The following is a 54,875-nucleotide window of genomic DNA, read 5'->3' on the forward strand; positions in this document are numbered from 1 at the left end:
GCAGCCCGAGGTCGCCGCGGTGGGCCCGCTGGTCGACGCGCTGGCCGAGCACGCCGCACGGCTGCGCGCCGAGGGTGCGCTGCCGCCGCCGCGCAAGAAGAGCCGTCGGCGGTAGCGACGGGAGGAGCCGGAGTGTTCCCGCGTCACCGTCCCCGTCGGCTGCGGTCCAGCCCGGCCATGCGCCGTCTGGTGGCCCAGACGTCGCTGGAGCCGAGGCATCTGGTGTTGCCGATGTTCGTCGCCGACGGCATCGACGAGCCCCGGCCCATCTCCTCGATGCCGGGGGTCTACCAGCACACGCGCGACTCCCTGCGACGTGCGGCCGCCGCGGCGGCCGCGGCCGGGGTGGGCGGGCTGATGCTGTTCGGGGTGCCGCGCGAGGACGACAAGGACGCCAGCGGATCGATCGGACTGGCGCACGACGGGATCCTCAACGCCGCATTGCGTGATCTGACCAAGGATCTCGGCGACGAGACCGTGCTGATGGCCGACACCTGCCTCGACGAGTTCACCGACCACGGCCACTGCGGGGTGCTGGACGCAGCGGGCCGGGTCGATAATGACGCGACCAACGCGCGCTACGTGGAACTGGCTGTGGCGCAAGCGGATGCGGGCGCACACGTGGTCGGGCCCAGCGGCATGATGGACGGCCAGGTGGCGGCGATCCGCGACGGGCTGGATGCGGCCGGGCATACCGATACCGTGATCCTGGCCTACGCCGCCAAATTCGCCTCCGGCTTCTACGGTCCGTTCCGCGAGGCGGTGGCGTCGAGCCTGAGCGGTGACCGTCGCACGTATCAGCAGGAGCCGGGCAACGCCCGCGAGGCGTGCCACGAAGTCGAATTGGACATCGACGAGGGTGCCGACATCGTGATGATCAAGCCGGCGATGGGCTATCTGGACATCGTGCGAGCGGCCGCCGACATGTCACCGGTACCCGTTGCGGCCTATCAGGTTTCGGGTGAGTACGCGATGATCAGCGCCGCGGCCGCCAATGGCTGGATCGACCTGCAGACGGTTGCCATCGAGACGCTGACCGGTATCCGGCGCGCGGGCGCGGACATCGTGCTGACGTACTGGGCGGCCGAGGCCGCCGGTTGGCTGGCGTGACGTCGGGCTTCGAAGGCCGGCCGTCGCAGCCCGAGCCGCAGTCATCCGACGGTCGACCGCCCGACGTCGATACCGGGTTCTGGCTGTGGGTGATCGCGTTGCCGCTGACGGTGATCGGGTATCTCGTCGACGTGTTCGGGTCGGCCGATGCGCGGGTGCCCGTTCTGGTCGGGGTCGTTTCGGTGATGTTCGTCGTGATCCTGTCGGCGGTGGTGCTGACGTTTCAGATCCTCATGCGCCACGGCTACCGGTGGGCGCGCACGCTGTTGACCGGCGGAGGGGTGGCCTCGGTGGTCTACATGGCGGGCAGCCTGTTCACCACCGAACGCGACACCGCCGCGGCGCTGACCTACGCGGTGTGCGCCATCGTGGGGTCGGTGCTCATTCTCGGCGGAGCGGTGCTGTTGCACCGCAAGGACGCCCACGCGTACATGACCCGTTAGGCTGGCCCGACAATGACCGCTGATCAGCCGCGACCGGGCTTCGTCACCGCTGCGTTCTGGTGCTGGGCGGCCGCCGCGGTCTTGCTGATGCTAGGTGGCATGCTGACCGCATCGGTGAACCTGCCGACGGTATTTCGCGTAGCAGGCGTACTCACCGTCGTCGTCGGCGCCGCGATGGCGTTTCTGGCCGGCCGAAGCCGGAAGGGCGACATTCGGTTCCGCCGCGCCGCGGCGGCGCTGGCGGTGGTGAGCTCGGCGTGGATCGGCTTGTCCGCGGCGCTGGGCGTCGTGCACCTACTTACGTTGTTGGCGATCCTTCCGCTGATCGCCGGCGCCGTGTTGATGACGCGGCGAGGTGAACCCGTGCAGGAGGAAGCGCAGTGACCGAGGGCAACGCAACGCCGCCGCAGGTGTTGTTCTACGAGCAGGGTGCGAGCTGGTGGTGGGTGCTGGCCGGACCCGTCGCCGCGATCGCGATGGGCTTGATCCAGGCGTCGGCCGGCTACGGCGTCCAGTGGCTGGTGCCCGGCATCTTCCTGGTGCTGGTCTCGGGGTTTTTGGCCATCCAGGTCAAGGCGGCGCGCATCCACACCTCGGTCGAGTTGACCCCGGAGACGTTGCGGCAGGGCACCGAACTGCTCAGCGTCGACGACATCGTGCGGGTCTATCCGGAGGCCACCGGATCCGAAGCGCCGAAATGGCAGTCGGCACGGGCGCTCGGAGAGTTGACCGGCGTACCGCGCGGCCGCACCGGGATCGGCCTGAAGTTGACCAACGACCGTGCTGCCCAGGCGTGGGCGCGTAAACACCACCAGCTGCGCACGACGCTGACCCAGCTGATCGAGGAACGCATCCCGCCGGACCGCACGCCGTGAGGGCGCCGGTGCGGGTCGCGGTCGAACTGACGCTGGCCGTCGCCGCGGCCGTCGGGTGCGTGCTGAGCTGGGTGTCGGCCAGCTCGACGGTCATGGTGGCCCCGGTGCTGGAGGGCGAGCCCGCGACGTCGTCGGTGGTCTACAGCGCGCCACTGCTGGGGTTGTCGCTGCTGCTGGCGACGGTGGCCGGCGTGCTGGCCGTGCTGGGTATTGCCCGACTGCGCCGGCGGTAGCACGTTGCGCCGAGAGCGACGATATGACCGATCCACTCGCACTTTGTCGCCCGTTTGTCCGTTTCGGCGAAAAGGCGCAGAAGTGAGAGGCCCCTCACAACCGCTTGGTACAAAGTGCGGAATTTGTAACACTGTGTCACATGACCGAGCTGATGGAGAAGTCCGAGCACCTCGAGGACGCGCTGCCGCTGGGCCCGCAGTCGCTGGTCTGGCGCTATTTCGGCGATAACCGGATGTTCCTGATCGGCCCGCGACCCGCGGTGCTGCAGAATATGCTCGCCGAACTCGGCCAGGGTGTGCTCGACCATTCGGTGTTCTTCGACGACACCGCCGCCCGGGTCAAGCGGTCGCTGCCGCCGATCTTCAACACCGTGTACGGCTCCGACGACGACCACCCCGGCACCCAGGTCCGCGACTTCCACACCGACATCAAGGGGGAGATGCCTAGCGAGTATGGGGTGGCCGCGCGCTACCACGCGCTGGATCCGGATACCTACTTCTGGGCGCACGCGACGTTCGTCGAGCAGGTGCTCTACTTCGCCGACACCTTCGTCAAGCGGCTCACCCGCGAAGAAAAGGAACAGATCTATCTCGAGTCCAAGACGTGGTACCGCCGCTACGGCGTCAGCGACCGGCCGATGCCCGCCGACTACGACGCGTTCGAACGCTACTGGAACCGGATGATCGACGAGATCGTCGTCGCGCACCCCACTGCGAAATACGGCGTCGGCTATGTCACCAAAGGCTTTCCGCGCCCCAAGGGCGTACACCCGCTCGTGTGGCGCCTCGTCGCACCGGTCTTCAACCCGATGGCGGCCTTTTTGACCACCGGCGGCATGCCGCCGCGCACCAGGGCGATGCTGGGCCTGCCGTGGAGCGACCGCCAAGAGCGCCGATACCAGCGCTTCGCCGCGTTCTGGCGCACTCGCCCGGTGAACTGGCTGTGGGACCGGTTGCCGATGCGGCTGCGCTACAACGGATATGCGTGCAAGGGCTATGCCAGAGGCTGATGCCACCACACGGGCGATACTCGACGCCGCGGTCGTCGAGTTCGAACGGCACGGGTTTCGGCGGGTGGCCCTCGACGACGTCGCCCGCCGCGCCCGCGTCAGCCGCACCACAATCTACCGACGCTTCACCAACAAGGACGAGCTGATCGCCGCCGTCATCGAACGCGGCAACGCGACGCTGTTCGCCGACATCGCGCACGAACTCAAACAGACTGCGCCGCAGTCCAATTACTACGTCGAAGCGTTCACGCTCGCTATCCTGAAGTTCCGCAGCCACCGGGTGCTGCACCGGATGGTCACCGACGAACCGGCCTTGGTGTTGCAGTTGGCCAGCCAGCACTGGCCGGCGGCCATCGAGCGGATGGCCGAAGCGCTGCGGATCATCTTCCCGCCGGGCTTCGCCGAACGGATCGGCGCGGATGCCGTCAACGAGCTGGCTGACACCATCCTGCGCTACGCCGCGATGGTGCTGCTGCTGCCCAGCGTCACACCGCTGGACACCGCCGACGACATCCGCGCATTCGCCACCCGCCACTTCCTGCCCAGCCTGCCCGCCGCGCTGCGCACCGTGCCCGCCTAGCCTGAGATGGCATGGGCCATATCGCGATCTGCGTGTCGGTGGGCACCGGCCACGTCAACCCCACACTGGGCGTCGCAGCAGAGCTGATCGCCCGCGGACACCGGGTCACCTACGCGGCGACGTCAACGCACCGCGCCCGGGCGACCGACGTCGGCGCGCAGCTCGTGCCGTACCGCACCACGATGGCCGGATCGCAGCCCCCTCCGCAGTTCACCGCCCAGGACTTCCACCGCGCCACCCACGCCGCGCTCGACGAAGTGGAGTACGTGTTGCCCCAGGTACTTTCGGGATTCAGCGGTGACCAGCCGGACCTTGTCCTGCACGACGCCACCGTGGCGTGGTGGGGACGGTTGGCCGCCGCGGACTGGGGTGCACCGGTGGTGGCGGGCTGGCCTAACTTCGTCGGCAACCGGCATTGGTCGCTGAACCGCTACGTCAAGATCAACCCGGTCCATCCGCGGCTGCTCGCGGTGCTGTGGCGGGCGCACCGCATCGCGCGGCGTCATGGCCTGACCGCGGGCAACCTGTTGCAGGCCGCCGGCGCGGACGCCCAGTTGGTGTTTGTGCCGAGGGCCTTCCAGTACGCGGGCGAGACGTTCGGGGCGCCTTACGTTTTCGTCGGACCGTGCCTGACCGAGCGCCCCTCCGACGGCCGCTGGGATCCGCCGTTGGACCACGACGTCGTGCTGGTTTCGCTGGGCACCGCCTACCACGACCGGGCCGACTTCTTCCGGGCCTGTGTCGCCGCGTTCGCCGATGCGCCGTGGCACGTCGTGCTGGCGGTTGGGGACAAGGTCGACCCGGCGGAGCTGGGCACGACGCCGACGCACCTCGAGGTGCACCGCAGCGTGCCGCAACTGCAGGTGCTGCGCCATGCGGCGGCGTTCGTCAGCCACGCCGGCATGGGTAGCACGATGGAGGCGCTGAGCTTCGGGGTGCCGATCGTCGCGGTGCCGCAGATGACCGAACAACAGGCCAACGCCGACCGCATCGCCCAGCTGTGCCTTGGTGTCCGGATCCCGCCGGACGACGCCACCGCCGAGCGGCTGCGCACGGCGGTCGCGGACGTCACCGGCGACGCGCGGCTGGCGCAGAACCTGCGCCGCATGCAGGACGAAATCGGCTCCGCAGGCGGCGCACCGACGGCGGCCGACGTGATCGAGCGCGTGCTAGCCGAGAGCAGCTGAACCGGTTTTGTATCCACGCCGTCGGGGCAGACGTTAAGCCATGAGCAACGACGAACGGCAAAGCTCCGAACCCCGCACCGATGACCACCATCAAGTTCTCGACAAACCCGAGGACCCACCGCCCACCGAGAAGCCCGAGGTGACCGAGGAACACCGCGAGACGGCCAAGGAAATGGCCAAGGATTACCACGACGAACGCCCGACGATCACGATGCCTGGCACCGGTGGCGCGGTGGCCGGCACTGCGGTCAACGACTGGGTCGACGACGACGGTAACCCGAAGTACAGCAAGGACGACGCGCCGTCCACGTAGAGTGCCGGCGTGACCTCCCTCGAGCAAATCGCGCCGGCCTTCATCGAGATGGCCCATTCGATCGTCTGGGCGTCGGTGGCCACCGTCGACGCTGACGGCCGACCGCGCACCCGCATCCTGCACCCGATCTGGGAGTGGGACGGCACCGACCTGTTTGGCTGGATCGCGACCGTGCCCAGCCCGGTGAAGAAGGCGCACTTGGCCGCCCATCCCGAGGTGTCGGTCAGCTACTGGTCGCCCAGCCACGACACGTGCAGCGCCGAATGCCTCGTCGAGTGGTATCTCGACGACGACACCCGCGCCGCGGTGTGGGACAAGTTCGCCACCGGCCCCGAGCCCGTCGGCTACGACCCGCGCATCATCGGGATGTGGCGCGACGGGCCGACGTCCGACCAGTTCGCGGCGCTGCGGCTGGGCCCCTACCGGATCCGGGTGATGGCCGGCACCGTGATGATGAAGGGCCAGGGCGCCCCGCTGCTCTGGGCGGCCTGACCGGCCAAAACCCACACCCCCTCGCCGTGCGCGTCGAGGCTGGGCGATGATCAAAGCCATGACGACGACGCTCGACGTCGGCAGCCTGCCGCTGGTACCGAAGAACCCCTTGCCGTTCTGGCAGCTGGTCAAGTTGGTGCGCAGGCTCGACACCGGCCAGGAAACGATTCGCGATGCCGGCGGCCGCATCACCCGCATCCAGTTCGGGCCGAAGTGGTTGTTCCCGCCGATCGTGGCGGTGATGTCGCCCAGTTCGATGCGCGACGTGTTGGGCCGCAGCGACGCTTCGTCGGATCGGTGCATCATCCACGAAGAAGTGCAGAACATGGCAGGCGACAGCCTGTTCGTGCTGCCCAACGAACAATGGCGGCCGCGAAAACGCGCGCTGCAACCGGTGTTCACCAAGCACAACGTCCGCAACTTCGGCGGCCACATGTCGGGTGCGGCGCAGCAGTTCGTGGACCGCTGGCCCGACGGCGGCGAGATCGACCTGGACCTGGAGTGCCGCAAGGTGGCCATGCAGTCGTTGGGCCGCTCGGTGCTGGGACTCGACCTCAACGAACGCGCCGAGACCATCGCGCGGTGCATGCATGTGGCGTCGTCGTACACCGCCGACCGTGCACTGCGCCCGGTGCGCGCGCCGCGCTGGCTGCCGACCCCCGCGCGCCGACGCGCCCGCGCCGCCGTCGCCGAGATGCGCAAGATCACCGACGACATGGTGCACGCGTGCCGCGCCGACCCGGATCTGGACGCGCCGCTGGTACAGGCCCTGATCGCGGCCACCGATCCGGAGACCGGCAAACCGCTGTCCGATGAGGACATCTCCAACGACCTGCTGATCTTCATGCTCGCCGGGCACGACACCACCGCGACGGCGTTGACGTACTCGCTGTGGATCCTGGGTCACCATCTCGACGTGCAGGCCCGGGTGGCCGAGGAGGCCGCCGCGCTCGGCGACCGGGAGCTGACGCCGGCCGACGTCCCGCGACTCGAGTACACCGTGCAGGTGCTGCACGAGTCGTTGCGGCTGTGCCCGCCCGCCGCGGGCGTCGCCCGGCTGGCAACGCGGGAGATCGCCGTGGACGGCTACCGGGTCGAGAAGGGCAGCCTGCTGGCCGTGGGCCTGTATGCGCTGCACCACGACCCGGCGCTGTGGCCGGATCCGATGGTGTTCGACCCGGACCGGTTCAGCCCCGAGAAGGTCAAGGCCCGCGACCGCTGGCAGTTCTTGCCGTTCCTCGGCGGCGGCCGGCCGTGCATCGGTGAGCACTTCGCGCGGTTGGAGACGACGCTGGCGTTGGCCACGATCGTGCGGGCCCTCGAGATCCGGTCGACCGAAGACGAGTTCCACTGCGAGGTGCCGTTCACGACGGTGGCCAAGGGCCCGATCCGCGCCCGGCTGCGCCCACGGACCTAAGCGCCGAAAGGGATATTCGGCACCCAAAACGGCGCATGATCACCCTCGCGTGAGCAACACCGCCTGCTCGAACGGCAGCCGCGCGAAAATCGGCCGCCACAGACCGGTGACCGCCGTCGCCGCCTGCGCCTTGGGCATCACCTGCGGATCGCGCACCTCGAAGGTTCGGCCGTAGCGCTTTATCCGCGCGCGGCCGGCGGCCGTGACGTTCTTCAACCAGTCGCGGTCGGGCCCGTAGGTCAGCAGGATCGCCACCCCGTCCTCGGTGGAAAACACGGTCAACGGCGTGCGATAGGTCCGACCGGACTTGCGTCCGACGTGCTCGAGGATGCCGAACGTCGGCGCCCAGCCCGCCCACAGCTTCTGGATCGGGTTGGTGACATGCCTATTGAACCGGGCCAGCCATTGCGGTAGTTGCATACGAACCATCAAACTCGGGACATATGGCGTACCTCAAGCCCGGCTGGCTCACCACCAAGATCTTCAACCCGTTCGCGAAGACCGTCGGCCTCTGGGAGACCCTGACCGTCACCACGCGACGCAGCAAGCGACCCCAGCAGATCCCGATCATCTCCGTCGACGTCGACGGTGCAAAATACCTGGTGTCCACCCGCGGCGAAGCCGAGTGGGTCAAAAATGTGCGCGCCGAACCCAACCTCACGCTCGGGTCGACCGGCTACGTCGCGCGCGAGATCCCCGAACAGGACCGCCCGCCGATCCTGGCCGCGTACCGCAAGAAGGCCGGCCGCGTGGTCGACGGCTACTTCAAGCAGTTACCGCATGAGGCCGACCACCCGGTGTTCGTGCTCACCCCGAACGGCTGAAGCACTCCACGGGTTTGAGGACTGCGCTGCGGGTACTCGTACTTCCGGTGTTAGCCAATCAAGCCTGAACAGCGCATTGGAGGCGGGAGTGCTCCGGAAATGACTTCGGAAACGAGAAAGGCCGACAGTTCCGACTCCGAAACGCCAAAGGCCAAGACCACAAAGTCCAAGACCACAAAGTCCAAGACCACAAAGTCCAAGACCATGTCGCGCTACCTCTACCGACTCGGGCGGTTCAGCTTCCGACACCCGTGGGCGGTGCTGGGCACCTGGCTGGTGGTGCTGCTCGGCGTCGGCGGGGCCGGGCTCGGGCTCGGCGGCCAACCCGTCGACAACTTCTCGATCCCGGGCACCGAGTCACAGCGGGCCATCGAACTGCTTCAAGAAAAGCTCCCGACGTTCGCCGGGGCCCAAACCCAGGTGGCCTTCGCCGCGCAAGGTGACGCGACGCTCACCGACCCACGGGTGGCCGCGGCGATCCAGGAATCCATCGCCAACGTCAACGCCATCCCCCAGGTCGCGATGGCGGCCGGTCCCGCCGAAACCCGACTCGCCTCACCCGACGGCCGCGTCGCGTTGGGCACCGTGCAGTACGCCACCCAGATCGGCGGCGTCGCGGACGCGACGCTGCAGGCGCTGCAACGCGCGATGGATCCCGCCGAGGCGGCCGGCGTTCAGGTCGACTACTCCGGCAGCATCTACCCCGGCTTCAAGATCAGCATTCCGGTGGAACCCGAGATCATCGGGATCGCCATCGCGTTCATCATCCTGCTGATCACGTTCGGCGCGGTGGTGGCAGCCGGCCTGCCGATCTTGACCGCCGGGATCGGGGTCGGCGTGGGGGCGCTCGGAATCCTCGCCGCCGCCGCCCTGACCGACATCCCGTCGGCCGCGTTGTCGCTGGCCCTGATGCTCGGCCTGGCCTGCGGTATCGATTACGCGCTGCTGGTGTTGACGCGGCACCGAAACAACCTGCTGCTGCTGATGGATCCCGAGGATTCGGCTGCGCTGGCGATCGGAACCGCGGGCAGTTCCGTGGTTTTCGCTGCGCTGACGGTGATCATCGCGCTCTGCGGGTTGTCGCTGGTGGGGATCCCGTTCCTCACCGCGATGGCGCTGGCCGCGGCCGCGGCGGTGTTCATCGCCATGCTGGTCGTGCTGACCCTGTTGCCCGCGCTGCTCAACTTCGCCGGGACCAAGGTCGCGAAGTTCGTCAGCACCCCGCTCCGGCCGGGCCACGCCAAGCAGGTCGCCCAGATCGCCACCTACACCCCGCAGCGCACCCTCGGCGCCAGCTGGGCACGCTTTGTCGTGCGCTTCCGCAAACAGCTGCTGCTCGTCGGCGTCGCGGCGCTCGCCGTGCTCGGTCTGCCTGCGCTGGGCATGCACTTCGGCTTGCCCAGCGGTGCGACCCAGCCCGAGTCCAGCACAGCCCGCCAGGCCTACGACCTCACCGCCCAACACCTCGGCCCCGGCTTCAACGGCCCACTGCTCGTCATCGCCGACCTCAGCGGCGCACCCGACCCCACCGCCGTCGGCTCGATCACCGCCGCGCTGCAGGCCGAACCGGGCGTGCTGCACGCCGCACCCGCGGCAAGCCAGAACGACGTGGCGGTCATCCAGGTCATCCCCGAGACCGGACCGACCGATCCCGCGACCGCCGATCTGGTCACCACCATCCGCGACGACCGGCAGACCATCGAAGGATCCACCGGAGCTGCCATCCTCGTCGGTGGCCCCACCGCCTCCAACATCGACACCTCCGAAAAGCTCGCCGAAGCGCTGCCGATCTTCCTCTTGGTCGTCGTCGGGCTGGCGTTCATCCTGTTGACGGTCGCATTTCGTGCCGCCCTGGTGCCCATCACCTCGATCATCGGGTTTCTGCTCTCGGTGTTCGCCGCGCTCGGCGTTCAAGTCGCCATCGTCCAATGGGGATGGGGAGCAAGCCTTCTCGGGATCATCCCCGGGCCGACAATCAGCTTTCTGCCGATCATCGTGCTGGCGATCATCTTCGGCCTGTCCAGTGACTACCAGATCTTCGTCGTGTCCCGGATCAAGGAGGAATACGTCAAGAGCGACGACGCGCTGGAAGCCATCCGCCTCGGGGTCGGTCTCTCGGCGCGCGTGATCGCCGCGGCGGCAGCGATCATGGTCGGCATCTTCTTGGCGTTCCTGGTGGCCACCGACCCGATCATCAAATCCGTCGCCCTCACGCTGGCCGTCGGCGTGCTGCTCGACGCGTTCGTTGTGCGGTTGACCCTGATACCGGCGATCATGGCCGTGCTGGGCAGGAGGATGTGGGTGCATTCCCGCTGGTTCGGCAAGGTGGTTCCGGATCTGGATATCGAGGGGACCGCCCTGGACGCCGAGCATCGCCGGGCCGCCGGCGTCGAGGTGCCCTGACCGCTGAACAACTACACCCTGTAGTTGACGGGTTGCGCTGGCCTGGGACACTGGTGGCCATGCGTGCTGACCAGATCTCGACCGAGGTGTCGGCGCGGCTGTTCGCCGACGCCAGCGGGGTCATCCCCGGTGGAGTGAATTCGCCGGTGCGGGCCTTCGCCTCGGTCGGCGGCACACCGCGGTTCATCACCTCCGCTGACGGCTACTGGCTGACCGACGCCGACGGCAACCGTTACGTCGACCTGGTCTGCTCCTGGGGCCCGATGATCCTGGGCCACGCCCACCCCGCCGTCGTCGAGGCCGTGCAGCGGGTAGCCGCCGACGGCCTGTCGTTCGGCGCACCAACACCGTCGGAGACCGAGTTGGCCGCCGAGATCGTGGCCCGCGTCGCCCCCGTCGAACGGCTGCGGCTGGTCAACTCCGGCACCGAGGCCACCATGAGCGCGATCCGGCTGGCCCGCGGCTACACCGGCCGGCCCAAGATCATCAAGTTCGCCGGCTGCTACCACGGCCACAGCGACGCGCTGCTGGCCGACGCCGGCTCCGGGGTGGCGACGCTGGGGCTGCCGTCCTCACCGGGCGTGACGGGCGCGGCCGCTGCCGACACGATCGTGTTGCCCTACAACGACATCCCCGCCGTCGAAGACGCCTTCGGCCGGTTCGGCGACGAGATCGCCTGCATCATCACCGAAGCCAGCCCCGGCAACATGGGCACCGTGGCGCCGCGACCCGGCTACAACGCCGCGCTGCGCCGCATCACCGCCGACGCCGGCGCGCTGCTGATCGTCGACGAGGTGATGACGGGGTTTCGGGTGAGCCGATCGGGTTGGTACGGCATCGATCCCATCGACGCCGACCTGTTCACATTCGGCAAGGTGATGAGCGGCGGACTGCCCGCCGCGGCATTCGGCGGCCGCGCCGAGGTGATGGAGCGGCTGGCCCCGCTGGGCCCGGTGTATCAGGCCGGCACGCTGTCGGGCAATCCGGTGGCGATGGCCGCCGGGCTCGCGACGCTGCGCGCCGCCGACGACCACGCGTACGCCGCGCTGGATCTCAACGCCGACCGGTTGGCCGACCTGCTCGGGCAGGCGTTGACCGAAGCCGGTGTGGCGCACCAGGTTGCACGCGCCGGCAACATGCTGTCGGTGTTCTTCACCGATCAACCGGTCACCGACTTCACGTCGGCGCGGGCATCCGAGACGTGGCGTTTCCCGCCGTTCTTCCACGGTCTGCTCGACGCGGGTATCTACCCGCCGCCCAGCGCCTTCGAAACCTGGTTCGTCTCAACGATGTTGGATGACCAGGCGTTCGAGCGTATCGCCGCAGCACTGCCTGGCGCCGCGCGCGCCGCAGCGGAAGCGAGCAGGCCCGCATGAGCGAAACAACCACCGTGCACGTGATGCGGCACGGCGAGGTGTACAACCCTGACGGCATCCTGTACGGCCGCCTCGACGGCTACCACCTGTCCGAGCGGGGTCACGCCCAGGCCGAGAAGGTGGCCGAGTACCTGGCCGACCGCGACATCGTGGTGGTGGTGGCCTCACCGCTGCTGCGTGCACAGGAGACCGCCACCCCGATCGCCAAGCGGCTGAACCTGCCGATCGAAACCGACGACGAGCTCATCGAGTCACTGAACATCTTTGAGGGCCAGCGGGTTTCCCCCGGCGACGGCGCGCTTCGCGACCCGCGCAACTGGCGCCACCTGTGGAACCCGCTGCGGCCGTCCTGGGGGGAGCCGTACCGCGAGATCGCCGCCCGGATGCGACGCGCCGTGGACCGGACCCGCGAGGGCGCGCGCGGCCGTGAAGCGGTGGTGGTGAGCCATCAACTGCCCGTCGAGATCCTGCGCCGGTCGCTGACCAGTAAGCGGTTCGCCCACGATCCGCGCAAGCGCCAGTGCGCCCTGGCGTCGCTGAACTCGTTCGTCTACGACGGCGACACGCTCGTCGACTGGTACTACCGAGAGCCGGCCGCAGAACTGTGAAGTGGTTGGTGGTCATCGTGAGCGCGGTCCTGGCCGTGCTCACCGGATGCTCCACCGGCGACGACGCCGTCGCGCAGGGCGGCACCTTCGAGTTCGTCGCGCCCGGCGGGCAGACCGACATCTTCTACGATCCGCCCGAAAGCCGCGGCCGCCCAGGCGCGTTGAGCGGTCCGGATCTGATGGACCCGGCCAAGACCATCTCGCTCGACGACTTTGCGGGCAAAGTGGTGGTGATCAACGTGTGGGGGCAGTGGTGCGCACCGTGCCGCACCGAGATCACCCAGCTGCAACAGGTTTACGACCAGACCCGCGACCTCGGGGTGCAGTTCCTGGGCATCGACGTCCGCGACCACAATATGGACGCTCCTCGGGATTTTCTCGTCGACCGCGGTATCACGTTTCCGTCGATCTACGACCCGGCGATGCGTACGATGATCGCCTTCGGCGGCAAGTACCCGACCACGGTCATCCCGTCGACGATCGTGCTGGACCGACAGCACCGGGTGGCCGCGGTGTTCCTGCGTGAGCTGCTCGCCGAGGACCTGCAACCGGTGGTGCAAGAACTCGCGACCGAGTCGGAGCCCAAGGCGTGACCGGGTTCGCCGAACTCGCCGCCGCCGGCCCGGTGCTGCTGGCGCTGGGGGTGTGTGTGCTGGCCGGACTGGTGTCGTTCGCCTCGCCGTGCGTGGTGCCGCTGGTGCCCGGCTATCTGTCGTATCTGGCCGCGGTGGTCGGCGTCGCACCCGCGGACGCCCCGGACCTTTCCCGCCGAAGCCGACGTTTTGGCGGAAAAGTGCGCGAAGAAACCGCCAAAGCGTCGGTCTCGACGAGTGGGGTGCGGCTGCGGGTCGCCGGGGCCGCCGCGCTGTTCGTCGCCGGGTTCACCGCGGTGTTCGTCCTGGGAACCGTGGCGGTGCTGGGCATGACGACCACGCTGATCACCAACCAGCTTCTGCTGCAACGCATCGGCGGCATCGTGACCATCGTGATGGGGTTGGTGTTCGTCGGCTTCGTGCCCGCACTGCAGCGCGACGCCCGGTTCGCCCCGCGCCAGCTGTCGACGATCGGCGGCGCACCGCTGCTCGGTGCGGTCTTCGCGCTGGGCTGGACACCGTGCCTGGGCCCCACCCTGACCGGGGTGATCACGGTCGCGTCGGCGACCGACGGCGCCAACGTCGCGCGCGGTGTGGCGCTGGTGCTGGCCTACTGCCTCGGCCTGGGAATCCCGTTCGTGCTGCTGGCCTTCGGCTCCGCAGGAGCCGTGCAGGGGTGGGGTTGGCTGCGCCGCCACACCCGCACCATCCAGATCATCGGCGGCCTTCTGCTGATCCTCGTCGGCACGGCGCTGGTCACCGGCGTGTGGAATGACTTCGTGTCCTGGGTCCGCGACGCCTTCGTCACCGACGTCACCCTGCCGATATGAGTACCACCGAGGCGCGAGAAGACCTACAACCCCCCAAAAGTGGGGGAAATAGGGTGTTTTCACGTCCGCTCGCCGGAATGCGCAACACCTGGCGCACGCTGACGTCGATGGGCACCGCGCTGGTGCTGCTGTTTCTGCTCGCGCTCGCCGCGATCCCCGGCGCCCTGCTGCCGCAGCGCAACCTCAACGAGGCCAAGGTGCAGCAGTACATCGCCGAACACCCGACGCTGGGGCCGTGGCTGGACCGGCTGCAGGCCTTCGACGTATTTTCCAGCTTCTGGTTCACCGCCATCTACGTGCTGCTGTTCATCTCGCTGGTGGGCTGTGTGACACCGCGGATGGTCGAGCACATCCGCAGTATGCGCGCCACCCCCGTCGCGGCGCCGCGCAACCTGAGCCGGCTACCCAAACACCACACCGCCACCGTCGGCGCGCAACCGGACGCGCTCGCCGCGACGATCACCGAACGGCTGCGCGGCTGGCGCAAAACCATCCGCACCCGAGACGACATCACCGAAATCTCCGCGGAGAAAGGCTATCTGCGCGAGTTCGGCAACATCGTCTTCCACTTCTCGCTGCTCGGCCTACTGGTCGCGGTGGCCGCAGGTAAGATGTTCGGCTACGAGGGCAACGTCATCGTCATCGCCGATGGCGGACCCGGCTTCTGCTCGGCATCCCCGGCGGCGTTCGACTCGTTCCGGGCCGGCAACACCGTCGACGGCACCGCACTGCATCCGATCTGCCTGCGCGTCAACAACTTCGCGGCTGACTACCTGCCGACCGGGCAGGCCACCTCGTACGCCTCCGACATCGAGTACCAGGCCGGCGAGGACCTCGCCACCGGAACCTGGCGGCCCTACCGGCTCAAGGTCAACGAGCCGCTGCGGGTCGGCGGCGACCGAATCTACTTGCAGGGCCACGGTTACGCCCCCACCTTCACCGTGATCTTCCCCGACGGCCAAGCCCGCACCCAGACGCTGCAGTTCCGCCCCGACGACCAGCTGACCCTGCTGTCGTCGGGCGCGATGCGCTTCGACCCGCCGGCAGGCACCTACCCCGACCCCGACGAACGCCGCGAAAACCAGATCGCGATCCAAGGCCTGTTCGCGCCCACCGAAATGCTGCACGGCACGCTGCTGTCGTCGAGCTTCCCGGCGCTCAACGACCCCGCGGTCGCCATCGATATCTACAAGGGCGACGCCGGCTTGGACAGCGGTCGGCCGCAGTCGCTGTTCAACCTCGACGCCCGGCTGATCGAACAGGACCGGCTGACCAAGATGGCGCGCGTCAACCTCGGCGTCGGAGAGTCGACCGAACTCGACGACGGCACCGTGGTGCGCTTCGACGGCGCGGTGCCGTTCATCAACGTGCAGGTGTCCCACGACCCCGCCCAGCTCTGGGTGCTGGTCTTCGCGATGACGATGATGGCCGGTCTGCTGGTGTCGCTGGTGGTGCGGCGACGACGGATCTGGGTGCGGATCACCCCGGCCGGCCCGGGTACCGTAAGCGTCGAGCTGGGCGGGCTGGCCCGCACCGACAACTCGGGATGGGGTGACGAGTTCGAGCGGTTGACCGAGCGCCTGGTGCCTGACGGCGTGCCGGATGACACCGCCCAGCGGTCACGAGAAGAGGTCAAATGAACACCAACATCGACATCGGGCTGGCCCGCTATTCGGACTGGGCGTTCACCACGTCGGTGCTGGTGCTCCTCGGTGCGCTGGTGCTGCTCGCGATCGAGCTGGCCTACAGCCGCAGCCGCAAGGTCGAAAGCCGCGAGCTGGTCGGGGCCGGAGCCGCCCCGGCGGCGACATCTGGGACCGGCGCGCCGGTCGGCGCCGACAGCGCGGCGCCCGGCGTCGTCGCCGAGCGGCCCCGACGCCCGATCGACCAGCGCATCGGCGGCGCCGGGGTGGCCCTGACCTACCTCGGCATCGGCCTGCTGCTGGCCTGCATCGTGCTGCGCGGGCTGGCCACCTCGCGGGCGCCGTGGGGCAACATGTACGAGTTCATCAACCTCACCTGCTTTTGCGGGCTGGTCGCCGCCGCGGTGGTGCTGCGTCGCCCGCAATACCGCACGCTGTGGGTGTTCGTGCTGCTGCCGGTGCTGATCCTGCTGACGGTGTCGGGCCGGTGGCTCTACACCAACGCCGCCCCGGTGATGCCCGCACTGCAGTCCTACTGGCTGCCGATCCACGTCTCGGTGGTCAGCCTCGGTTCCGGGGTGTTCTTGGTCGCCGGGGTGGCCAGCATCCTGTTCCTGCTGAAGATGTCGCGGTTCGGCACCCCTCAACAGGACGCAGCCGACGGCCTGCTCGCGCGCGTGGTGTCGCGGCTGCCCGACGCACAGACCCTGGACCGGATCGCCTACCGCACAACCATCTTCGCGTTCCCGGTGTTCGGGTTCGGGGTGATCTTCGGCGCGATCTGGGCCGAGGAGGCGTGGGGTCGCTACTGGGGCTGGGACCCCAAGGAGACGGTGTCGTTCATCGCGTGGGTCATCTATGCGGCCTACCTGCACGCCCGCTCGACAGCGGGGTGGCGTGATCGCAAGGCCGCGTGGATCAATGTCGCCGGCTTCATCGCGATGGTCTTCAACCTGTTCTTCATCAACCTCGTGACGGTCGGACTGCACTCGTATGCGGGTGTGGGTTAAGGGTGTCTGAACAGCCTGCGCCCCGCGCATCCGAAACTGGTTATGTGCCAACTGGATTCCGTGCACAAAACCGGTTCATCGATCCGGCGGCCGACCCGCCGCCGGAGTGGACAGCCCCGACGCCGCCCAGGGGGATGCCCGCCGTAACGCCGCCGCAGACCGAGCAACACGAGGATCCGCCGCCGTATCTGGACCTGTCGACGGTGGCGCTGCTGGGCCAGCGCAAACGCGCACCCTCCGAAGGTTGGCGCAAGTGGCTGTATCTGGCGTCGTTCAAGCTGATCAACGTGGGGGAGGGCCGCAAAGCCACCCGGCGTCAGGTGCTCGTCACGCAGGTGCAACGCCCGCTGCGGGGCTGCTACCGGATCGCGGTGCTATCGCTCAAAGGCGGGGTCGGGAAGACCACGATCACCGCGACGCTCGGTGCGACGCTGGCCTCCATCCGCGGTGACCGCGTCGTCGCCGTGGATGCCAACCCCGACCGCGGCACGCTGAGCCAGAAGGTGCCGTTGGAGACCCCGGCCACCGTGCGCCATCTGCTGCGCGACGCCGAAGGCATCATGTCCTACAGCGACGTCCGCGCCTACACCTCACAGGGGCCGAGCCGGCTGGAGGTGCTGGCCTCGGAAAGCGACCCGGCGGTGTCGGAGGCGTTCAGCTCGGCCGAATACACCCGCACCCTGGAGGTGCTCGAGAAGTTCTACAGCCTGGTGCTCACCGACTGCGGCACCGGCCTGATGCATTCGGCGATGGCCGCGGTGCTGGCCAAGGCCGATGCGCTGGTGGTGATCAGCTCGGGTTCGGTGGACGGTGCGCGCAGCGCTTCGGCGACGCTGGACTGGCTGGACGCGCACGGTCATCAGGACATGGTGCGCAACGCGATCGCCGTCATCAACGCGGTGCGGCCGCGATCGGGGAAGGTCGATATGCATAAGGTGATCGACCACTTCAACCGGCGGTGCCGGGCGGTGGTCGAGGTGCCGTTCGATCCGCATCTGGAGGAGGGCGCGGAGATCAGCCTCGATCGGTTGAAGCCGCAGACCCGCGAGGCGCTCGTTGAACTCGCAGCCGTGGTCGCCGATGGGTTTCCCGGCGCTAAACGCTCCGCGGGCTAACTGCGGGGGTTGTCCTCGCTGCCGAGGCGGCGCAGAAATTCGGGGTCGTCGTCGGGCCCGATCACGCGGGTCTTCGGACGGCTCGCGGACACCCGTGTCAGCCGCCAACCCAGATAGGTCAGCCCGGCCAATACGGCAATCATCAGCAAGTACGCCACGGGGAAAAGCACCTCCTGGGTCCGATGATACGCGTGCCATCGGTAAGCTCGGGCCGTGTCTGATGGTCGTCCCGCAGCCCGTCTGGTAATCGACGTGGTCGCCTATGCCGCAGCCCGGTTGGTGCTGGTCGCCGTGGTGGCCGCGGCGATCTTCGGTGCCGCGCAGTTGCTCGGACTGCACGAGTTCCCGCTCGTGGTGGCCCTGTTGTTCGCGATCATCATCGCGTTGCCGCTCGGCATCTGGGTGTTCGCCCCGCTACGGCGCCGCGCCACCGCCAGCATCGCGGTGTTCGACGAACGCCGGCGCCAAGACCGCGAGCAACTGCAGGCCAGGCTGCGCGGTGAAGACCCGCCGACCTCCTGAAACGCCTCGATTACCCGCTCAGCTGTCCGGGTAGTCGTTCGGGTATGAGGTCAGCCAAGGATTTGTACGAACGATGGATCTATGAGGTCTGGGCGGGCCAGCCCGTTGCGGCCGAGGTGGTGACCGACGATTTCGTCGGGCACTGGCCCGACCGCGTGGTGCGTGGTCCCGACGGCTTGGAAGACGTGGTCGACGAGACCCACCGGATGTTCAACGAGCTCAAGTTCGTCATCGAAGTCGAACCGTTCGTCGAAGGTGACCTGCTCGCGGCCCGCTGGATCGGCACCGGCGCGGCCAAGGACGGCCCGAAGCGGTTCACCGGTAACGACATCCTGCGGGTGGTCGACGGGCGGTTCGCGGAGTACTGGACCGGCACGTCGGTCGCCTGAGCTCACCCCGCCGCATCCTGCAGCAGTTGGCGCAACCGGCCGAGCGGATCGCCCCGTTCGGGGTGCAGCAGTAGCGGTGGCCGCTCGGAGTCGGGTGCCCCGGGGATTACGACGGCCGCGGGTGGCGGGGGAGGCGGCGCTGACGCCGGCGGCGGCGGTGGTGCCGGTGGGGCGGTCAGGCCCGCGACCTTGGCGGCCAGCCGCGCGGGCGTGTCGGCGCGCACCGCGCGCCGATCGGGATCGGGGTCGGTGTTACCTGCGAAGCAGCCCTGCGGCGCGTCGGCGACCAACTGCGCTGCGCTGTCGTAGCGTTGCCGGGCCGCATCCGGTCGGCCCTCCCACGCCTCGATGTCTCCTTGGCGCTCGCGGACCAACGCCAGGTTGACCCGCACCGGACACGACTGTGCCGCATCGGTGGCCGAAAGCGCTTCGGCGAAGTACGCATCGGCGTCCTCGAGGCGGTTCTGCAGAACGGCGAGCGTGCCCGCGGCGAACGGCGCCTTGGCCGGTTCGATCACGTTGACGATACTCAGCGTGGCGACGTCGTTGCGCAACGCGTCCACATCGCCTGCGTTGAAGTGAGATTCGGCCGCGTGTCCCGCGACAACGACCGACAGCATCTTCACGACGGCAAGTACCGCGACGACGGCCACCGGGGCGGAGAACACCAGCAGCCGTCGCCGCAGCCGCAGCCGCGCGGGGACGTGGCGGGTCATGACGCCACCTCCCGTCGCGCGGTTCTGGTGCGGCGGAATTCGCGGATGCTCGAGTAGCTTTCGAAGAGCAGCAGCACCGCCGCGACGAGCGTGAACACCCAGTACAGTTCCGTGCGCCTGCTGGGTTCGGCGTCGGGTTGCTGCGCCGCGCCGTCCGGCGCGGTCTCGGGGCCGGGCACCTGGCCGGGGCGCAGGTAGGGCACCCCGAGCTGATCGGCGATGCGCCGCAGAGCCGCCTCGTCGAGTGGGTCGCCGTGGCCAAACACCGCCCCACCGTCGACCGACCCGGCGACCGGGTCGAAATCGCTCTGCGGAGCGCGTGATCCGGGGGCTCCGGAACCGACGTAGTACACCAGGTTCGGTGCGTCGGGATACTGCTGGTTCGCCGCGATCAGTTGGTAGCGCAGCACGTTGGCCGCGGCCGCGGCGTTCACCTGACCGCGGGGCTCGTCATAGGACACCAGCGCGGCGATCTCGGGGACCAGGCTCCACGCGTCCTGGGACAGCGGCCAGTCCAGCGACGGCCGCGACGCGAAGCTGATGACCGCGAACCGGGCCTGCGGGTGCTGCTCGATCAGCGTCTGAATGTTGTCGCGGATCTCGTCGATGGCATCGGTTGAGCGGTCGACGAGAAAGAAGACGCTGGCGTTTTCTCCGGACCGCGCGGAGGTGGTGTGCTGCGGTTCGTGGTGTCCGAACCCGGGTCGGGCGGCGGCGATCAGCATCAGAAGCAGCGCCAGGGTGAGCCCCGACCAGCGCCAGACCGTTGCCCAGCGCACGCGCGGCCCGCTGGCCAGCGAGCGCATGGCGATCAGCCGCAGCACGATCACCGCCGCGGCCAGGGCCAACAGCACCGCCGCGGGAACCACCGGAGCCCACGTCATCGCCGCAACACCACCAGCGCCAACGCCAGCAGCAGCGACGCCACGACGGCGACCGTCAATGGGATCGTCGGCGAGTCGCCATACCATGCGGTGACGGTTTCGGCCTCCGCGGTGGGTTCGGGCGGGTTGGCTTCGATGCCGTCGAGGGCGCGCAGCATACCGGCATCTCCGGCGTCGAGCGAAACATATTGCCCGCCAGTCGATTCGGTGATGTCGCGCAATGGACCCGGGCTGGTCGCGAGAACGTTGAGCTGGATGCCCGCCTGGCTCGCCATGTCGGTGACCTGTGGGAGGTGCAGCAGCGACGCCCGAGTCTCCCCGGGCGCGCGGAGCTCGCCCGGGCCCAGATAGACCAGCGAGCGACGGTGCGTGCTGGGTTCGTCGAACGACGGAAACCCGGTGATACACAACGCCAACAGGTCGGCGACGCTGGGCGCGAAGTCGAGATAGGACACCGCGGGCGAGAACGAGGCGGCGGCGCTGCGTTGGGCGGGTGACAGTTCGGGCTCGGCGGGTATGCGGCCGACGTCGGCGATGTCGGTGAGCCTTTCGGCCGCGTACGAGTGGTCGCGGGTCAGCGGAATGACGCGCCGATTGGGTGACGTCAACCCGATGCGCTGGGTGCCGAAGGTCCGGGCCTGCTCAGCGAAGTGTGATAGGAACGCCGCGGTGGTTCCGTCGGTGACGGGTTGGCCAACACACAGCATGATGTCGGACGGGGCCTGCACGGCGCGCGACGACGACCCCCATCCGCTGGGTCTGGCGCTGGCCAGCATGGCGGCGGTGAACAGAATCAGCAGCAGCACGATCGTCGCAATCATCGACAGCGTCCTGGTGCGCGCCACCCGGGCGTATTCGGGCAACCGGGTCAGCCGTGCGGTGTTGGCCAGTGGCCGGAGCTCGCGCATCTCGCGGTCGATCGGCAGCAGCGCCAGGGCAACCGCCGCCGCCAGGCACACGAAGCCGAGCACCGCCACCGGCCACCAACTCAAGGCCACGTGCGCACCAATTCCTGTGCTGCCGAACCAGTCTGGCGGACGTCCACCGGTGATGCGGTGTTGAACTGCGCATCGTCGAGCGCTTCGAACACCGGCGCAGCCGACGCGAGCTGGCTGGCGGCGATGGTCGCGACGTGCATGTACTGCGCCGGGGTGCCGGTCGCCTGATGCAGGAAGCTGCGCAGGGCGCGGCTGATCCCGGCGGCGGCCTGCGCCGCCGACAGCTCACCGCGTTCGTGTTTGTCGGCGACCGTGCCGATGCTGCGGGCGAAGCGGCGCCGCAACAGGGTGGCATGCCAGCTCCGGATAACCGGCAGGCGCCGCAGCCGGTGCGACGGCAGCGTCCACACGAAAACCGCGGTGTACCAGCCGATCACGATCAGCGTCAGCGCGACCGCGAGCCACAGCCACCATGCCGAGTAGGGAGTGGGTCCGATGATGTAGTTGAGCAGGTCATCCGGCACGGGCGAACACCTCGGTCAGTTCGACGAGCCGGGGCCGGATCTCACCGCTGGCGCCGATCCTGGTGTGGGGGATGGCCTGGGCGGTCAAGAACTCGTCGAGTCGATGTGCGCGTGCCTGTTCGGCACGCCGGTAGGCGGCCACCACCCGCGGGCCCAGCGCGGCGCTGTTGAGCACGTGGCGGCCGGACCCGACGTCGTAGCCGTCCTGGTCGTCACCCACCGCGGGCATGTCGGTGACCATCGCCCACAACACGTCGTGGCGCGCGCGTAGTCGGCGGACGGCGTCGTCGAGGCGGTCATCGATGTCGGGTTCGTCGGATACCACGACGATCAACATCGAATGACGATAATGCGTTGCCACGTAGTCGAGTTGGCACCCGATCTCGCTGGGGCCAGGCCGGGCGAGGGTGTGGGCGTAGAACCGGTGCAGCATGTTCTCGATATGGGTTTCCCCGCGCCGCTGACGGATGTTGACGCAGCCGCGGGCGTCGCCGTACACCATGCCGATCTGGTCGGCGCGCCCGAGCGTGACCAGCCCGAAGGCACCCAGGATGTGTGCTGCCACATCGCGTTTGAGCTCACCGCCGGGTGCCAGCGCGGACATGTTGCGGCCGGCGTCGGTGACCAGCAGGATCTTGTGGTGCTTCTCGGAGACGAAGCGTTTGATCAGGATGTTCCCCGAGCGCGCGGAGGCCTTCCAGTCGATGTCACGGACGTCGTCGCCGGGCACATACGGTCGGAGCTCGTCGAATTCGAGGCTGCGGGTGTGCAGCAGCGCGTAGCGTCCGCCTTCGAGCATGCCGCGGGTGTCGGTGCCGAAATGCGCCTTGGCGCGGTTGAGATGCTGGCCCACCGTTAGGGCACCCGGATCGCCTGCAGGACCGCGTCGACGATGCGCTCGGAGGTGATGCCCTTGCTGGCCGCCTCGAACCCGAGGATCAGCCGGTGCCGCAGCACGCGGTGCGCGAGCTTGGCGATGTCGTCGGGTATGACGTGGGCGCGTCCGGACAGCACCGCAAGGGCACGTGCGCTCTGGCACAGCGCGATCGTCGCGCGCGGGCTCGCGCCGTACTCGATGAGGCGGGCGAGCTGGGCGGGTAGGAACTGCTCGGGGTTGCGGGTGGCGCCGACGAGTTGGCCGGCGTAGAGCATCAGCGCCTGGTCCATGTGCACGTGGCGCACGACGTCGCGGGCGCGTCGGATGTCGTCGAGCGTCACGACCGGCCGCGCCCGGTGATCCTTGTCGTACAGCCCGGCGTCCATCCGGAACATCACCTCTACCTCCTGTTCGGCGGAGGGGTAGCCGAGGATCTCCTTGAGCATGAACCGGTCGGTCTGTGCTTCGGAGAGGGGATAGGTGCCTTCCTGGTCCACCGGGTTCTGGGTGGCGATCACCAGGAACGGCTCCGGGATCGGGTAGACGGTCCCGGCGATGGTGGTCTGGCGTTCCTCCATCGCTTCGAGCATCGCGCTCTGCGTCTTGGCGCTGGAGCGGTTGATCTCGTCGAGCAACACGATGTTGGTGTGCACCGGACCGAGCTGGGTGACGAACGAGTTCGTGGCGGCCTCGTACACCTGGGTGCCGATGATGTCGCTGGGCAACAGGTCCGGGGTGCACTGGATGCGCTGAAACCCGCCGTGGATGGATTCGGCGATGACGCGCGCGGCCGTCGTCTTGGCCAGGCCCGGAACGCTTTCGATGAGCACGTGTCCGCCGGCGAGCAGCCCGATCAACAGCGACTCGCGCAGGTTCTCCTGACCCACGACCTTGGCCGAGAACGCATCGGATACCGCGGCGGCAACGCGGTGCGCGTCGGCGAGATCGCGGCGGTCGAGTTGCGGGCGTGTGGCGGTCATGCAGTGCCTTTCGGGGTTGCCTTCCGGATGCCTATCGGGCTGCGGACAGCGTTGGTTACCCCGGCGAGGGTAGGCGCACACGTCTTGTCCGTAAGGTTGACGTCAACTAAACTTGACAACGTGACCAATATCGACGCGTTGACCAGCAACGACCCGGCTGTCGGGCTCAAGGCGGTCCGCGCGCTGCAGCGACTCCAGGAGCGCCTGGAGGCGATCCACGTCGCGAACGCCCGCGAACAGGGCTGGAGCTGGCAGGCCATCGCCAGCGCGCTCGGGGTCAGCCGCCAAGCCGTGCATCAGAAGCACAACAGGAGGAAATGACATGTTCGAGCGGTTCAGCCGCAGTGCCCGCGTCGCGGTGACGCTCGCCCAGGAAGAGGCGCGGGAACTGGATTCGGAAGTGATCGGTGCTGAACATCTCCTGGTCGGTGTCCTACAGAGCGCCGGGCGGGAGCTCGCGGGCCTGCTGCTCGGCTACGGGTTGACCGCCCAGGCGGTGCGCGCGCGGCTGGATACACAGTCTGCGTCGAGTGACCCGCTGTTTGACGAGGATGCCGAGGCGCTGAGGTCGATCGGGATCGACTTGCATGCGGTCCGCGACCGCGTGAACCGCGCGTTCGGAAAGGACGCCTGGGACAGCGCGTTTCGCCGGTCCGGCCGCCGCAGGCGTCGTGGCTACATACCGTTCACCAAGCCTGCCAAGAAGGCACTCGAACTCTCGCTGCGAGAAGCGCTGGCGCACAAGAGCAGAACCATCGGATGCGAGTACGTCCTGCTCGGCATCCTGCGTGGCGGTGACAAGTTCACCGTCGGCCTGATCACCGAGCGCGTGGACGTGGGAGAACTGCGTGCCGCAGTTGCCACCCTTCTCGACCAGGCGGCCTAGCCACGGCGCGACGGTCCCGCTGCCGCTGGCTGTGCGGATTCATGCGCGACACGCCGCTGCAGGCGTATGAAACCGCACGTTCGCGAGGGAGACGTCAGCTCAGGAATCGCTCGATGTAGGGGGTGAAGCGGGCCTGCAGCTCATGTTCGTCGAGGCCGAACATCTGCGCCGACGTGGCCACCCGGCCGAGCCGACCGCGCTGATGGCCGTCCAAATAGGTGACCATGGCCGCGCGCGCCTCGTCGCTCATCGTCTCGCCGGCAAGTTCGTAAATTGCTGCGGCGGAGCCTATTTCGTCGGCCATGAAGTCGTCGAAGCGCAGGTCGATCGAACGCTGCGCGGGCAGCGCGTCGCGGTCGCGGATGAGGGCGCCCAGCATGAGCTCGAGCCGGTCCACCCAAGACGCGGCGATATCGTCCACCGGCACCGGCGAACAGTGCATCCGCGCCGAGTAGGTGATCATCGTGAGCATCGACAACACCACCGGCACCGGGTCGCGGTGCGTGACGATCACCACGACGTCGGGAAACACCTGGTTCAGCACCGGCAGCTGCTCGAGATGCTGCGGCGATTTCAGTAGCCAGCGCCGCCCGCCGCGCAGGAACTGCAACGCTTTGAGCTGGGTGGCCAGGTGCTCGTAGTGCGGCGTCTGATCGTGTGACAGGTAGTAGTCGCGCCAGCGCGGCACGTGCGCGAGCGTCTCGAACAGCATCGACGAGAAGTCGTTGGCCAGCAGCTGAATTTCCTCGTGGACGTGGTCGGTGGTCATCTCGTGCATCAGCGCGAAGTGCGGCATCACCGCGTTCATGAACTCGACCGCGGCGTCCATCCGTACCCGGCGCGGATCCGGCTCGACACCGGCCTCGGCGGGCAGCGGGAACGGCTCGTTGCTCTCCCAGTACGGCATCGTGCGGAAGGTCGGCCCCGCGGCCAGCAGGTTGTGCAGGTGCGTGGTGCCGGTGCGGGGCAGCCCGGCGATGACGACCGGCGGCACCAGCTCGATGTCGTGGATCTCGGGGTGCCGGTTCAGCAGGTCGGTGAGCAACAGCCTGTTCTTCAAGAACTGCACCAGCTGCGCATGGAAGTTCACCACACCCGCGTCGTGCAAGTTCGTAATCTCCCGCAGCGCAACGAGATAGGTGTCGAGGCGGTCGCGGTAGTCGTCGGCGCCGAAGTCGTCGAGACCCGTCTCGGCCGCGGCCTTGGCGTGCAGGGCATCCGCGTCGAGCGGGCAGTCGGGCGCCATCGCCGCCATCATCTGCCGGAGGGGTTCGACGTCGGCGGGGAAGCTGGGTTCGGCGAGGTCGTCTAATTGCACGGGATCGGCTGTGGTGTCCGTCACAGCCACTTATGTTACTGTCAGTTCCGTAATGACGGTGGACATTGGTCGACCCCGCGATCCCCGCATCGACGGCGCGGTGCTCGCGGCGACGGTCGAACTGCTCGGTGAAACCGGGTACGCAGCGCTTTCGGTCGACGCGATCGCCCGCCGGGCCGCCACCAGCAAGCCGGCGATCTACCGCCGCTGGCCCAGCAAGGCCCACGTGGTGCACGAGGCCGTGTTCCCGATCGGGGCCGCCACCGAACTGCCCGACACCGGCTCGATCGGCGGCGACGTGCGGGAGATCCTGCGCCGCACGGTGGCCGTGCTGACCACCCCGGCCGCGTTGGCGGCGCTGCCCGGCCTGGTCGGTGAGATGGCCGCCGATCCCAGCCTGCACGCGGCGCTGCTCGAGCGCTTCGCCGACATCCTGGGCCGCGGGCTGACCGACTGGCTCGCCGCCGCCGTCGCGCGCGGCGACGTCCGGTCTGAGGTCACCGCCGCCGACATCGTCGACGCGATCGCCGGCATCACGTTTCTGGCCCTGATCACCCACGCGGACACGCTCGACGACGCGTGGGTGAACCGCACCGCCGAACTCATCACGAAAGGGATCAGCGCATGACACAACACGCATCAACGAAAGCTTGGCGAGAACTCCTCGACACGCTCGGCGGACTCGACGCCGCCTTCCTCGAGGGGGATCGCGCCGTCAGCGACGACCGCCACATCGCCGACGGCTACCGCATGCTCGCGACCACGCTGGGCGTCGCGCTGGACAACTACCTGTTCGCCGAACCGAGCCGGCCGATGTGGATCGAGGTCAACTCGCCGTATCGGCGCGACCGCCGCTGGGGCGGCGACAACACCGACGCCTACTACTACATGTGTCCGATCGACCCGAAGCGGCGCTACCGGATCAGCGGCAATCGCGGTGACAGCGTGTACTTTTCGGTGACGGCCTACAACGAACCCGCCCCAGGGGCGTGGTCGGACCGGATCGTGGCGCTCGTGCGCGACGACGACCTGGAAAGCTCGGGCGCCTTGGATGCCGACGGTAACTTCACGTTCGAGTACGGCCCGACCGACGACGGCGTCGTGCTGATGACCCGCGACTATCAGGCCGACCCGGACACCGGCCGTCCGGTGTCGTGGCGCATCGAGGCTCTCGACGAACCCGATCCCATCCGCCACGGCGACGCCGAAACCGCTGCGGCACTGCGGGCCAGCGCGGCGTGGCTGCGCACGATGTTCGCGATCGTGCCGTTGACCGTCGGCGTCCGCAGCGATGACGACAAGACGCTCGGTCACGAATTCTCGCAGGGGGCAAACGAATTCGCCCAGCCCTACCAGGTGCCCGATGCCAACTTCGGCTGGTCGGCGCGCGACGCCTGCTACTCCTACGGCAGCTTCGTACTCGAGGACGACGAGGCACTGGTGGTCACGCACACCCCGCCGTCGTGCCGGTTCTGGAACCTGGTGGTGTGGAACCAGTTCATGGCCGCCCACAGCGCCGGGGACGGGCGGTGTTCGATCAACGGCCACACCGCGGTGCCCAACGCCGATGGTTCGGTCACCGTCGTCGTCTCGCGCGGGATGACCGAGCATCCCAACGCGATCACCACGATGGACTATCCCCGCGGCAACCTGGCGTTTCGCTGGTTCCTCGCCGACGAGGTGCCGGCCCGCCCACAGGTGCAGCTGGTCAAGGTAGCCGACTTGTGATTTCGGCGCGCAAACCTGCGCCCATCGCTGGTTAGCGCACCGAAATCGCCAGGGCAAGGGCGAGGGCCGTCGCGGCGGCCCACACCAGCATCGTCAGCCCGGTGTCGCGCAGCACCGGGATCAACGCCTTACCGCCGAGACCACGACGCACCGGAAGTGCCGCGCGCACCGCGAGCGGCAGCGCCACGAGACCGACCGCGGCCCACGGCGTCGCAAGCATCAACACCACCGTCAGCACGAACGCCGTTACCACCAGCCCCTGATAGAGCAGCCGGGTGTGGGCGTCGCCGAGCCGCACCGCGAGCGTGATCTTGCCCGACTCCGCGTCGGTCGGGATGTCGCGCAGGTTGTTGGCCACCAGCACCGCCGACGACAGACATCCCATCGCCACCGCGCACGCCACCCCGACCCAGTCGATGCGCAGCGCCTGGGTGTACTGCGTGCCGAGCACCGCGACCAGCCCGAAAAACACGAACACCGCGACCTCGCCCAGCCCGGAATAGCCGTAGGGCCGCGAGCCGCCGGTGTACAGCCACGCCCCGGCAAGACACAGCGCGCCGACCGCGATCAGCCAGGGCGCGCTAGACCAGGCCAGCACCACGCCCGCGACCGCGGCGGCGGCCAGGCTCACCAGCGCCGCCGTCAGCACCGCGCGCGGCGCGGCCAACCGCGACCCGACCAGCCGCAGCGGTCCGGCCCGCACGTCGTCGGTGCCGCGGATCCCGTCGGAGTAGTCGTTGGCGTAGTTGACCCCGACGATCATCGCCATCGCAACGAGCAACGCCAGCAACGCCTTCCACCAGCTGGCCGCATCGAGCCAAGCTGCGGCTCCGGTGCCGGCGATGACGGGGGCGATCGCGTTGGGCAACGTCCGGGGGCGAGCACCCTCGACCCATTGCGCGAAACTGGCCACGAGCGTCATCGTCGCATGGCGGACAATGTGGTGATGCCTGCGGACGCGAGGAGAAAAAAGTGCTAGCGGTCATCGGAGGCAGCGGCCTTTACTCGTTCTTCGGCGCCGACGCCCGCAGCGTCGCGATGGACACCCCGTACGGGGCACCCAGTGCGCCGATCACCGTCGGCACGGTCGGCGTGCATGAGGTCGCGTTCTTGCCGCGCCACGGCGTCAATCACGAGTTCTCCCCGCACACCGTGCCGTACCGGGCCAACATGTGGGCGCTGCGCGCGCTCGGGGTGCGCCGGATCTTCGGGCCGTGCGCGGTCGGCAGCCTCACCCCGGTACACGGCCCGGGCGCGACGGTGGTGCCCGATCAACTCGTGGACCGCACCACCGGGCGTGACGACACCTACTTCGACTCGGGCGGCATCCACGTCGGGTTCGCCGACCCGTACTGCCCGTCGCTGCGCGCCGCTGCGGCCGGCCTGCCCGGCGTGGTCGACGGCGGCACCATGGTGGTGATCCAGGGCCCACGGTTCTCCACGCGCGCGGAGAGCCAATGGTTCGCAAACCAGGGCTTCAAGCTGGTCAACATGACCGGCTACCCCGAGGCGGTGCTGGCTCGTGAACTCGAAATGTGTTACGCCGCCATCGCTTTGGTGACCGATGTGGACGCCGGCGTCGACGCGGGAAGCGGGGTCCGCGCCGTCGACGTCTTCGCGGAGTTCGAACGCAACATGGGGCCCTTCCGCCAGCTGGTGCACGACGCCATCGAGAGCACCGCCTCCGAGCGCGCCTGCACCCACTGTCTGGCCCACGACGGTGTCCAACTGCCCTTCGACCTGCCGTGAGAATCCTGCTGACCGGTGCCGCGGGCTTCATCGGAGCCCGGATCGACACCGCGCTGCGCGACGCCGGCCACGACGTCGTCGCCGTCGACGCCATGCTGCCCGCCGCACACGGTTCGGGGGCACGCCCGCCGGAGGGCTGCCGGGTGCTCGACATCCGTGACGCGTCGGCGCTGGCGCGGCTGTTGAAGGGCGTGGACGTGGTGTGTCACCAGGCGGCGGTCGTCGGCGCCGGGGTCAACGCCGCCGACGCGCCGTCCTACGGCAGCCACAACGACTACGGCACCGCGGTGCTGCTCGCCGAGATGTTCGCCGCGGGCTGTGACCGGTTGGTGCTCGCATCGTCGATGGTGGTCTACGGGCAGGGCCGCTACGACTGTGCCGAACACGGCCCGGTCGAACCGCACCCCCGTAGTCGCGCGGATCTGGACGCCGGGATGTTCGACCATCGCTGCCCGCTGTGCGGGGCGTTCGTGGGATGGCGGCTGGTGTCCGAGGACGCGCCGCTGCGGCCCCGAAGCCTGTACGCCGCCAGCAAGACCGCCCAGGAGCACTACGCGCTGGCCTGGTCGGAGGCCACCGGCGGGGCGGTCACCGCGCTGCGCTACCACAACGTGTACGGCCCGTACATGCCGCGCGACACCCCGTACTCGGGAGTGGCGGCGATCTTTCGCTCTGAACTGGAATCCGGTGATGTGCCAAGGGTTTTCGAGGATGGCCAGCAGATGCGCGACTTCGTCCACGTCGACGACATCGCCGCGGCCAACGTCGCGGCCGTGACGGCCCGACTCGACGGGTTCACCGCGTTCAACGTGTGCTCGGGCCGGCCGATCTCGATTTCGCAGGTGGCGACCGAACTGTGCGAGGCGCGCGGTGACGCACCACCCGTGGTCACCGGGCAGTACCGCAGCGGCGACGTCCGGCACATCGTCGCCGACCCCGCACGCGCCGCTCAGGTGTTGGGCTTTCGCGCCGTCGTGGACCCGCGTGACGGGCTGCGGGAGTTCGCGTTCGCACCGTTGCGGGCCTGATGCGCCGCGCGGTGGTCGTTGTCGCTATCGTCACGCTTGTGGCGACGGGGCTTTTGGGGTTGATCTGGTCACAGCAGCGACGGCTGATCTACTTCCCCTCACCGGGACCGGTGCCGTCGGCGAGCGCAGTGCTGCCCAACGGGCGTGACGTCGTGATCGAGACCGAGGACGGAATCTCCCTGGGGGCCTGGTATTTCCCGGTGGACGCGGACGGGCCTGCGGTGCTGGCGTTCAACGGTAATGGCGGTGACCGGTCAGCGCGCTGGCCGCTGGCGGCGGCACTGAACCGGATAGGCCTTTCGGTGTTGCTGTTCGACTACCGCGGCTACGGCGGCAACCCGGGCCGCCCCACCGAAGAGGGGCTGGCCGCCGACGCCCGTGCCGCCGAGAAGTGGCTGGCCGAGCAGCCGGGCGTCGAACAGATCGTGTACTTCGGCGAATCCCTAGGCGCGGCAGTGGCGGTCGGGCTGGCGGTGCCCCGGCCGCCTGCCGCGCTGATCCTGCGGTCACCGTTCACGTCGCTGGCCGACGTCGCTGCCGAGCACTACCCATGGCTGCCGGTGCGACGGCTGCTGATCGACCGGTTCCCGTCGATCGAGCGGATCGCGTCGGTGCGGGTGCCGCTGCTGGTGATCGCCGGCGACCGCGACGCCATCGTGCCCGAGCAGCTCAGCCGGCGACTGTATGAGGCCGCCAACGAACCCAAGCGCTACGTCGTGGTGCCCGGCGCCGGCCACAATGACCAGGTGCTGCTCGACGGCGCCGTGCTGCTCGACGCTATCCGGCAGTTCCTGTCATCGGCCGGAGTGACTTAGCGATACTGGCGGGGTGAAACCCGCGATCTGTGAGCAATTCGGAATCGACTTTCCCCTGTTCGCGTTCAGCCACTGCCGCGACGTCGTGGCCGCCGTGACCAACGCCGGCGGCTTCGGTGTGCTGGGTGCGACCGCCTACACCCCCGAGATGCTGGACCAGGAACTGTCCTGGATCGACGAGCATGTCAACGGCAAACCGTACGGGCTGGACCTCATCGTGCCCGCCAAGTTCGAGGGCAAGGGCGAGAAGCTGTCCGACGGCGCGCTGGCCAGCCGGATCCCCGCCGAGTACCGCAGCTACATCGACGCGTTGCTCGCCGAGCACGGCATCGAACCCGACGAGGCGCCGCGCACCGGGCCGTCGATGCTGTCCGGCAACACCGGCAAGGATCTGCTCGAGGTGGCGATGAGCCATCCGATTCGGCTGATCGCCAACGCGTTGGGGGTGCCGCCGGACTACATGATCGAGGCGGGCAAGGAGAACGGCATCCCGGTCGCGGCGCTGGTCGGGGCCAAGGAGCACGCCGTCAAGCAGGTGCAGGCCGGCGTCGACCTGATCGTCGCGCAGGGCACCGAGGCCGGCGGGCACTGCGGTGAGGTGACGACGCTGGTGTTGGTGCCCGATGTGATAGATGCGATCGAGTCCGCCGGTGCCAAGGTGCCGGTGCTGGCCGCCGGCGGCATCGTCACCGGCAGGCAGATGGCCGGCTGCGTCGCGATGGGCGCCGACGGTGCCTGGACGGGCTCGGTGTGGTTGACCACCGAGGAGGCCGAGACCGCGCCCTACACGGTGCAGAAGTTCTTGGCGGCGTCGTCGCGCGACACCATCCGGTCGGCCAGCCGCACGGGTAAGCCTGCGCGACAACTGGTTTCGGACTGGACGCAGGCCTGGCTGCCCAACGACGGCGGGCAGCAGCCGCTGCCGCTGCCGTTGCAGTCGATGCTGGCCGAACCGGTCATCCGCCGCGTCGACGTGTTGGCGTCGCAGGGCCACCCGGGCGCGCAGGCGTTGGCCACCTACTTCGTCGGGCAGGGGGTAGGGCTGATGAACAAGGTCAAACCGGCCCGCGAGGTGGTGCGCGAGTTCATCGAGGACTACCTGGCCGCCACCGAACGGCTGAGCAACTCGCTCCCGGACTAGTTTGCGATTTCGGCGCGCTCATGCACCCTCAGCGTCCGTTACCGCGCCGAAATCACTCGGCGTCGCGGGTGACCGTGGTGCTGCCGTGCCTCAACGAGGCGGAGTCGCTGCCGGGTGTGTTGGCGGCGATGCCCGCGGGCTACCGGCCGCTTGTCGTGGACAACAACAGCACCGACGACACCGCGCAGGTGGCGCGCCGATACGGCGCCGACGTCGCCGCCGAGGCGCAACCGGGTTACGGGGCGGCCGTGCACGCCGGGGTGGTGGCGGCGACGACGGACGTCGTGGCTGTGCTCGACGGCGACGGGTCGCTGGACCCCGGCGACCTGCCCCGACTCGTCGATGCGCTCGACCGCGGCGCCGACATGGCGATCGGGCGACGACGCGCGCGTCCCGGGCTGCGGTGGCCGTGGCACGCCCGACTCGGCACGGCCGCGGTGTGCTGGCGGCTGCGCCGACGCCACGGCTTGGCGGTGCACGACATCGCCCCGATGCGGGTCGCTCGCCGCGACGACTTGTTGAGCCTGGGTGTGGCCGACCGCCGGTCTGGGTACCCGCTGGAACTGCTGGTCCGGGCGGCCGCCGCGGGCTGGCATGTCGTGGAGCGCGACGTGGCCTACGGCCCGCGGACCGGCGGGAAGTCCAAGGTCAGCGGTTCGCTGCGCGGCAGTCTGGTGGCGGCCATGGACTTCTGGCGGGTGATCTCGTGACGGTGCTGCCGGTGGTCGGGTTGGTGGTCGCCAAGGCGCCGGTGCCCGGGCTGGCCAAGACGCGCCTCGCCGCCAGCATCGGTGAGCGGGCCGCCGCCGACATCGCCGCCGCCGCACTGCTGGACACCCTCGACGCGATGGCCGCCGCACCGCTGCAGGATCGTGTGGTGGCGCTGGCCGGTGACCTCGTGGGTGCCTGCCGCGTCGACGAAATCCAGGACAGCCTAAGCAGATTCACCGTGGTTCCGCAGCGCGGCGCCGCCTTCGCCGAGCGCCTCGCCAACGCCCATCGCGACGCCGCCGACGCCGCCGACCATCAGACGGTGCTGCAGATCGGGATGGACACCCCACAGGTCTCCGACGAGATGCTCGTCGAGTGTGCGCGCGAACTGCTCAGCGCGCAGGCCGTCGTCGGACTCGCGGAGGACGGCGGATGGTGGGTGCTCGGGGTGTCCGACGCCGCGATGGCCGACTGCCTTCGCGGCGTGCCGATGTCGCGCCCGGACACCGGCGCGTTGACGTTGGCCGCGTTGTACGCCAAGGGAATCGACGTCCGGCTGGTCGCCGAACAGGCCGACTTCGACACTGTCGACGATCTCGCCGCCGTGCACCGGGCCTGCCCGGCGGGCAGCCGCTTCGTCGAGGCGATCACCAGTTCGTCAGGATCAGGTGGTTGAGCGCCAACGCGCCGATGACGTTGAGCGCCAGCCACCAACGGTGTGACCGCGGTAGGAGCGCCGCCGCCGCAGGCAACCACACCGTGAACGGCAGCCAGATCCGTTCTGTCTCAGCCTTGCTCAGCATCGACAGGTCGGCCAACGCAATCGCCGCCAGCGCGCCGATCACCAGCAAGTGCAGACCGGCGCGCCGCCGGATCGCCGCGATATCGAAGACCCGACCGATGCCGGCCACACTGCCCAGCCCGATCGCGCATACCACCGACGCCAGGTTCGCCCACCCCCAGTAGGAGAACGGCCGGTCGCTGGCGATGCCCTGCCAATAGCGTTCCTGCACAAGGAAGTAGCCGTCGAACCACCAAAAACCGGCTGCCAGGAACACCACCGTCACCGTGCCGGCGACCACCACAGCCGGGGCCAACACCCGCAGCGCCACCTGCCACGACGGCGCACACACCAGCACCGCCACCGCGGGCAGCGCCATCAGCACCAGGCCGTAGTTTAGGAAAATCCCCCAGCCCAACAACAGCCCCGCGCCACATGCGGCGAGCACCGGCCAGCGCGCCATACCCCGAACCGCCAACGCCAACAACGCGATACCCCATGCCGCCACGCCGGCGAAGTAGCCGTCGGCCGACACCGCGATCCAGATCGCCGTCGGCGCCACCGCGACGAACGGTGCCGCCATTCGCGCGGTGTCCTCAGACGCCAACGCGCGCACTGCGACCAGGATCGCGGCCGCTGCGCTGGAACCCGCGAGCAGGCACAGCAGCGCCGCCCACGCGCCGCCGGCCAACCCGATGCGGTCCAGCCACACGAACGTCAGCAGCGCGCCAGGCGGATGCCCCGACACGTGCGTGATCCACGAATCCGGTTGGTAGTCCAGGATTCTGTCGGCAAAGGTCCGCACGGCCTCGGGGATGTCGGTGACGGTGGGCACTTGACGCAGGTACTCGTGACGGGCCGCCAGTCGCCCGGCGAATCCACGCTGCCAGCCGTCGATCATGGCCAGCGAGAACGCCCACGCGCAGGCCGTCGCCCAGGTCAGCCACAACACCGCGCGCCACGGCAACCGCTGGGCGAGCGCCGGACCCCACAGCACCGCCGCCGCACCGAGCAGGACCGCAGGCACCGTGCCCCAGCCGATATGGGCTTGGAACCAGCCGAAGATCGGCGCCGCGCCCGCGAACGCTTCCAACCGCTCCGGCGACGCGTTGATCAGCGGCGTGACGCCGATGTCCAGGCGTGGCAGCAGAAACGCCGCCGCCACCAGCGCCACCCCGCCGGCGACGGCCACCCACTCCGGCGCGAGCAGACGCAAACTCGTCTTTTTGTCGGCATGTCCGTGCGAGTTTGCGTCTGCTCGCCGCAAAGACCGCAACTTAGTAGAGGGCCTTTCGGTAGTTCTCCTCGCTGTAGTACTCGTCGAGCTGCTCCTGGGTCCAGTCGTGGCGCACCGCCTGGGCGATCCGCGCCGCGCTGGGCACCGCGTCGGGCCTCCAGGTCGACGGGTCCCAGGCGTCCGAGCGCAGAAAAGCCTTGGCGCAGTGGAAGAACACCTCTTCGATCGACACCTCGAGCGCGAGCGGCGGCCGACGGCCCCTGATCGCGAGCACATCGAAATAGTCGGCGTCGGACAGGATTCGACCCGTGCCGTTGATGCGCAGCGTGTCCCCGCGGCCGGGGATCAGAAACAGCGTGCCGACATGCGGGTTCTGCAGCACGTTGCGGTACCCGTCGACGCGCTTGTTGCCGGGCCGCTCGGGGATCGCGATCGTGGTGTCGTCGATGACGTGGACGAAGCCGGCCGGGTCACCCTTGGGCGACACGTCGACGCGGCCATGCGCGTCCGTCGTCGCAACGAAGCACAGCGGCGAGTGCGCCAGCCAGTCGCGCTGCACGGGCGAGAGCCGGTCCTTCACCTTGTTGGCGACGTAGACATCCGGCTCACCGACGATCGCCTGCAGGTCCTCGACGCTCTCGACTAAACGACGCATCGTCCTATCATGCCCCGCCGCGATTAATCGGCGCGGCGGCCGGGTAGCCGATCGGCATGGCACATCATGTCGAAGTCGAACCGGAACTCTGGGACGAGTTCCACCGGGTCGTGAACATGACATCGCGGGAGCTGCTCGATTGGCTACGCACGCGGTCGGCCGACGAGGGCACCGAGGAGCTACCGGACCAGGCGGGCACCAAAACCGGTCGCGCGGTCCTCGACATCCTGCAGAAGCGCCGCGGAGACCTCACCGACGAGGACGAGCGCGTCATGCGCAAGGTCGTCGACCGGATCCACGCCGAACGCCGCGACGACCTCGAGCCCACCGCGGGCCAGGAGAACTGGCGCCACCGGCTGATGACGATCGGCCACGACCCGCTCAAACCGGCGCCGCGCTGAGCTCAGCCGAACCGGGCGGCCAGCGCGCGGCGGTCCACCTTGCCGATTCCGCGCCGCGGCAGCGACGCCACCTCATGTACCTCCCGTGGTGCGGCGGTCACGTCCAGCGTCTGCGCGACGTGGACGCGTAACTCGGCCACCGTGGGCGCGGTCTGCCCGGCGACGACGACGACGGCCGCGGCCACCCGCTGGCCGAGCCGTTCGTCGGGCACCCCGAACACCGCGCACTCGGTGACCGCGGGATGCGACGCCAACGCGGTCTCCACCAGCTGCGGTAGCACCGTCAACCCGCCGGTGCTGATCGCCTCGTCCACCCGGCCGAGAATCGTCAGGCGGCCTGAATGATCCACCGTGCCAAGGTCATCGGTGCGAAACCAGCCCGGCTCGGCGAATGGGTCGGGGTGTACCGGGTTGCGGTAGCCCTTGGCCAGGGTCGCACCACCCAACACCACGCGGCCCCCGTTTGATGTCGCCGTCGGCCCGGCTCCGGCGTCGATGCGCACGTGCACCCCGTCCAGCGCGACGCCGTCGTACACGCACCCGCCCGCGGTTTCACTCATCCCGTAGGTGCGCACCACCGCGATGCCCGCGTCGGCAGCACGGCGCGCCACCGCGGCGGGCAACGGGCCGCCGCCGATCAACACAGCGTCCAGCGACGCCAACGCCGCCGTCGCCGCCGGATCCCGCAGCGCCCTGTCGAGTTGCGCCGCCACCAACGACGTGTAGCGCCGCCCGTCGCCCAACGCCTCAACGGCCGAAACCAGTTCGGCCGCATCGAATCCCGACGTGATCGCCACCGGCGCCGTACCCGCGACGACGCTGCGCACCAACACCTGCAGCCCCGCCACATGATGGGCCGGCAGCGCCAGCAGCCAGCGGCCCGGGCCGCCCAGCCTGGCGTGGGTGGCGTCGGCGCTGGCCGTCAACGCGGCAGCGGTCAGCATCGCGCCTTTGGGGACACCGGTGGTCCCGGACGTAGCGACCACGACCGCGACGTCGTCATCGACCTCGAGTCCGGCCCGCAACGACGTTGTCAACAGCGAACTTTCGCGCTCGCCTTCGGCCGGCACCGGCAGCAACGATGTTCGCCCCTCGAGCGCGTCGGCCACGACGGGCAGCAGGGTCAGCGCCGAGGTGCCGGACGCGACGGCGACGGGGCGCAGGACGGCTATGCGTCCTCCTCGGGGTCGCGGGGATCGTCGAGCGGCCAGCCCTTGGCGGCCAGCCGGCTGTGCACCCGCTCGACGTCGTCGACCGTCGGCAACCCGTCGGTGATCTGGGTGATCAGCACCCCAATGTCGGCGTTGTCGAACTCGCCGCGGGCCATCAACTCCCGCGCGACGGCCTTGACCTCGTCGTCGGTCAGCCGCCGTTTGAGCAGCGCCAGCAACGGAACCCGGTCAGGGCCGGGCACACCCTCGGGATAGCCTTCGGTGATCCACGCGACGATCTTGGCCAGAAACTTGGTCACAGTTACTCACGATGCTACGTGGGCTGCGCGCCGAGCAGGTACAGCCCGGTCTGGTGGCCGATGAAGTCACGCGCGATGAACAGCACCCCGATCACCACCGCGACCAGCACCAGCGCGAAGAGCGCCCAGCTCAGCGCCAGGAGCCTCGGATTACGTTGCGCTGCAGTGTTTTCAGTGACACCGGCTCCTGCCGCGTTGAGCCGCACCCCGATGGCGAACAGCGCGGGCAGCCCCGCCCCGATCACCAGCCCGACGGCCAGAATCTTCAGCGCTGCGATGTAGTTGAACCAGTCACTCACGGTTGGTCTCCGGTCATCGGGATCAGACGGGCTCGGGTGTCTTGACCGGTTGCGGCGGAGCGTCGGGTACGGGCGGCACCGGCATCGGGGCTTGCGCGGCGGTACCCGCGGTCAGGTTGCCCGCCCAGTCATTGTTGACGTTCTGGTGGTCGATCGGCGTCTTGCGCGACCGCAGCCAGATCGCCAGCGAGACCGCCACCAGCAGCAAAAAGCCCACGCCTGCGCCGGTGTAACCGCCGATGGCGTTGACCACCCAGTAGGTCAGCGCGCCGACGAGCCCGGCGGCGGGCACCGTGATCAGCCACGCCGACGCCATCCGCCCGGCCACGCCCCAGCGCACCTCCGCGCCGCGCCGCCCGACGCCGCTGCCGAGGATCGAACCGGTCGCAACATGGGTGGTCGACAGCGAGTAGCCGAAGTGGCTGGACAGCAGAATGATTGCCGCCGAGGAGGATTCGGCGGCCATCCCCTGCGGTGGTTTGATCTCGACGAGGCCCTTGCCCAGGGTGCGGATGATGCGCCAACCCCCGAGGTAGGTGCCCAGCGCGATCGCCACCGCACACGACAGGATGACCCAGAACGGCGGCATCGGATCGGACTCGCTGGCCGAGCCGTAGGCGATCAGCGCCAGAAAGATCACGCCCATCGTCTTCTGCGCGTCGTTGGTGCCGTGCGCCAGCGACACCAGCGCCGCCGAGCCGACCTGGCCGTAGCGGAACCCGCTCTCGGTGCGCTTCTCCGGGACGCCGCGCACCAGGCGGTACACCAGCCACGTGCCCACCCCCGCGACCACGGTGGCGATCACCGGTGCCAGCACCGCGGGCGCCAGCACCTTGGACACCACGCCCTGCCAGATCACACCGTGGCCGCCGACCGCGGCCAGCATCGCCCCGACCATGCCGCCGATCAGCGCATGCGAGGAGCTCGACGGCAACCCGAGCAGCCAGGTCAGCAGGTTCCACACGATGCCGCCGACCAGGCCGGCAAACACCAGCTCGAGGCTCACCAGGCCCGGATCGATCAGCCCCTTGGCAATGGCCGCGGCCACCGCCGTCGACAGAAACGCGCCGATCAGGTTGAGCACCGCCGACATCGTGACGGCGACCTTCGGCTTGAGCGCACCGCTGGCAATCGAGGTCGCCATGGCGTTGCCGGTGTCATGGAACCCGTTGGTGAAGTCGAAAGCCAGTGCCGTGATCACGACGATGATCAGCAGAAAAAGCTCAAGGCTCACAGTGCGGGTTCTCCGGGTGGCATCGCGTTATCCTCTGTTGTCGCGCCGCAGCGGATGGGTTTCCGGAACCTGCACGAAGATGAGATGCACCCCGTCCGGATCGTGTACATGCATCTCGTGTAAACCCCACGGTTCCTGGCGGGATTCCCGCGCGATCGGCACGCCGCGGCCTGCCAGTTCCTGCTCGGTGGCGTAGACGTCGCGCACTTGCAGCCACATCGCGCCGCCGGCGTTCGGAGTACCGTGGCCGGCCAGCTCGATAAGCGACTGACCTGCGAAGAAGACGGTGCCCGAGCCGTAATCCCGGGCGATGGCCAACCCCAGCCCGTCGCGGTAGAAGCGCACCGAGCGTTGGTAGTCGACCGGTCGGATGAGCATCCGACTGGCCAGGATCTCCATACCGATGTGTGTAGCACGTCGTGGCCGTGATCTAACCGCGACACCCGGCGCGTCACTGGACTCGCCGGGTGACGTGGCGCCAGTAGGGCTCACGTAGCTGCCGTTTGAGCAGTTTGCCGCTGGGATTGCGGGGCAGTTCGGTGGCGAAGTCGACCGATTTGGGCAGCTTGAAACCGGCCAGCCGCTCGCGGGCGAACCGGATCAGTTCGGCGGGCTCCGGCCCGGGTGTCTGGGCGGGGACGACGACAGCTTTGACCGCCTCGCCCCAGGTGTCGTCGGGAACGCCGATGACGGCGACGTCGGCGACCTGGGGGTGGGCCATCAGCGCGTTCTCCACCTCGGCCGGGTACACGTTCTCGCCGCCGGAGACGATCATGTCCTTGACCCGGTCGTACAGGTAGACGTAGCCGGCGTCGTCGAGGTAGCCGAGGTCGCCGGTCTTCAGCCAGCCGTCGCCGGTGAGGGCCTCGGCGGTGGCGTGCGGGTTGTTCCAGTAGCCGAGCATGTTCTGCGTCGAGCGGGTCCACAGTTCGCCGACGGTGCCGCTGGGCGCGTCGTGGCCGTCGGCGTCGACGACGCGGAGTTGCACCCACGGGTACGGCTTACCGCAGGACCGCAGCAGCTCGGGGTCATGGTCATCCAATTGCGTTATGGAGCCGGTGGTTTCGGTCATGCCGTACACCTGGCGCATATCGCAGCCGAATCGTTCGATGGCCGTTACCAACACGTCGTCGGTGATCGGTGATGCGCCGTAGACGATCACGCGCAGGCTCGACAGATCCGCGGAGTCGATGCCGGGGGTGCCCAGCAGCCGCTGGATCACCGCGGGCACCAGCAGCATGTTGGTGATGCGGTGTTTGGTGATCGCGGCCAGGATCGCGTGCGGGTCCACGTCGCGCAGCAGCACCGTCGGGCAGCCGACATACAGGGCGACCAGTGCCCAGCCGGAGCCGGCCATGTGGAACAACGGCATCACGGCCAGGCTGACCGCGTCGGCGCTGAACAGCCACTGGTCGGCGCAACCGACCGTCTTGGCCAGGTAGTTGGCGTTGCTCAGCATCGCACCCTTGGGTGCGCCCGTCGTACCCGAGGTGTACATCAACACGGCAATATCGTCGGAACGTGTTGCGACGTAAGGGTCTTCGGCGGTCTGTGCGCCCAGCCAGTCGTCGAAGGACGGCCAGCGGTCGTGCTCGCCGATCGCCACCACGGTGTGCACGTGCTCGAGTTGGTCGACGATCGCTTCGAGGTGCCCGAAGAACTCGTCGCCGACCACCACCACAACGGCGCCGGCGTCGGCGATGACGTGGGCCATCTCCGGGGCGGCCAGCCGCCAGTTCACCGGAACGCCGATCGCACCGAGTTTGGCCAGCCCGCACAGGACTTCGAAGAACTCGACGCCGTTCTTCTCGACGAACGCCACCCGGTCGCCGAACCCGACACCGGCCGCGCGAAACGCCTGCGCGGCTTGGTTGGAGCGCGCGTCGAGCTCGGCGAAGGTGACGGTGCGCTCACCGCAGATCAGCGCGACGGCGTCGGGGCGCTGCGCGCCGTGGATCCGCACGATATCGGCGATCGTGGTGAGCTCAGGCATCGATATCAAGGTTGGACGGTCTGCCGCTTCATCAGCGCGTTGAGCCAGTTGGGGGCGACGGTGTCCAGCGCCCTGGCCGTCATCGCGATTCGCGGCGCGATGCGCACCGGCCGTTTGCGCGCGGCCAGGATCATCCAATCGGCCGCCTCGGCGGCGGTCAGCGCGGGCAGACCCTGGTACGCCTTGGTCGGGGCGATCATCGGGGTGGCCACCAACGGGTAGTACAGCGTGGTGGAATGCACACCGGCCGAAGACCATTCAGTCTCGATCACCCGGCTCACCGTCGACAGCGCGGCCTTCGACGCGTTGTATACCGCGAACAGCGGGGAGGCCTCGCTGAGCACACCCCACGTCGACACGTTGATGATGTGGCCGTCGTTGCGCTCACGCATACCCGGGGCCAGGCCGCGGATCAGGCGCAGCGGTGAGTAGTAGTTGAGCGTCATCGTGCGTTCGACGTCGTGCCAGCGATCCAGCGAATCGGCGAGCGGGCGGCGGATCGACCGGCCGGCGTTGTTGACCAGGATGTCGACGCCGCCGAGCTCGCTTTCGACCCGGTCGACCAGCGCGTCGCAGGCGTCCATGTCGGACAGGTCGCACGGGTGTGCGGTCGCGCTGCCGCCGGCCGCGGTGATGCGGTCCACGACCGCGTCGAGAAGCTCTTGGCGGCGCGCCGCGAGCACCACCGTCGCGCCGCGGCGGGCGAACTTCTCCGCGGCCGCCTCGCCGATGCCCGAGGACGCCCCGGTGAGCAGGACCCGCTTATCGCGCAGGTCGACGTCGGCCATATCCGGCCGCAACATCACCAGTTGCGGCGCCAACGGCGGCCGCATCGTGGTCAGCACGACCTGCTCGCGCAACCGCCGCAGCGGGCTCTTACTCACGAGTCCGCAGTCTACGAGGCCCGCGAACGTGGGTTACCCGCACACCATCAGCGCCTCGGGCGTGACACCAGTCCACACTCGGCGGCCTGGTCCGTTAGAAGTAGCGCGGGAAGTTGCTCCAGTCCGGGTCGCGCTTCTCCAAAAACGCGTCGCGGCCCTCGACGGCCTCATCGGTCATGTACGCCAGACGCGTTGCCTCACCGGCGAACAACTGCTGGCCCACCAGGCCGTCGTCGCTCAGGTTGAACGCGTACTTGAGCATCCGGATGGCCTGCGGCGACTTGCCGTTGATCTGCGCGGCCCACTCCAGGCCGACCTTCTCCAAATCGGCGTGGTCGATGACCTTGTTGACCGCGCCCATCGTGTGCATCTGCTCGGCGGAATAGGCGTCGCCCAAGAAGAAGATCTCGCGGGCGAACTTCTGCCCGACCTGTTTGGCCAGGTAGGCGCTGCCGTACCCGCCGTCGAAGCTGCCGACGTCGGCGTCGGTCTGCTTGAACCGCGCGTACTCGCGGCTGGCCAGCGTCAGGTCGCAGACCGCGTGCAGGCTGTGCCCGCCGCCGGCCGCCCAGCCGTTGACCAGGCAGATCACCGGTTTGGGCAGGAACCGGATCAGCCGCTGCACCTCGAGGATGTGCAGTCGGCCCGCCCGCGCCGGATCGACCGTCTCGGCCGTCTCGCCCGCGGCGTACTGATAACCGCTGCGGCCGCGGATGCGTTGGTCACCGCCCGAGCAGAACGCCCAGCCGCCGTCCTTGGGCGACGGGCCGTTGCCGGTCAGCAGCACCACCCCGACATCCGAGGACATCCTGGCGTGGTCGAGCACGCGGTACAGCTCGTCGACGGTGTGCGGACGAAACGCGTTGCGCACCTCGGGCCGGTCGAAGGCCACCCGCACCGTGGGTTGCGCCACGTCGTCGAGCACGTGGCGGTGATAGGTGATGTCGGTCAAGTCGAACCCGGCGACGGGCTGCCAGAGGTTCGGATCAAACGGGTTGTCGCTCATACGTTCTCCAAGAGAAAGACGGGGCAGCGGCCGGCGAGCTGTTCGAACTCGTCGGGGTTGGGCCCGGTGACCAGGCCGATGTTCTTCATGAAGTCGACGCCGGTGGGCACCTCGACCGGGAAGGCGCGCAGCAGCGGACGGGCCTCGTCGATCGGCATCTCCACCACGCGCACGCGTTGGCTGCTGCGGCCCTGGTGCAGGGTCGCTTCACCGGCGGCCCGCAGGTTGGCGGCCCAGTCCGAGCCCGGCACCCCGCCGACGATGTAGCGCTTACCGTCCACGGTCATCGGGGTGACCGGCGTGGAACGCATCTTGCCCGTCTTGCGGCCGGGCACGCTGAGCACGACGGGGCCCTTGCCGCCGAACCCGACACCCAGCTTCTGCAAGCCGATCATCACCTTGTTGACGTACTTCAGCCACCACGGCAGCGACGCGTTGGACATGGCCACGACGCTACGTGACCGCGGCGCCGTAGTCCGCGTCGCTGTCGCCGACCATGACGGCGTGCGCGGCGTCCACCCCGAGCCGCGCCGGCGTGGTCTCGAAGATCGCGGCGCGGATTTGACCGCGCTGACCTCGAAGGACAGCACGGCACGAACCATCGCCTCATGTTAGCGGTGGCCTTCTCCCGGCGAGCAGACGCAAAATCGTGTCGACACGCCGGTGCGCATACGATTCCGCGTCTGCTCGCGGTGGGAAGGTGATCGGCGATGGCTCATCGTTTGGTTACCGCTTACCGGGAGGGACGCAAGGCGTTCCCGCACACGCTCGTCAACCCGTATGCCGGCATTGGCGACCGCGTGGTGGCGCGGATGTGGCGGCTGGGCTGGCAGCGCGCCGCCGAGGAGAACCGCGGTATCCCCAGCGAAAAGGAGCGCATCGCGCGGCTGGCGGCGGAGATCGACGCGCTGCTTGACTGATGACGCCGTTGCCGCGCGACCTCGAGGCGCGGGTGGCTGCCCTCCTGGATCGGCAACACCGCGTCGTGCTCGGCATCACCGGCGCGCCGGGTGCGGGGAAGTCCACGCTGGCCGAAGCGGTGGTCGCGGCGTTCGACGGTGCCGCCTACGTGCCTGCGGATGGTTTTCATCTGGCCGATGTCGAGTTGGCGCGGCTCGGCCGGCTCGACCGTAAGGGCGCGATCGACACGTTCGACGGATACGGCTATCTGTCGCTGCTGCAACGTGTTCGGGCTCAGCCGTCGCACACCGTGTACGCGCCCGGGTTCCATCGTGACCTGGAACAGCCGATCGCGGGCAGCATCCCCGTCGCACCCGATGCGCGGCTGATCGTCACCGAAGGCAACTACCTACTCGACGACGACCCGCCGTGGCCCGCCGTCCGCGATCTGCTCGACGAGGTGTGGTTTATCGACGCTGCGCATGCCGAACGTCTGCCACGACTTGTCAAGCGCCACATGCAGTTCGGCAAGACTGCAGAGCAGGCGCAGGCCTGGGTGCGCGCCGTCGACGAGCCCAACGCCGCCCGCATCGAGGCGTGTCGACACAAAGCCGATCACCTCTTCTAGCGCGAGCGTGCGTAGTAAGAGTGCAACACGCCGATACAACGACGGAGTTTACGAACGCGCGCCGTCACACATCCAGCGTCAAATACCGTCGAGCGCCCCAGCGATGTCGTGCCGCGACCACAGATTCAGAAAGTTCGTCATCATCAACAGGCGGCTGCGGGCCTGCTCATTGCCGGCGATGCTGGCGTCAAACCGGTCGGGTATCGATGACGGCAGAAGCTTCATCAGGTACGACGGCACATCCAGCAGCCACGCCAGGCCCATAACCGCGACGTAGAGCAGCAGATGGCGCTTGACCGTGCCCGCCTCCAGTACCGGCCCGCCAGCCGCGCGAAACTCGGCGAGGAAATGGTTGAGCAGCGCATCGAAGTGCTGATTCCACATGTCGGTCTCCGCGCTGCACATCGCGCCCCAGAGCACCATGGCGAGGTTCATCTGGCCGACGCAACCCCAGTCCAACAGCCCGCATACGAGATGGCCGTCTGGGTGCCGCCAGAACCACGCGTTGTCGACGTTGGCGTTCCAGTGGCACAGCGCGACGTAGTCGGGATCGTCGGCCAGGTATCTCCAGATGGCCGCCTCCGATTCGGGGAATCGGGTTACCTCATCGCGCAGGCGCGCAAGGAATTTCGGATCGCGGAGGTGCGCGGGCAGCAGCGACGCGTGCGTGACGGCGAACTCGGCGAGGCGGTCGACGCGGCGCTGCAGTTGCTCGGCGGTGTAGGACGAACGTTCCCCGACCGCCAGCCGCTGCATGTCGAGCGGAAACTGTTCGACGAGCTCGGCGGGCAGCCGACCGGCCTTGTGCGAGCCGGCGAGCCGGCCGAGCGCGCCCAGCATCGCCTGGTAGTGGCCGACGGGGTCCGGCATGGTGTAGTCCATGCATTTGTCGTAGTTCGGTTCGATACCGTTGGCGCCGTAGGAGATTCGTTCGGTGATCAGGACACCGGTGCCCGACGGCGCGTGGTAGTCGGCGAACAGGCAACGCGGCACCGCGATCGGAAAGCCCGCCACCCGCGACAACAACGCGAAGCGGACCTCGAACTCCATCTGCGTGCGCCCGCCGTCGCGCGCGGCGTCGTCGAAGTCGCGGGAGAACTTAACGAACAGGTCGGTCGGTAGCCCCTCAGCGCCGGAGTAGTCGACCGACAGCAGCGCCTTGCGGCCGGTACTGCCGCCGCGGAACTCCCGTAGGTCGGTGATCGCGATCACGTCGGCGTGCGCGCCCAGCGCCCGCGAAGCCCGGAACGCGTCGGTGAGAAACGCTGCGCCGCCGGCGCGTAACGCATCGGCGTGCGCGGGCAGGTCGATGCCGAGATAGTCGCCGTGCACCCATCCGTCGTTGTTCACCGGGGTCACCTTCTCCCGCGAGCGTGCGCAAACTCGAGGGTTGTGTCGGCGTGTCGCCGGAAAACACGCATGCTCGCGCCCAAAGGAGCACCAAGAACTCAGCCGACGGCGCGGTCGGAGCCCTCCCAGAACTGCGCGCGCACCGCCTTCTTGTCGGGCTTACCCAGCGCGGTCACCGGCACCGAGTCCACGACGATCACCTGCTTGGGTGATTGCACCGAACCCTTGCGCTCCTTGACCGCGGCCTGGATCTCCGACGTCATCCGGGCCACCGCCTCATCGGAGCGGTCGGCGTCGGGGCGCAGCACCACCACCGCCGTCACCGCCTCACCCCACTTCTCGTCGGGCGTACCGATGACACACACCTGTGCGACCGAGGGGTGTTCGGCCACAACGTCTTCCACCTCCCGCGGAAATACGTTGAAGCCGCCGGTGACGATCATGTCCTTGGTCCGGTCGACGATGTAGTAGAAGCCGTCGGCGTCCTCGCGGGCCAGGTCGCCGGTGTGCATCCAGCCGTCATGAAAAGTTTTCGACGTCTCGTCAGGACGGTTCCAGTAGCCCCCGGACACCAGCGGGCCGGACACACAGATCTCCCCGACCTCACCCTGCGGCACCGGGTTGCCCTCGGAGTCCAGCAGCGCCACCCGCGCGAACAGCGTCGGACGCCCGCACGACGTCAACCGCTTCTCGTCGTGGTCGCCCTTGGCCAGGTAGGTGATCACCATCGGGGCCTCGGACTGGCCGTAGTACTGGGCGAAGATCGGCCCGAAACGACGGATCGCCTCGGCCAGCCGCACCGGGTTCATCGCCGAGGCGCCGTAGTACACGGTCTCCAGCGACGACAGGTCGCGGGTGTGCGAATCGGGGTGGTCCATCAATGCATAGATCATCGACGGCACCAGCATGGTGGCGGTGATGCGCTGCTCCTCGATAACCCGCAGCACCTCGGCCGGGTCGAACTTGGACAGCACCACCATTTCGCCGCCCTTGACGATCGTCGGCACAAAAAAGGCCGCCCCGGCATGCGAAAGCGGCGTGCACATCAGGAATTTCGGGTTCTCGGGCCATTCCCACTCGGCCAGCTGGATCGTCGTCATCGCGGTGATCGACTGCACCGTGCCCATCACACCCTTGGGCTTACCCGTCGTCCCGCCGGTGTAGGCCATGCCGCCGATGTGGTCGGGCGGCAGGTCCGCGGCCGCCAGCGGGCGCGGCGCATACTTCTCGGCTTCGGCGGTCAGATCCACCGCGACGCCGGTCAGCGCCTGCGGTACCGGCCCGATGGTCAGGATCTGCTTGAGCGACGGCACCTTCTCCAACAGCCCCAGCGCCCGTTCCACGAACATCGGCACGGGGTCGATGATCAGCGACGAGACGCCGGCGTCGTCGAGGACGTAGGCGTGGTCGTCCAGCGAGCCGAGCGGATGCAGCGCCGTGCGGCGGTAGCCCTGGGTCTGCCCGGCGCCGATGATCATCAGCACCTCGGGACGGTTCAGCGACAGCAGGCCCACCGCCGCGCCGCTGCCCGCGCCCAGCGCCTCGAACGCCTGGATGTACTGGCTGATGCGGTCGGCGAGTTCGCCGCCGGTCAGCGTGGTGTCGCCGAGAAACAGCACCGGCTTGTCCTTGTTGCGCTTCAGCGCCCCCACCGTGAGGTGGCCGGAGTGGACGGGGTGGCGCAGTAGGTCCACCGACGAGCGCTCGCGCGAGGAGTCAACAGCCTGGGTCATGGCCATCAGACTAGAACCTGTTACAGAATGCCGGTCTCGCTACCCCACAGACCCCCGAACTCAGAAGCGGGCCGGGATGCGTCCGCGCTCGCGCAACCACCCCTTGCGCGCAGCCGGGTACCACTTGAACGACGCGGGCACGTACGGCCATCCCGTCCGGATTGAGGTGCGGATCGCACGGTAGCGACGTTCGTCGTTGCGCGACCACGGGATGTTGAAGCGTTCGCGCACGAGCGCGGGCAAGCCGCCGAAGATGACCAACCGCATCGGCGGAGCCAGCGCCATGCGCACCGGCAGGGTGGGCAGCAACGCGTCGGCCAGTGGACGCAACCGCGGATGCGTCGGGTAATCCGGTGAGGCGCTCATGTCGGGGATCGCCGGGCGGCAGATGAACTCGATCAGGTAATCCGAGGCGGGGTTGGGCGCCAGCACCTCGCGGCAGTACCGGTCGACCTCGCGTTCGAAGGCGGCGCGGTCCGCCGGGACGACGCTTGCCGTCATGCCGTAGCGGCGGTACCACTCGCAGCCCTCGGCGTACATCTGCTCGCTTTCGCGCGCGGTGAGTCGGTGGCGGTCCCAGTGCAGCGCGATCCGGTCCACCATGCGCTGAAAGGTGGCGTGCGCCCACCAGAACGTCTCCGGGTTCAGTGCGTGGTAGCGATGCCCACCAAAGCGCGGGCCGAGTGTGCCCTTGATGTCGTGGTGGAAGTCGCGGACGCGCAGACCCGTCGCCTCGGCCTGGGATCCGTCGTACACCGTGCCGAGAATGCCGGGCAGCGAACGGAATACCCGGTCGACGGGGTCGTCGAAAAAGTCGGAATGGTCGATCAGCCCCTGGCCGATCGCGGGATGCATGGTCTGCAGCAGACCCGCGGTGCCACCCTCGAACGCGATGCGCATGTCTCCGGCCCACCGCCACAGCAGCGAGGAGGGATCGAGCGTGGAGTCGGTGGCCACCTTCTGTGTCACCATGAGTTCATGGTCACACGAGCGATAACTCGCTTTCAATTCGTGTTCTCATGAGCAATCCGACCGCACGCATGCGCCGGGCGCCGCGCCAGGAGCGGTCCCGGATGATGGTCGAGCGCATCCTCGACGCCGGCGAGCAGGTGTTGATGGCGCACGGCTTCGACGGTGCGTCCACCAACCGCATCGCCGCCGCGGCGGGTATCAGCCCGGGCTCGCTCTATCAGTACTTCCCCAACAAGGACGCCATCGCGGGTGCGGTCATCGACCGGTTCAGCGATCACCTGGCGGCGCGGGTGGCCGCCAGGGTCTCCGAGCGGCTGAACCAGCCGGCCCCCGACTACGTCCGGGAGTCGATCGGCGCGCTGCTCGACGCGCTCGACGTGCACCCGGAATTTCTGCGCGCGTTGATGGAGCACACCCCGCGGTTGGGCGCCGAAAGCAAACTCGTCGCCTTCGAACAGCGCATCGGCGAGCTGACCATGGCCTATCTGACGATCAACCAGAACCAGGTCAGACCGAATGCGCCGCTGGGCACCGCGGCGTGGATGCTGGTCCGGATGGTCGAGCACCTGTGCATCCGCTACATCCTCGATCAGCCGCCGATCCAGCGCGAGAAGTTCATCGACGAGATCACGCTGATGGCGCTGAACTACCTACGGCCGTGGCCCACTCCGCCGCAAGACTGCTTCGCCCCGCCGCGTTGAGAAGCAACGCGAACGCGAGTTGAACGCGAGCTTCTGCTCGTGTCAGCATTCTCGACTGGTAGCTGCGGTGGGTATTCGCCAATTCGGCAGACTCGGGATTAGTTAATGTGCATACTCATCAGCACTGAGGTGGGATCACTGAAGCCCAGGGTGGACCACCGGGGCGGTCGGTCACGCCGGTTCGGCGAAGTCAAGTGAATATGCTGCATCTGTCCGCAGACAAAGCGTTGCGGCGAACACGGACGTGAGGCATTAAGTTAATGGCGATTCGTAGCTATGGCACGTAGTGACAGCGTCGAAGTCATCGGCGACTGGGCAGGTGGCTACGTCAAACGTCACCCGCTGGCTTCGCTGGCGACCGCCGGTGATCAGTTCGTCCTTGGTGTGCGGACGGTGCAGTTCTTCTTCGTCGACCTGTTCACCGGCCGGTTCCAGTGGCAGGAGTTCATCCGGCAGGGCGCGTTCATGGCCGGCACGGCCGTGCTGCCGACGGTACTCGTGGCATTGCCGATCGGCGTCACGCTCTCCATTCAGTTCGCGCTGCTGGCCGGGCAGGTCGGTGCGACCTCGCTGGCCGGCGCCGCCAGCGGGTTGGCCGTCATCCGGCAGGCGGCGTCGCTGACCGCCGCGATCCTGATGGCCGCGGCCGTCGGCTCGGCGATCACCGCCGATCTCGGGTCCCGCAAGATGCGCGACGAGACCGACGCGATGGAGGTCATGGGCGTTTCGGTGATCCGGCGCCTCGTGGTCCCGCGGTTCGCCGCCGCGATCATGGTCGGCGTCGCCCTGACCGGCGTCGTGTGCTTCGTCGGGTTCCTCGCGAGCTACCTGTTCAACGTGTACTTCCAGAACGGCGCCCCGGGCAGCTTCGTGGCCACCTTCGCGGCGTTTACGACGACGGGCGACATGATCGTGGCCCTGGTGAAGGCGGTCATCTTCGGCGCGATCGTCGCCGTGGTGTCCTGTCAGAAGGGGATGTCCACCCAGGGCGGGCCCACCGGTGTCGCGAACTCGGTCAACGCCGCCGTGGTCGAATCGATCCTCATCCTCATGGTCGTCAACGTCGCGGTCAGCCAGCTCTACATCATGTTGTTCCCGCGGGTGGGGCTCTGATGGCGTCGACGTTCGTCCCGCCGGTCCTGGCGCCGTTTGTCCGGCTCTACGACAAGGCCACACCGCCGATCGCGCGGCTCGGCCACATGCTGGTGTTCTTCGCACGCGCAATCGCGGCGATCCCGGTGGCGCTGCGGCACTATCGCGCCGAGTTCGTCCGCCTGCTGTCCGACATCGCGTGGGGCAACGGCTCGCTGGTGGTCGGTGGCGGAACCGCTGGCGTGGCGATCGTCCTCGGCATCACCGTCGGCGCGCTCGTCGGCATCGAGGGTTACAACTTCCTCGATCTGCTGGGGCTGGGCCCGGCGACCGGCATCATCTCCTCGCTGGTGAACACCCGCGAACTGGCGCCGATCGCGTTGTCGTTGGCGTTCGCCACCCAGGCCGGCTGCCGGTTCACCGCGCAGCTGGGCTCGATGCGGATCTCCGAGGAGATCGATGCGTTGGAGTCGCTGGCGATCCGGCCCATCCCGTACCTGGTGACCACCCGGCTGATGGCTTCGGTGGTCGTCGTGATTCCGCTCTACGTGGTGTGTTTGGCGGTCAGCTATCTGACGACACAGCTTGTGGTTCAAGTGATCAGCGGCGGAGCGACCGGGTCGTACCTGCACTACTTCACGTTGATGCTGTCGGGCCAAGACATGTTCTACTCGTTGCTCAAGGCGATCATCTTCGTGTGGATCGCCACGACGATCCAGTGCTACTACGGCTTCTACGCCGCAGGCGGACCCGAGGGTGTCGGGGTGGCCGCCGGACACGCCATGCGGGCCAGCATCACGGTGGTGATCATCGTGAACATGCTGCTCACCATGGCGCTGTGGAATGTTGACTCCGGAGCAAGGTTCGGGGGATAGTGCCGAACTCCTTCGACCTGGACGGCCGCGGCCCCACCGATCGCCAGTTGATCGGTGCGGGGATCGTCGTTGTTCTTGTGGCCGCGCTGATTACGGGCACGTTGTTGGTCAAGTCGACGGGGCGGCTCGATCCGTTCGTTCGCGTGGTGGCGAACCTGGTCAACGTCGGCGACGGGTTGCCGCAACGGTCGGACGTGAAGTACCACGGCGTGCTCGTCGGCGCCGTCGAAAGCGTTACGCCGGCCGCCCACGGCGAACCCAACTACGTCCACATCAACCTCGACCCGCACTACGCGAAGTCGATACCGGCCACCGTCACCGCACGAGTGGTGCCCAGCAACGTGTTCGCGGTGTCGTCGGTGCAGCTTGTGGATCACGGCGGCGGGCCGCCAAATGGTGGGAGCGGCGGGCCGCCAAATGGTGGGAGCGGCGGGCCGCCAAATGGTGGGAGCGGCGGGCCGCCAAATGGTGGGAGCAATGGGCCGCCGATACAGGCGGGTGCGCACATCCCGGAGGACACCGAGCTGCCCACCGTGTTGTTCCAGACGACGATCAGCAAGCTGCGCGACATCCTGGCCGCCACCGGTCGCGGCCGCGAGGACAAGACGGTGGGCATCCTGGCCGCGGTGAACGAGGCCACCGAGGATCGCCGCACGGAGCTGTTGGCCAGCGGCGCGCAGCTCAACCGGCTGGTCGAGGAGGTCGACGCGATCGTCGCGAAAGACCCCGGGCCGACCACGGTTTCGGCGCTCATCGACGCCACCAGGGGTCTGCGTTCGACGGCACCGGAGTTGATTGACGCGCTGCACATGGCCGTCGAGCCGATGCAGACCCTGGTGGAGCAGCGCGCACAACTCGACGCGTTGGTCACCGGCGGTCTGCACACCGTGGGAACTACGCACACTGCGCTGAACAACCACACCGACCGGATGGTCAAAATCACCTCCGAGCTGACCCCGGTCATGGGAGTTCTGGCCGACACCTCACAACACTGGCTGCCGGCGTTCGTCAAGCTAAACGGCTTGTCCGACAAGTTCTTCGAAGAGGTGTGGCGGCCCGAGCGCAATGTCGGCAACATGCGGATGAACCTCTCGTTCACGCCGACCTACACCTACACCCGAGCAGATTGCCCGCGCTACGGCGAGTTGAAGGGCCCGAGTTGCTACACCGCGCCGCTGGTGGTCACCCGGCCCGAGTTGCCCGACGTGTTGCTGCCGCAGAACTATCAACCGCCCAAGGACCTGGCGCCCCCACCGGGCACGGTCCTCGGGGAAAGCGGGAACCTGGTCGCGGTGGGTCCGCCGCTGGTGAACCCGAATCCGAGCTTGGCGGATCCGAATCCGCCGCTGCCGTCGTGGATGTCACCCGCACCGCCGGTACCGGGCACGGCCAACGACGCGCTCGTGCCGATCCCACCGCCTGCGGTGAACCAGTCCCCGTTGGCGCCGGTGGCACCCAAACCGGGCGATCCGCCGCCTGCCCCGGCGCCGCCACCGTCCGCACCCGGGCCGGTGCCGCTGCCCGCTGAAGCCGCGCCCGCGTCATTCGGCGGCAACGTCGGTCCGGTCGGCAGCACGCAGGAACGCGCGGCGCTCAGCGTCATCACCGGCCAACCGGCCACCGCGGCAACGCAATTGCTGCTTGGCCCGGTGGCGCGCGGGACCACGGCCTCGTCGGCAGAACCGACCGCGACAGCGGAGCCCCGATGAAGTCCCGCGGCGCACTGATCGGGCTGTCGCTGTTCATGGTGGTGGCGATGGTGTTGACGTGGCTGGTTTACGTCACGCTGCGCCGTGACGTGTCCGGGGCGACGACGCCGTACGCGGCGGTGTTCACCGACGTGTTCGGGTTGCGCGAGGGCGACGACGTGCGGATGGCCGGTGTGCGTGTCGGCCGGGTGGAAAGCATTGACCTGGACGGCAAACATGCCAAGGTGTCGTTCGTGGTGCAGAGCGACCAGCAGCTGCTGGGCACCACGGTCGCCTCGGTGACGTACCAGAATATCGTCGGGCAGCGGTATCTCGGGCTGTCGCTGGGCAGCATGGGCGAGCCGGAGCCGCTGCCGCCGGGCAGCGTCATCCCCGTCGAACAGACCGACCCGTCGTTTGACGTCGGCAGGTTGCTCAACGGATACGAGCCGCTGTTCAGCGTGCTCGACCCGCGCCACGCCGACAACCTCACCAAGGGCGTCATCCAGTCGCTGCAGGGCGACCAGGGGTCGATGACCGCCCTGGTCGACCAGACCGCGCAGCTGACCGACGCGTTCGCCGGGCAGGACGAGGATCTCGGCGGGGTGATCACCGACCTCAACCTGGTGGTCGCCAACCTCGCCAGACACAACGACGATCTCGACCACATCGTCGGTGAGGCCCAGTCCGTGGTGTCGACGTTCGATGCGCGACGACCCCAGCTCGTGGAGTCGATGGGCTCGATGGCGAAGGTGGTGCGTCAGCTCTCGACGATCTCCGACGAGGTGTACCCGCCGCTGAACGAACTCGTCCAGCGCCAACCGGGATTCGCCAAGCACATGCTCGGGATCGAACCGCAACTGGCGTTCGTCGGCGCCAACCTGCCGCTGATGCTCAAGGGGTTCGCGCGGATCACCAGCGAGGGCACCTACGCCAACGCCTACGCGTGCAACCTCGACGGCACCGCGTTCTTCCCGGGGCTCAACGATGTGACCCCGATCGTCGTCGCGGCGGCCACTCCTGGAAACAAAGCCCGCTACACCCCCAAGTGCAGGTCGATGGCCAATGGCTAAGCGAATATTCAAGGGTCGGCGCCCGCTGGAAAGCTACAGCAAGACGTGGCTGGGGGTCGTGGCGGTCGTGATGGTCTCGGTGCTCGTCGGGGCACTGCTGCTGGTCAGGGTCGCCGATTTCGGCTACCGCCACTACACCGCGCATTTCCTGCAGGCCGCCGCGCTGCAACCGGGCAACCCGATCACGGTGGCAGGCATTCCGGTGGGCGAGGTCAAAAGCATGGAGCTCAAAGGAACCTACGTCGAGGCGGGGTTGAAGGTCCGCGACGACGTCGTGCTGGGAGAGGACTCCCGCGCCTCGATCATGATCACCACTATCCTCGGATCGCGCTACCTCGCGCTGTACCCCGACGGCCCAGGGTCGTTGCCGGACAACACGTTCGACATCACCCACACCGAGGTGCCCTACGACTTGCAGGAGGCGCTCTCCGACGTCACCACCACCTATGAGCAGGTCGACTCCGATCAGTTCGCCGAGACGCTGGCGATCCTCGGAACACAACTGGAGACGCTGCCCCCGGTCGTACCGCAGGCGCTGGAGAACACCCACACGCTGTCGACGATCATCGCCGAGCGCCGCGACCAGTTGGGGGAACTGCTCAAGACCACCGAGATGGTCAGCACCACCCTGCGC

67 protein-coding genes (2 of these 67 running past the window's edge) are annotated in these 54,875 nt (G+C 68.3%); 42 read left to right on the plus strand and 25 right to left on the minus strand.

Features of this window, described 5'->3' with window-relative positions:
• The 12 genes from ABQE44_RS13900 to ABQE44_RS13955 all read left to right on the plus strand — a co-directional run.
• Positions 1 to 115: the 3' end of a bifunctional uroporphyrinogen-III C-methyltransferase/uroporphyrinogen-III synthase gene (locus tag ABQE44_RS13900; protein ID WP_448430340.1), read on the plus strand. 1,559 nt of this gene lie to the left of the window's left edge; the window shows 115 of its 1,674 coding nt (coding positions 1,560-1,674); its start codon lies off the left edge, out of view; the stop codon is at positions 113 to 115.
• A 62-nt stretch (positions 116 to 177) separates the two neighbouring features.
• A complete protein-coding gene (gene hemB, locus ABQE44_RS13905) occupies positions 178 to 1,110 on the plus strand; it encodes a porphobilinogen synthase (protein ID WP_448430525.1) in 933 nt (310 codons plus the stop codon).
• Positions 1,107 to 1,553, plus strand: coding sequence for a hypothetical protein (locus ABQE44_RS13910; protein WP_448392271.1), 447 nt, complete (start codon positions 1,107 to 1,109; stop codon positions 1,551 to 1,553). The genes hemB and ABQE44_RS13910 overlap by 4 nt, the downstream gene beginning before the upstream one ends.
• Before the next feature lie 12 nt (positions 1,554 to 1,565).
• Positions 1,566 to 1,937 carry a hypothetical protein gene (locus ABQE44_RS13915; protein WP_448430342.1) on the plus strand — a complete coding sequence of 124 codons (372 nt, stop codon included), beginning with the start codon at positions 1,566 to 1,568 and terminating at the stop codon, positions 1,935 to 1,937.
• On the plus strand, positions 1,934 to 2,428 hold the full coding sequence (locus tag ABQE44_RS13920) for a transport-regulating membrane protein Mce1N (protein ID WP_448392269.1): 495 nt from the start codon (positions 1,934 to 1,936) through the stop codon (positions 2,426 to 2,428). The genes ABQE44_RS13915 and ABQE44_RS13920 overlap by 4 nt, the downstream gene beginning before the upstream one ends.
• Positions 2,425 to 2,661 carry a hypothetical protein gene (locus ABQE44_RS13925; protein WP_448392268.1) on the plus strand — a complete coding sequence of 79 codons (237 nt, stop codon included), beginning with the start codon at positions 2,425 to 2,427 and terminating at the stop codon, positions 2,659 to 2,661. Before ABQE44_RS13920 ends, ABQE44_RS13925 begins: the two co-directional genes overlap by 4 nt.
• A 140-nt stretch (positions 2,662 to 2,801) precedes the next feature.
• Complete coding sequence (locus tag ABQE44_RS13930) at positions 2,802 to 3,671, plus strand: oxygenase MpaB family protein (RefSeq protein WP_448430344.1); 870 nt, start codon at positions 2,802 to 2,804, stop codon at positions 3,669 to 3,671.
• Positions 3,658 to 4,251 carry a TetR/AcrR family transcriptional regulator gene (locus tag ABQE44_RS13935; protein WP_448392266.1) on the plus strand — a complete coding sequence of 198 codons (594 nt, stop codon included), beginning with the start codon at positions 3,658 to 3,660 and terminating at the stop codon, positions 4,249 to 4,251. The genes ABQE44_RS13930 and ABQE44_RS13935 overlap by 14 nt, the downstream gene beginning before the upstream one ends.
• A gap of 11 nt (positions 4,252 to 4,262) precedes the next feature.
• Entirely contained in the window at positions 4,263 to 5,438 is a 1,176-nt protein-coding gene (locus ABQE44_RS13940) for a macrolide family glycosyltransferase (RefSeq protein ID WP_448392265.1), read from the plus strand.
• Between the two features lie 40 nt (positions 5,439 to 5,478).
• Positions 5,479 to 5,751, plus strand: a complete 273-nt coding sequence (locus ABQE44_RS13945; RefSeq protein WP_448430346.1) for a hypothetical protein — start codon at positions 5,479 to 5,481, stop codon at positions 5,749 to 5,751.
• A 9-nt stretch (positions 5,752 to 5,760) separates the two neighbouring features.
• On the plus strand, positions 5,761 to 6,243 hold the full coding sequence (locus tag ABQE44_RS13950; protein WP_448392263.1) for a pyridoxamine 5'-phosphate oxidase family protein: 483 nt from the start codon (positions 5,761 to 5,763) through the stop codon (positions 6,241 to 6,243).
• 58 nt (positions 6,244 to 6,301) lie between these two features.
• Entirely contained in the window at positions 6,302 to 7,660 is a 1,359-nt protein-coding gene (locus ABQE44_RS13955) for a cytochrome P450 (RefSeq protein WP_448430348.1), read from the plus strand.
• A 39-nt stretch (positions 7,661 to 7,699) separates the two neighbouring features.
• Here the strand turns inward: ABQE44_RS13955 and ABQE44_RS13960 are convergent, their stop codons facing one another.
• Positions 7,700 to 8,080, minus strand: a complete 381-nt coding sequence (locus ABQE44_RS13960) for a nitroreductase family deazaflavin-dependent oxidoreductase (protein WP_448392261.1) — start codon at positions 8,078 to 8,080, stop codon at positions 7,700 to 7,702.
• Between the two features lie 23 nt (positions 8,081 to 8,103).
• On the opposite strand from ABQE44_RS13960, the gene ABQE44_RS13965 reads away from it, so the two are divergent.
• The 9 genes from ABQE44_RS13965 to ABQE44_RS14005 all read left to right on the plus strand — a co-directional run bounded on the left by ABQE44_RS13965 (position 8,104) and on the right by ABQE44_RS14005 (position 18,062).
• Complete coding sequence (locus tag ABQE44_RS13965; protein ID WP_448392260.1) at positions 8,104 to 8,484, plus strand: nitroreductase/quinone reductase family protein; 381 nt, start codon at positions 8,104 to 8,106, stop codon at positions 8,482 to 8,484.
• Positions 8,485 to 8,583: 99 nt separating this feature from the next.
• Positions 8,584 to 10,887 (plus strand): MMPL family transporter, encoded by a 2,304-nt coding sequence (locus tag ABQE44_RS13970; protein WP_448430350.1) that lies wholly within the window; start codon positions 8,584 to 8,586, stop codon positions 10,885 to 10,887.
• A gap of 59 nt (positions 10,888 to 10,946) precedes the next feature.
• On the plus strand, positions 10,947 to 12,263 hold the full coding sequence (gene hemL / locus ABQE44_RS13975; protein WP_448392258.1) for a glutamate-1-semialdehyde 2,1-aminomutase: 1,317 nt from the start codon (positions 10,947 to 10,949) through the stop codon (positions 12,261 to 12,263).
• Positions 12,260 to 12,871 (plus strand): histidine phosphatase family protein, encoded by a 612-nt coding sequence (locus ABQE44_RS13980; RefSeq protein ID WP_448392257.1) that lies wholly within the window; start codon positions 12,260 to 12,262, stop codon positions 12,869 to 12,871. The genes hemL and ABQE44_RS13980 overlap by 4 nt, the downstream gene beginning before the upstream one ends.
• Positions 12,868 to 13,464 (plus strand): TlpA disulfide reductase family protein, encoded by a 597-nt coding sequence (locus ABQE44_RS13985; protein ID WP_448392256.1) that lies wholly within the window; start codon positions 12,868 to 12,870, stop codon positions 13,462 to 13,464. Before ABQE44_RS13980 ends, ABQE44_RS13985 begins: the two co-directional genes overlap by 4 nt.
• Positions 13,461 to 14,294: a cytochrome c biogenesis CcdA family protein gene (locus tag ABQE44_RS13990; RefSeq protein WP_448392255.1), complete on the plus strand. Its 834-nt coding sequence runs from the start codon at positions 13,461 to 13,463 to the stop codon at positions 14,292 to 14,294. Before ABQE44_RS13985 ends, ABQE44_RS13990 begins: the two co-directional genes overlap by 4 nt.
• A complete protein-coding gene (resB, locus tag ABQE44_RS13995; protein WP_448392254.1) occupies positions 14,291 to 15,934 on the plus strand; it encodes a cytochrome c biogenesis protein ResB in 1,644 nt (547 codons plus the stop codon). The genes ABQE44_RS13990 and resB overlap by 4 nt, the downstream gene beginning before the upstream one ends.
• Entirely contained in the window at positions 15,931 to 16,947 is a 1,017-nt protein-coding gene (ccsB, locus tag ABQE44_RS14000; protein ID WP_448392253.1) for a c-type cytochrome biogenesis protein CcsB, read from the plus strand. Before resB ends, ccsB begins: the two co-directional genes overlap by 4 nt.
• Before the next feature lie 44 nt (positions 16,948 to 16,991).
• Positions 16,992 to 18,062, plus strand: a complete 1,071-nt coding sequence (locus ABQE44_RS14005; RefSeq protein ID WP_448392252.1) for a MinD/ParA family ATP-binding protein — start codon at positions 16,992 to 16,994, stop codon at positions 18,060 to 18,062.
• Here ABQE44_RS14005 and ABQE44_RS14010 read toward each other — a convergent pair.
• Entirely contained in the window at positions 18,059 to 18,220 is a 162-nt protein-coding gene (locus ABQE44_RS14010; RefSeq protein WP_448392251.1) for a hypothetical protein, read from the minus strand. The two genes, ABQE44_RS14005 and ABQE44_RS14010, sit on opposite strands and share 4 nt — an antisense overlap.
• A gap of 55 nt (positions 18,221 to 18,275) precedes the next feature.
• Between ABQE44_RS14010 and ABQE44_RS14015 the strand changes: the two genes are divergently transcribed.
• Both ABQE44_RS14015 and ABQE44_RS14020 read left to right on the plus strand, forming a co-directional pair.
• Positions 18,276 to 18,584 carry a DUF4229 domain-containing protein gene (locus tag ABQE44_RS14015; protein ID WP_448392250.1) on the plus strand — a complete coding sequence of 103 codons (309 nt, stop codon included), beginning with the start codon at positions 18,276 to 18,278 and terminating at the stop codon, positions 18,582 to 18,584.
• Between the two features lie 44 nt (positions 18,585 to 18,628).
• Positions 18,629 to 18,973: an ester cyclase gene (locus ABQE44_RS14020; protein WP_448392249.1), complete on the plus strand. Its 345-nt coding sequence runs from the start codon at positions 18,629 to 18,631 to the stop codon at positions 18,971 to 18,973.
• Between the two features lie 2 nt (positions 18,974 to 18,975).
• Here the strand turns inward: ABQE44_RS14020 and ABQE44_RS14025 are convergent, their stop codons facing one another.
• Genes ABQE44_RS14025 through ABQE44_RS14050 form a run of 6 tightly spaced genes read right to left on the minus strand, consistent with a single transcriptional unit; the run spans position 18,976 to position 23,892 of the window.
• On the minus strand, positions 18,976 to 19,689 hold the full coding sequence (locus ABQE44_RS14025) for a hypothetical protein (RefSeq protein WP_448392248.1): 714 nt from the start codon (positions 19,687 to 19,689) through the stop codon (positions 18,976 to 18,978).
• A complete protein-coding gene (locus ABQE44_RS14030; protein ID WP_448392247.1) occupies positions 19,686 to 20,573 on the minus strand; it encodes a vWA domain-containing protein in 888 nt (295 codons plus the stop codon). The genes ABQE44_RS14025 and ABQE44_RS14030 overlap by 4 nt, the downstream gene beginning before the upstream one ends.
• Positions 20,570 to 21,571 (minus strand): hypothetical protein, encoded by a 1,002-nt coding sequence (locus ABQE44_RS14035; RefSeq protein ID WP_448430352.1) that lies wholly within the window; start codon positions 21,569 to 21,571, stop codon positions 20,570 to 20,572. The genes ABQE44_RS14030 and ABQE44_RS14035 overlap by 4 nt, the downstream gene beginning before the upstream one ends.
• Positions 21,562 to 22,035: a hypothetical protein gene (locus tag ABQE44_RS14040; RefSeq protein WP_448430354.1), complete on the minus strand. Its 474-nt coding sequence runs from the start codon at positions 22,033 to 22,035 to the stop codon at positions 21,562 to 21,564. Before ABQE44_RS14040 ends, ABQE44_RS14035 begins: the two co-directional genes overlap by 10 nt.
• A complete protein-coding gene (locus ABQE44_RS14045; protein ID WP_448392244.1) occupies positions 22,025 to 22,888 on the minus strand; it encodes a DUF58 domain-containing protein in 864 nt (287 codons plus the stop codon). The genes ABQE44_RS14040 and ABQE44_RS14045 overlap by 11 nt, the downstream gene beginning before the upstream one ends.
• 2 nt (positions 22,889 to 22,890) lie before the next feature.
• A complete protein-coding gene (locus ABQE44_RS14050) occupies positions 22,891 to 23,892 on the minus strand; it encodes an AAA family ATPase (RefSeq protein WP_448430356.1) in 1,002 nt (333 codons plus the stop codon).
• Positions 23,893 to 23,988: 96 nt separating this feature from the next.
• On the opposite strand from ABQE44_RS14050, the gene ABQE44_RS14055 reads away from it, so the two are divergent.
• Together ABQE44_RS14055 and ABQE44_RS14060 are read left to right on the plus strand one after the other, a co-directional pair.
• Positions 23,989 to 24,213 carry a helix-turn-helix domain-containing protein gene (locus ABQE44_RS14055; protein ID WP_448392242.1) on the plus strand — a complete coding sequence of 75 codons (225 nt, stop codon included), beginning with the start codon at positions 23,989 to 23,991 and terminating at the stop codon, positions 24,211 to 24,213.
• Position 24,214: 1 nt separating this feature from the next.
• Positions 24,215 to 24,778, plus strand: coding sequence for a Clp protease N-terminal domain-containing protein (locus ABQE44_RS14060; RefSeq protein ID WP_448430358.1), 564 nt, complete (start codon positions 24,215 to 24,217; stop codon positions 24,776 to 24,778).
• Positions 24,779 to 24,872: 94 nt separating this feature from the next.
• On the opposite strand, the gene ABQE44_RS14065 is transcribed toward ABQE44_RS14060, so the two are convergent.
• Positions 24,873 to 26,036 (minus strand): sulfotransferase family protein, encoded by a 1,164-nt coding sequence (locus ABQE44_RS14065; protein ID WP_448430527.1) that lies wholly within the window; start codon positions 26,034 to 26,036, stop codon positions 24,873 to 24,875.
• 112 nt (positions 26,037 to 26,148) lie between these two features.
• Between ABQE44_RS14065 and ABQE44_RS14070 the strand changes: the two genes are divergently transcribed.
• Together ABQE44_RS14070 and ABQE44_RS14075 are read left to right on the plus strand one after the other, a co-directional pair.
• Complete coding sequence (locus ABQE44_RS14070) at positions 26,149 to 26,724, plus strand: TetR/AcrR family transcriptional regulator (protein ID WP_448392240.1); 576 nt, start codon at positions 26,149 to 26,151, stop codon at positions 26,722 to 26,724.
• A complete protein-coding gene (locus tag ABQE44_RS14075) occupies positions 26,721 to 27,824 on the plus strand; it encodes a DUF1214 domain-containing protein (RefSeq protein WP_448430360.1) in 1,104 nt (367 codons plus the stop codon). Before ABQE44_RS14070 ends, ABQE44_RS14075 begins: the two co-directional genes overlap by 4 nt.
• Before the next feature lie 31 nt (positions 27,825 to 27,855).
• On the opposite strand, the gene ABQE44_RS14080 is transcribed toward ABQE44_RS14075, so the two are convergent.
• Positions 27,856 to 28,737: a 1,4-dihydroxy-2-naphthoate polyprenyltransferase gene (locus ABQE44_RS14080; RefSeq protein ID WP_448392673.1), complete on the minus strand. Its 882-nt coding sequence runs from the start codon at positions 28,735 to 28,737 to the stop codon at positions 27,856 to 27,858.
• A gap of 59 nt (positions 28,738 to 28,796) precedes the next feature.
• Between ABQE44_RS14080 and ABQE44_RS14085 the strand changes: the two genes are divergently transcribed.
• Genes ABQE44_RS14085 through ABQE44_RS14110 form a run of 6 tightly spaced genes read left to right on the plus strand, consistent with a single transcriptional unit; the run spans position 28,797 to position 33,944 of the window.
• A complete protein-coding gene (locus ABQE44_RS14085; RefSeq protein ID WP_448430362.1) occupies positions 28,797 to 29,573 on the plus strand; it encodes an S-methyl-5'-thioadenosine phosphorylase in 777 nt (258 codons plus the stop codon).
• Positions 29,570 to 30,601 carry an NAD-dependent epimerase/dehydratase family protein gene (locus ABQE44_RS14090; RefSeq protein WP_448430364.1) on the plus strand — a complete coding sequence of 344 codons (1,032 nt, stop codon included), beginning with the start codon at positions 29,570 to 29,572 and terminating at the stop codon, positions 30,599 to 30,601. The genes ABQE44_RS14085 and ABQE44_RS14090 overlap by 4 nt, the downstream gene beginning before the upstream one ends.
• Positions 30,601 to 31,416 carry an alpha/beta hydrolase gene (locus ABQE44_RS14095; RefSeq protein ID WP_448392236.1) on the plus strand — a complete coding sequence of 272 codons (816 nt, stop codon included), beginning with the start codon at positions 30,601 to 30,603 and terminating at the stop codon, positions 31,414 to 31,416. Before ABQE44_RS14090 ends, ABQE44_RS14095 begins: the two co-directional genes overlap by 1 nt.
• A 13-nt stretch (positions 31,417 to 31,429) precedes the next feature.
• A complete protein-coding gene (locus ABQE44_RS14100) occupies positions 31,430 to 32,557 on the plus strand; it encodes a nitronate monooxygenase (RefSeq protein WP_448392235.1) in 1,128 nt (375 codons plus the stop codon).
• Between the two features lie 20 nt (positions 32,558 to 32,577).
• On the plus strand, positions 32,578 to 33,267 hold the full coding sequence (locus tag ABQE44_RS14105; protein ID WP_448430366.1) for a glycosyltransferase family 2 protein: 690 nt from the start codon (positions 32,578 to 32,580) through the stop codon (positions 33,265 to 33,267).
• Between the two features lie 2 nt (positions 33,268 to 33,269).
• On the plus strand, positions 33,270 to 33,944 hold the full coding sequence (locus ABQE44_RS14110) for a TIGR04282 family arsenosugar biosynthesis glycosyltransferase (RefSeq protein WP_448430529.1): 675 nt from the start codon (positions 33,270 to 33,272) through the stop codon (positions 33,942 to 33,944).
• On the opposite strand, the gene ABQE44_RS14115 is transcribed toward ABQE44_RS14110, so the two are convergent.
• Entirely contained in the window at positions 33,916 to 35,265 is a 1,350-nt protein-coding gene (locus ABQE44_RS14115; RefSeq protein WP_448430368.1) for a hypothetical protein, read from the minus strand. The genes ABQE44_RS14110 and ABQE44_RS14115 overlap by 29 nt on opposite strands.
• Before the next feature lie 61 nt (positions 35,266 to 35,326).
• A complete protein-coding gene (locus ABQE44_RS14120; RefSeq protein ID WP_448392232.1) occupies positions 35,327 to 35,941 on the minus strand; it encodes a pyridoxamine 5'-phosphate oxidase family protein in 615 nt (204 codons plus the stop codon).
• Between the two features lie 56 nt (positions 35,942 to 35,997).
• Between ABQE44_RS14120 and ABQE44_RS14125 the strand changes: the two genes are divergently transcribed.
• Complete coding sequence (locus ABQE44_RS14125; RefSeq protein ID WP_448392231.1) at positions 35,998 to 36,342, plus strand: DUF3140 domain-containing protein; 345 nt, start codon at positions 35,998 to 36,000, stop codon at positions 36,340 to 36,342.
• A 2-nt stretch (positions 36,343 to 36,344) separates the two neighbouring features.
• Here ABQE44_RS14125 and menE read toward each other — a convergent pair whose 3' ends face one another.
• The 10 genes from menE to ABQE44_RS14175 form a co-directional block, all read right to left on the minus strand.
• Positions 36,345 to 37,460, minus strand: a complete 1,116-nt coding sequence (gene menE, locus ABQE44_RS14130) for an o-succinylbenzoate--CoA ligase (protein ID WP_448430531.1) — start codon at positions 37,458 to 37,460, stop codon at positions 36,345 to 36,347.
• 50 nt (positions 37,461 to 37,510) lie between these two features.
• The gene (locus tag ABQE44_RS14135; RefSeq protein ID WP_448430370.1) at positions 37,511 to 37,813 is read right to left on the minus strand and encodes a DUF3349 domain-containing protein; all 303 of its coding nucleotides are present in this window, start codon (positions 37,811 to 37,813) and stop codon (positions 37,511 to 37,513) included.
• A 14-nt stretch (positions 37,814 to 37,827) separates the two neighbouring features.
• Complete coding sequence (locus tag ABQE44_RS14140; protein ID WP_448430372.1) at positions 37,828 to 38,112, minus strand: hypothetical protein; 285 nt, start codon at positions 38,110 to 38,112, stop codon at positions 37,828 to 37,830.
• Positions 38,113 to 38,134: 22 nt separating this feature from the next.
• A complete protein-coding gene (locus tag ABQE44_RS14145) occupies positions 38,135 to 39,346 on the minus strand; it encodes an inorganic phosphate transporter (protein WP_448430374.1) in 1,212 nt (403 codons plus the stop codon).
• Between the two features lie 27 nt (positions 39,347 to 39,373).
• Positions 39,374 to 39,745: a VOC family protein gene (locus tag ABQE44_RS14150; RefSeq protein WP_448392228.1), complete on the minus strand. Its 372-nt coding sequence runs from the start codon at positions 39,743 to 39,745 to the stop codon at positions 39,374 to 39,376.
• 52 nt (positions 39,746 to 39,797) lie between these two features.
• Positions 39,798 to 41,339 (minus strand): long-chain-fatty-acid--CoA ligase, encoded by a 1,542-nt coding sequence (locus ABQE44_RS14155; RefSeq protein ID WP_448430376.1) that lies wholly within the window; start codon positions 41,337 to 41,339, stop codon positions 39,798 to 39,800.
• A gap of 5 nt (positions 41,340 to 41,344) precedes the next feature.
• Positions 41,345 to 42,223, minus strand: a complete 879-nt coding sequence (locus ABQE44_RS14160) for an SDR family oxidoreductase (protein ID WP_448430378.1) — start codon at positions 42,221 to 42,223, stop codon at positions 41,345 to 41,347.
• 94 nt (positions 42,224 to 42,317) lie between these two features.
• Entirely contained in the window at positions 42,318 to 43,229 is a 912-nt protein-coding gene (locus ABQE44_RS14165) for a 1,4-dihydroxy-2-naphthoyl-CoA synthase (protein WP_448392225.1), read from the minus strand.
• Positions 43,226 to 43,672 (minus strand): nitroreductase/quinone reductase family protein, encoded by a 447-nt coding sequence (locus tag ABQE44_RS14170; protein ID WP_448392224.1) that lies wholly within the window; start codon positions 43,670 to 43,672, stop codon positions 43,226 to 43,228. Before ABQE44_RS14170 ends, ABQE44_RS14165 begins: the two co-directional genes overlap by 4 nt.
• Positions 43,673 to 43,682: 10 nt before the next feature.
• Positions 43,683 to 43,748 carry a hypothetical protein gene (locus tag ABQE44_RS14175; RefSeq protein ID WP_448392669.1) on the minus strand — a complete coding sequence of 22 codons (66 nt, stop codon included), beginning with the start codon at positions 43,746 to 43,748 and terminating at the stop codon, positions 43,683 to 43,685.
• 191 nt (positions 43,749 to 43,939) lie between these two features.
• Between ABQE44_RS14175 and ABQE44_RS14180 the strand changes: the two genes are divergently transcribed.
• Both ABQE44_RS14180 and ABQE44_RS14185 read left to right on the plus strand, forming a co-directional pair.
• A complete protein-coding gene (locus ABQE44_RS14180) occupies positions 43,940 to 44,149 on the plus strand; it encodes a ribosome modulation factor (RefSeq protein ID WP_448392223.1) in 210 nt (69 codons plus the stop codon).
• On the plus strand, positions 44,149 to 44,757 hold the full coding sequence (locus ABQE44_RS14185; protein ID WP_448392222.1) for a nucleoside/nucleotide kinase family protein: 609 nt from the start codon (positions 44,149 to 44,151) through the stop codon (positions 44,755 to 44,757). The genes ABQE44_RS14180 and ABQE44_RS14185 overlap by 1 nt, the downstream gene beginning before the upstream one ends.
• A gap of 78 nt (positions 44,758 to 44,835) precedes the next feature.
• Here the strand turns inward: ABQE44_RS14185 and ABQE44_RS14190 are convergent, their stop codons facing one another.
• From ABQE44_RS14190 to ABQE44_RS14200, 3 genes are all read right to left on the minus strand, one after another.
• Entirely contained in the window at positions 44,836 to 46,089 is a 1,254-nt protein-coding gene (locus ABQE44_RS14190; protein WP_448430533.1) for a hypothetical protein, read from the minus strand.
• Positions 46,090 to 46,205: 116 nt separating this feature from the next.
• On the minus strand, positions 46,206 to 47,840 hold the full coding sequence (fadD8, locus tag ABQE44_RS14195) for a fatty-acid--CoA ligase FadD8 (RefSeq protein WP_448430380.1): 1,635 nt from the start codon (positions 47,838 to 47,840) through the stop codon (positions 46,206 to 46,208).
• Between the two features lie 60 nt (positions 47,841 to 47,900).
• Entirely contained in the window at positions 47,901 to 48,812 is a 912-nt protein-coding gene (locus ABQE44_RS14200; RefSeq protein WP_448430382.1) for an oxygenase MpaB family protein, read from the minus strand.
• Between the two features lie 47 nt (positions 48,813 to 48,859).
• On the opposite strand from ABQE44_RS14200, the gene ABQE44_RS14205 reads away from it, so the two are divergent.
• The 6 genes from ABQE44_RS14205 to ABQE44_RS14230 all read left to right on the plus strand — a co-directional run.
• Entirely contained in the window at positions 48,860 to 49,513 is a 654-nt protein-coding gene (locus ABQE44_RS14205) for a TetR/AcrR family transcriptional regulator (RefSeq protein WP_448430384.1), read from the plus strand.
• A gap of 276 nt (positions 49,514 to 49,789) precedes the next feature.
• Complete coding sequence (locus tag ABQE44_RS14210) at positions 49,790 to 50,626, plus strand: MlaE family ABC transporter permease (RefSeq protein ID WP_448430386.1); 837 nt, start codon at positions 49,790 to 49,792, stop codon at positions 50,624 to 50,626.
• Positions 50,626 to 51,480: an ABC transporter permease gene (locus ABQE44_RS14215; RefSeq protein ID WP_448405245.1), complete on the plus strand. Its 855-nt coding sequence runs from the start codon at positions 50,626 to 50,628 to the stop codon at positions 51,478 to 51,480. Before ABQE44_RS14210 ends, ABQE44_RS14215 begins: the two co-directional genes overlap by 1 nt.
• On the plus strand, positions 51,480 to 53,189 hold the full coding sequence (locus ABQE44_RS14220; protein WP_448430388.1) for an MlaD family protein: 1,710 nt from the start codon (positions 51,480 to 51,482) through the stop codon (positions 53,187 to 53,189). Before ABQE44_RS14215 ends, ABQE44_RS14220 begins: the two co-directional genes overlap by 1 nt.
• The gene (locus ABQE44_RS14225; protein WP_448430390.1) at positions 53,186 to 54,241 is read left to right on the plus strand and encodes an MCE family protein; all 1,056 of its coding nucleotides are present in this window, start codon (positions 53,186 to 53,188) and stop codon (positions 54,239 to 54,241) included. The genes ABQE44_RS14220 and ABQE44_RS14225 overlap by 4 nt, the downstream gene beginning before the upstream one ends.
• Positions 54,234 to 54,875, plus strand: partial view of an MCE family protein gene (locus ABQE44_RS14230; protein WP_448430392.1) — the 5' portion only. 396 nt of this gene lie beyond the right edge of the window; only the first 642 of its 1,038 coding nucleotides appear in the window; it begins with the start codon at positions 54,234 to 54,236; the stop codon falls past the right edge of the window. The genes ABQE44_RS14225 and ABQE44_RS14230 overlap by 8 nt, the downstream gene beginning before the upstream one ends.

This window comes from Mycolicibacterium sp. XJ2546 (assembly GCF_053483195.1).

Coding starts and splice junctions, on each gene's coding strand:
- hemB (WP_448430525.1), top strand. CDS start 178: ATGCGCCGTCTGGTGGCCCAGACGTCGCTGGAGCCGAGGCATCTGGTG.
- ABQE44_RS13915 (WP_448430342.1), top strand. CDS start 1,566: ATGACCGCTGATCAGCCGCGACCGGGCTTCGTCACCGCTGCGTTCTGG.
- ABQE44_RS13930 (WP_448430344.1), top strand. CDS start 2,802: ATGACCGAGCTGATGGAGAAGTCCGAGCACCTCGAGGACGCGCTGCCG.
- ABQE44_RS13935 (WP_448392266.1), top strand. CDS start 3,658: ATGCCAGAGGCTGATGCCACCACACGGGCGATACTCGACGCCGCGGTC.
- ABQE44_RS13940 (WP_448392265.1), top strand. CDS start 4,263: ATGGGCCATATCGCGATCTGCGTGTCGGTGGGCACCGGCCACGTCAAC.
- ABQE44_RS13945 (WP_448430346.1), top strand. CDS start 5,479: ATGAGCAACGACGAACGGCAAAGCTCCGAACCCCGCACCGATGACCAC.
- ABQE44_RS13955 (WP_448430348.1), top strand. CDS start 6,302: ATGACGACGACGCTCGACGTCGGCAGCCTGCCGCTGGTACCGAAGAAC.
- ABQE44_RS13960 (WP_448392261.1), bottom strand. CDS start 8,080: ATGCAACTACCGCAATGGCTGGCCCGGTTCAATAGGCATGTCACCAAC.
- ABQE44_RS13965 (WP_448392260.1), top strand. CDS start 8,104: ATGGCGTACCTCAAGCCCGGCTGGCTCACCACCAAGATCTTCAACCCG.
- ABQE44_RS13970 (WP_448430350.1), top strand. CDS start 8,584: ATGACTTCGGAAACGAGAAAGGCCGACAGTTCCGACTCCGAAACGCCA.
- hemL (WP_448392258.1), top strand. CDS start 10,947: ATGCGTGCTGACCAGATCTCGACCGAGGTGTCGGCGCGGCTGTTCGCC.
- ABQE44_RS13980 (WP_448392257.1), top strand. CDS start 12,260: ATGAGCGAAACAACCACCGTGCACGTGATGCGGCACGGCGAGGTGTAC.
- resB (WP_448392254.1), top strand. CDS start 14,291: ATGAGTACCACCGAGGCGCGAGAAGACCTACAACCCCCCAAAAGTGGG.
- ccsB (WP_448392253.1), top strand. CDS start 15,931: ATGAACACCAACATCGACATCGGGCTGGCCCGCTATTCGGACTGGGCG.
- ABQE44_RS14020 (WP_448392249.1), top strand. CDS start 18,629: ATGAGGTCAGCCAAGGATTTGTACGAACGATGGATCTATGAGGTCTGG.
- ABQE44_RS14025 (WP_448392248.1), bottom strand. CDS start 19,689: ATGACCCGCCACGTCCCCGCGCGGCTGCGGCTGCGGCGACGGCTGCTG.
- ABQE44_RS14030 (WP_448392247.1), bottom strand. CDS start 20,573: ATGACGTGGGCTCCGGTGGTTCCCGCGGCGGTGCTGTTGGCCCTGGCC.
- ABQE44_RS14050 (WP_448430356.1), bottom strand. CDS start 23,892: ATGACCGCCACACGCCCGCAACTCGACCGCCGCGATCTCGCCGACGCG.
- ABQE44_RS14060 (WP_448430358.1), top strand. CDS start 24,215: ATGTTCGAGCGGTTCAGCCGCAGTGCCCGCGTCGCGGTGACGCTCGCC.
- ABQE44_RS14065 (WP_448430527.1), bottom strand. CDS start 26,036: ATGATGGCGGCGATGGCGCCCGACTGCCCGCTCGACGCGGATGCCCTG.
- ABQE44_RS14070 (WP_448392240.1), top strand. CDS start 26,149: ATGACGGTGGACATTGGTCGACCCCGCGATCCCCGCATCGACGGCGCG.
- ABQE44_RS14075 (WP_448430360.1), top strand. CDS start 26,721: ATGACACAACACGCATCAACGAAAGCTTGGCGAGAACTCCTCGACACG.
- ABQE44_RS14095 (WP_448392236.1), top strand. CDS start 30,601: ATGCGCCGCGCGGTGGTCGTTGTCGCTATCGTCACGCTTGTGGCGACG.
- ABQE44_RS14105 (WP_448430366.1), top strand. CDS start 32,578: ATGCACCCTCAGCGTCCGTTACCGCGCCGAAATCACTCGGCGTCGCGG.
- ABQE44_RS14120 (WP_448392232.1), bottom strand. CDS start 35,941: ATGCGTCGTTTAGTCGAGAGCGTCGAGGACCTGCAGGCGATCGTCGGT.
- ABQE44_RS14125 (WP_448392231.1), top strand. CDS start 35,998: ATGGCACATCATGTCGAAGTCGAACCGGAACTCTGGGACGAGTTCCAC.
- ABQE44_RS14150 (WP_448392228.1), bottom strand. CDS start 39,745: ATGGAGATCCTGGCCAGTCGGATGCTCATCCGACCGGTCGACTACCAA.
- ABQE44_RS14155 (WP_448430376.1), bottom strand. CDS start 41,339: ATGCCTGAGCTCACCACGATCGCCGATATCGTGCGGATCCACGGCGCG.
- ABQE44_RS14165 (WP_448392225.1), bottom strand. CDS start 43,229: ATGAGCGACAACCCGTTTGATCCGAACCTCTGGCAGCCCGTCGCCGGG.
- ABQE44_RS14170 (WP_448392224.1), bottom strand. CDS start 43,672: ATGTCCAACGCGTCGCTGCCGTGGTGGCTGAAGTACGTCAACAAGGTG.
- ABQE44_RS14180 (WP_448392223.1), top strand. CDS start 43,940: ATGGCTCATCGTTTGGTTACCGCTTACCGGGAGGGACGCAAGGCGTTC.
- ABQE44_RS14185 (WP_448392222.1), top strand. CDS start 44,149: ATGACGCCGTTGCCGCGCGACCTCGAGGCGCGGGTGGCTGCCCTCCTG.
- fadD8 (WP_448430380.1), bottom strand. CDS start 47,840: ATGACCCAGGCTGTTGACTCCTCGCGCGAGCGCTCGTCGGTGGACCTA.
- ABQE44_RS14200 (WP_448430382.1), bottom strand. CDS start 48,812: ATGGTGACACAGAAGGTGGCCACCGACTCCACGCTCGATCCCTCCTCG.
- ABQE44_RS14205 (WP_448430384.1), top strand. CDS start 48,860: ATGAGCAATCCGACCGCACGCATGCGCCGGGCGCCGCGCCAGGAGCGG.
- ABQE44_RS14210 (WP_448430386.1), top strand. CDS start 49,790: ATGGCACGTAGTGACAGCGTCGAAGTCATCGGCGACTGGGCAGGTGGC.
- ABQE44_RS14215 (WP_448405245.1), top strand. CDS start 50,626: ATGGCGTCGACGTTCGTCCCGCCGGTCCTGGCGCCGTTTGTCCGGCTC.
- ABQE44_RS14225 (WP_448430390.1), top strand. CDS start 53,186: ATGAAGTCCCGCGGCGCACTGATCGGGCTGTCGCTGTTCATGGTGGTG.